The organism is Kineococcus sp. R86509 (genome assembly GCF_042466365.1).
Lineage (GTDB): Bacteria > Actinomycetota > Actinomycetes > Actinomycetales > Kineococcaceae > Kineococcus.
This window is the reverse complement of record NZ_JAXHCE010000001.1, coordinates 3371873-3428710: the sequence shown is the minus strand read 5'-3', so window position 1 is coordinate 3428710 and position 56838 is coordinate 3371873. Positions and strand designations below refer to the sequence as shown.

Genomic DNA, 56838 nt, shown 5'->3' with positions numbered 1-56838 from the left:
GCATCCACAGGTGGTCGCGCGCGGCGGTGGTGAGGTCGGAGGACCCCGCACCCTGGACGACCTGCTCGGTCACGGTCATGCCGAACCCTCCTCGAGTTCCAACGACGACGTCTGCGGGGGTTGTCCGCCGGGGGTTGCCCGTCGATCCTCCCACCCTCCCGCCGCGGATGACAGGGGCACCAGCGACGCATCGTCGGCGCTGCACCAGGACCACCGACGAACCGTCGGCGTTAGCCTGCCCCCGTGCTCACCGTCGCGGACGTCCTGGCGCTGCCCGTCCTGGCCGCGGGCGGCCCGCGGGTGCGCGCCGGCGAGGACCGCCTCGGGGTGCGCGTGCGGTGGGTGCACGTCAGCGAGCAGACGGAGGTCGCCGGGCTCCTGGGGGGTGGCGAACTGCTGCTCTCCACCGGCATGGGGCTGCGCGACGTGGACCTCGCCGCCTACGTCGCCTCCCTCGTCGACGCCGGCGCCGTCGGCCTGGTCGTCGAACTCGGCGACCACCTCGCCGCCCTGCCGCCGGCGCTGGTCCGCGCCGCCCGCGCCGCCCGGTTCCCGCTGGTCGAACTGCACCGGGTGGTCCGGTTCGTCGAGGTGACCGAGCAGGTGCACGCCCGGTTGCTGGTGGACCAGCACGAGCGCCTGCGCTTCGCCGAACGCGTCCACGCCTCCTTCGCGGGGCTGAGCACGACGGGGGCCACGACGGCGGAGGTCCTGGACCGGGCGGCGAAACTCCTCGACGGGCCCGTGGTGCTCGAGGACGTGGCCCACCGCGCGGTCGCCCACGTCGCCGGGCCGGCGGGGACGGCGCAGGTGCTCTTCGACTGGTCGCGGCGCTCGCGGCGCGAGGGCGGCCACGAGGGGTGGTCGACGGCGCCGGTGGGCGCACCGGGCAACCGCTGGGGCCGACTCGTCGCCCCGGGCCCGAGCGGGGGCCGCGACGCGGTGCTCGTCCTGGAACGCGCCGCGGAGGTCCTGACGGTGCTGCGGCTGCTGTCCCCCGAGGGGGACCGCGACCTCGCCGACCGCGCGCACGCGGACCTCGTGCAGGACCTGTTGCGGGCCCGCCCCGTGGACGAAGCCGCACTGCGCCAACGGGTCCGCGCCCTCGGGTTGCCGACCCGCGGGGGTTTCGCCGCTGCGGCCGTGCACACTCCCGGCGGCGCGGACCGGGCCACGGTGGCGCAGACGCTCGCCCACGTGGGCGGGGTCGGCATCACCGGCGTCCTCGGCCACGACGTCGTCGGCGTGCTGCTGGTGGGACGGGAGGACGCGACGGCGACGTTGCTGCCGCGGCTCGCGCAGGCCCTCCCCGCCGCGGCCACCCTCGGCGCCGCCGGGGTGGTCGGTGAGCTCAGCGCCACGGCGGAGGGTTTCGCCGAAGCCCGTCACGTCGCCCAGGTCGCGGCCGCCGCGCCGCGCCGGGTCCCGGGTGCGGTCCACCGCACCGCCGACCTCGGGGTGCGGGGGTTGTTGTGGCACCTACGCGGCGACCACCGGGTCGCGCAGTTCGCGGAGGCGCAGCTGTCCTCGGTGCTGGACGCCGTCGACGGTGGCGACGCCGACCTCGCCCTGCTCACCGCCTACCTCGAGGTCGGCGGTTCGATGACCCCGCTCGCGGCGCGGCTGCACCTGTCCCGGCCGGCGACCTACGGTCGGGTGGAACGGCTCGCCCAGCGCCTCGGCCGCGATCTCGACGACCCGGAGACCCGGGTGGCGCTGCACCTCGCGCTGCTCACCCGGGCCCAGCAGGGACTGCTCAGGGACGGGTGAGGAGTTCCCCGCGGGGTTGCGCCCCGAGGTCGAGGAGTTCACCGCGACGCCAGGTCGAGCGCACCGCGCCGGTGAAGGTGCGCCCCTGGTAGGGCGTGACCTTGTTCTTGTGCTGCAACGTCTCCGCGTCCACCATCCACTCCTCCTCAGGGGCGAAGACGGCGAAGTCGGCGACGTTCCCGGCAGCGATCCGACCTCGGTCGGTGAACCCCGCGAGGTCGGCGGTGGCCGAGGACATCCAGCCGACGACGGTCTCCAGCGCGACCCCGCGGCCGCGGGCGGCCGTCCACACGGCGGGCAGGCCGAGCTGCACCGAGGCGATGCCGCCCCAGGCGGCCCCGAAGTCCCCCTCCTCCAGGCGCTTCAGCTCCGCGGTGCACGGGGAGTGGTCGGAGACGACGCAGTCGATCGTCCCGTCCAGCAGCCCCCGCCACAACGCGTCCTGCTCGGCGCGGTCGCGGATCGGGGGGCAGCACTTGAACGACGTGTCGCCGTCGGGGACCTCGGCGGCGTCGAGGGTCAGGTAGTGCGGGCACGTCTCGACGGAGAGGTGGGTGCCGGCCGCCTTCGCCGCCCGGACCTCGGCGAGGCCGGCCGCCGAGGACAGGTGCACGACGTGCACGCGGGCCCCGGCACGGGCGGCCGCCTCGGCGACGGAGCGCACGGCGAGCGCCTCCGCGGCCGGCGGACGCGATCCGACGAAGTCCGCGAAGCGGCGACCACCCGGGTGGGCGTGCGCGCCGATCTCCCCGGCGTCCTCGGCGTGGGCCAGCAGCAGGCCGTCGAAGCGCGCGAGTTCGGTCAGCGCCTCCTGCAGACCGGCGGCGTCCAGGGGCTGGAACTCCTCGATCCCGGAGTCGAGCAGGAAGCACTTCACCCCGAACACCCCGGCCTCGTGCAGCGGTTCGAGCTGGTCGGCGTTGCCCGGCACGGCGCCGCCCCAGAAACCCACGTCGATGACGCACTTCCCCTGCGCAGCCGTCCGCTTCAGCTCCAGCGCCTCGGGGTCCAGGGTCGCCGGGGTGCTGTTCAGCGGCATGTCGAGGATCGTCGTGATCCCCCCGGCCGCCGCGGCGCGGGTCGCCGAGGCGAAACCCTCCCACTCGGTGCGCCCGGGTTCGTTGACGTGGACGTGGGTGTCGACCAGGCCCGGCAGCAGCACCTCGTCGTCGGCGAGGACCACCTCGCGGGCCGCGTCCCAGACGTGGTCGAACGCCTCGACGCCGACGACCAGCCCGTCCTGCACCCCGACCGAGACCGGTCGCTGCGCACCGTCCACGACAGCCCGTGCCGCCCGCAGCACCAGATCCACCCGCACGTCCTCGCTCACCGTTCCTCCTCTGCCGTCGACGCCGTTCCGCCCGTGTCCCGTCCGCCCAGTGTGCGGTAGCGCGTCCGGCGCACCGGAGCCGCCGCCGGCGGTGAGGACGACCGGCGGGACCGGACCCGCGCGGTCAGGTTCTCCTGGTGCGCGGAGGCGGTCGCCAGCAAGGCCTCCGCGTCCCCCGCGGCGAAGGCCGCGAGCATGGCGGCGTGCTCGGCGTGCAGGTGCGCGGCCTCGGCGGGGGCGAGGTCCTCCATCGGCCGGTACGGCTCGGTGAGGTCCCAGATCCGGTCGAAGACGGCCAGCAGTCGCGGCATCGCGGACGGCCGGGTCAACGCGACGTGGAACGCACGGCTCTGGTGGTGGTACTCGCGTTCGTCCCCGTCGGCGACGGCCTGCTGCAGCTTCTCGTGGGCCTCCCGGGCGGCGGCGACGTCGCCGGGGCGGACGAGCCGGACGGCGACGGCGAGCGCCGCGAGTTCCAGCGTGCCGCGGACGTCGAAGAGTTCGGCGAGTTCCCCCTCGGCGAGCAGGGTCACGGTGTACCCGCGACGGGGTTGGTGCTCGACGAGCCCCTCCCCCACGAGCGTCATGAGCGCCTCGCGCACCGGGATGCGGCTGACGTCGTGGGTGGTGGCGAGGACGTCGACCTCCAGGGCCGAACCGGGTGGGACGATCCCCTCGACGATGTCGTTGCGGATGGCGTCCAGCACCGGACGACCGCTCCTACCGGCCGAGACCACCCGACGACCGACCTCCTCCACCCGCGCCTGCGCGCAGGGGCCATCCCCGCACGTCCTTGGCTCGGGGCGGAGCGTAGCTGCGGACCTTGGAGGTGGACAGCCCCAGGGCGACCAGCGATTCGGCGAGGCGGGCACCGGCGGCGACCCCGTCGACGACTGGCACGGCCAGCGCGGCGGTGACGGTCTCGTGGACGCCGGACATCCCCGCGCAGCCGAGCAGGACGACCTCGGCCCCGTCGTCCTCGACGAGGCGGCGCGCCTGGTCGACGAAACCCTTCGCGGTGACCTCGGGGTTCGCCTCGAGTTCCAGGACGGGCAGGTCGACGCTGCGGATGCCGACGCAGCGCCCCGCGAGGCCGGCGAGCAGCAACCGGTCGTGGATGGCGGGGGCGGCCCGGTCCAGCGAGGTGACGACCCCGTAGGTGCGGCCGAGCAGGCACGCGGTGTACGCGGCGGCCTCGGTGATGTCGACGACGGGCACGTGCAGGACGTCCTGCAACGCCTCGCGACCGACCTCGCCGAACCCTGCGTGGACGACGGCGTCGAACTCCCCGTCGTGGTTCTGGACGGCGTCGAGGACACCGACGGCGGAGAGGTAGCTCTCGTAGTTCGACTCGACCGAGGCCGGGCCGAAGGTCGGGGTGAGCGCCACGATCCTGGTCGTCGCCGACACCGCGGCCTGCGCGGAACGCCGGATGACCTCGGTCACCGCCTCGGAGGTGTTGACGTTGACGACCAGGATCGTGGGCATCAGACGGTTTCCCGGCTCGGGATGGAGTTCTTCAGGGCCAGGTAGAGCAGGAACGAGATCGCGGCCCCGATGAACCAGCTGAACGACGCGGCGGTCGGGTTGGTGAAGAACACGATGACGATGCCGATGACCGCGGCCACCGCGGTCGCTGCGACCGCGACGGGGTTCCAGCCCTTCGTGTAGTGGTAGGTGCCCTCGGGGCTCATCGTGAACAGGTCGTCGACGACGACCTGCTGCTTCTTGACCAGGTAGTAGTCGGCGATGAGGACCCCGTACAACGGCCCGATGAACGCACCCAGCGTGTCGAGGGTGTAGTGGATCGTCTCGGCCGAGTTGTAGAGGTTCCACGGCGTGATGAGGACGGAACCGACGGCGGCGATCATCCCACCCGTGCGCCAAGAGATCTTCTGCGGTGAGACGTGCGAGAAGTCGAACGCGGGTGAGACGAAGTTCGCGACGATGTTGATGCCGATGGTCGCGATGATGAAGGTCAGGCAGCCCAGGATCGCGACGGTGATGTTGTCGAGGCGGTAGACGGTCTCGACCGGGTCGGTGATGAGCTGGCCGTAGACCGGGATCGTCGCCGAGGCCGTGACGACGCAGAGGACGGCGAACACGAGGAAGTTCACCGGCAGACCGAGGAAGTTCCCCCGCTTGACGGCGGCCATCGACCTGCCGTACCGGGCGAAGTCGCCGTAGTTCAGCATCGGCCCGGAGAAGTAGGACACCACCAGCGCGATGGCCGAGATCATCATCCCCACCGCACCGATCCCGTGGTGGGTGATGTTGCCCAGGTTCAGCGAGACGTTCGAGGGGCCGGCCTCGGTCACCAGGTAGGCGGCGAGGGCGAACATGACCACGTAGACGGCGGGACCGCAGAAGTCGATGAACTTGCGGATCGCGTTCATCCCCCGCCAGAACACGAGGGCCTGCAGGACCCACATGACACCGAACGCGGCCCAGCCGATCGTGCTGAGACCGACGAACCCGTGCTGGGCCTTGTCGGCGTAGGGCGCGAGGTCAGGGTCGATCTTCAGGACGAGCAGCACGAGGGCGTTGGAGGCGAGGAAGGTCTGGATGCCGTACCAGGCCACCGCGATGAGCCCGCGGATGACGGCGGGGACATTGGCACCCAGCACCCCGAACGTGACCCGGGAGACCACGGGGTAGGGAACACCCGTCGCCTGGCTGGGCCGCGCGACGAGGTTGCAGAGGAAGTACACGATGACGATCCCGACCAGCAGCGAGATGAGCACCTGCCAGGCCGCGAGCCCGAGGGCGAAGAGGCTGCCGGCGGTCACGTACCCGCCGACGCTGTGCACGTCGGACATCCAGAAGGCGAAGAAGTTGTAGGACTTCCAGCTCTGCTGCTTCAACGGGGCGAGGTCGGAGTTCGTCAGGCGCGGGTGGTACCCGTCCTTGATGAGGCCGTCCCCTGCTGCGTGCGAATGGCCGGCGAGTTCCACCTCGGCTCGCGTCACCTCGGTCATGGCAGCTCCTGCGCTTCGTGGTGCGTGTGGGGCCCGTCTCGGGCGCACCGGCGGGACCGGCGCTGGAACGACGCTATTGACCTCAGGTTTCGCGCTTGTAACCTCGCGGATATATTCCGTGACCATGCGCGTCACGCACTTCGGCCACTCGTGCCTGCTCGTCGAGACCGGTGCCGCCCGGATCCTGGTGGACCCCGGCACCTACAGCCACGGTTTCGAGGAGCTCGAGGACCTCGACGCCGTCCTCGTCACCCACGCCCACCCCGACCACGTCGACGTCGAGCGCCTGCCGTCGTTGCTGGACAGCAACGATTCAGCGGTGCTGCACGCCGAACCGTCGACGGCGGCCTCGCTCACCGAGTCGGGTCTGCGGGCCTCGCCCCTGCACCCCGGGGACTCCGTCGTCATCGGGGGCGTCACGGTGACCGCGGTCGGCGGTCGGCACGCCGTCATCCACGCCGACATCGCCCGCATCGGCAACGTCGGCCTGGTCTTCACGGCCGAGGGTGAGCCCACGCTGTTCCACCCCGGCGACTCCTACGAGGCGGTCCCGGAGGGCGTCGACGTGCTCGCCGTCCCGTTGAACGCCCCGTGGGCCGCGTCGAAGGAGACCGTCGACTTCGTCCGCGCCGTCGGTGCCCGGGAGGGTCTGCTCATCCACGACGCCCTGCTCGCCCCGCCCGGGCGCGCCACCTACGCCGGCCACGTCCGCAACCTCGGCGGTCTCGTCGTCCGCGAGACCGAGGGCACCACGCCGCTCACCTTCTGATCACCCGCTCACCCGATCGTGCGAAGGTGGTGGGCGGTGGCGCCGACGCCCGCCGCCAGCACGTCGGCCGGGGTTCCCTGCGCGACCACGCGGCCACCGTCCTCACCGCCGCCGGGGCCGAGGTCGACCAGCCAGTCGGCGCCGAGCAGCACCGCGGCGTCGTGCTCCACCACGACGACGGTGCTGCCCGCGTCGACGAGTCCGTGCAGCAGCCGCAGCAGGCGCTCGACGTCCGCGGGGTGCAGACCGGTGGTCGGTTCGTCGAGCAGGTAGAGCGTCCCCGCCACGCTGGTGCGCTGCAGTTCCGTCGCGAGCTTGATGCGCTGGGCCTCCCCACCGGAGAGTTCGGTCGCGGGTTGACCCAGGCGCAGGTAGCCCAACCCGATGTCGCGCAGCGCGTTCAGACCGCGCAGCGCGACGGGGAGGTCGTCGAGCGCCCCGCAGGCCTCGTCGACGGTCAGGGCGAGGACGTCGGCGACGGTGAGGCCGCGGTGGGTGATCTCCAGGGTCTCCGGCGCGTAGCGGGTGCCGTGGCAGTCCGGGCAGGGCGACCACGTCCCGGGCAGGAACAGCAGCTCCACCGACAGCGCCCCCTCCCCCTTGCAGGTGGGACAGCGGCCGGCCGCGACGTTGAACGAGAACCGGCTCGCCGTCCACCGGCGGCGCCTCGCCTCGGGTTCCCGGGCGAAGGCCTCGCGGACGGCGTCGAACAACCCCGTGTACGTCGCTAGGTTCGAGCGCGGGGTGCGCCCGATCGGGCGCTGGTCGACGCGCACCAGCCGGGTGACCCCGTCGAGGCCGGTGGCGCCGCGCACGACGGGGCGCTCCCCCGTCGGTCCGTCCGCCTCGTCGGAACCGTCGGACTCGGTGGGCTCCTCGCTCCCCAGGTGGTCCGTGACGACGTCGGCGACGATCCCCGCCAGCGTAGACTTCCCCGCCCCGGACACCCCCGAGACCGCGGTGAACACCCCCAGCGGGAGGTCGACGTCGAGGTCCCGGACGGTGTGCGAGGAGGCCCCGGTGAGGCCGAGCCACCCCGTCGGGGTCCTCGCGGGCCTCCGCAGCCCGGGACGGAACCCCGGGGCCAGGAACTCCCGGGTCACCGACTCCGCGACGTCCTGCAGACCCGCGACCGGGCCGGAGTGCAGGACCCGGCCACCGGCCGACCCTGCTCCCGGCCCCACGTCGACGAGCCAGTCCGCCGAGCGGACGACGGCCATGTCGTGCTCGACGACGAGCACGCTGTTCCCGGCGTCGCGCAGGCCGGCGAGGACGTCCAGCAGCGCGACGGTGTCCGCCGGGTGCAACCCCGCCGAGGGTTCGTCCAGGACGTAGACCACGCCGAACAACCCCGACCGCAGTTGCGTGGCGAGCCGCAACCGCTGCAGCTCCCCGGTGGAGAGGGTCGGCACCGTGCGGTCGAGGGCGAGGTAGCCCAGACCCAGGTCGACCACGGCGGCGGCGCGGGCGAGCAGGTCGCGCACGATGACGTGCGCCGGCCCGTCGGCGGGGACGTCGGCGCCACCGAGGGCCTCGACGAGGCGGCGCACCGGCAACCCGGCCAGCTCGACGACGTCGTGCCCCGCGAAGGTCACCGCCAGCGCCTCGGGCCGCAACCGGCGACCACCGCACGCCGGGCACGGTGTGGCCTGCAGGAAACCCCGCAGCCGGTCCTTCGTGCTCGCCGACCCCGTCGTCGCGAAGGTGCGCATGACGTGGTCGCGCACGCTGGTCCAGGTGCCCTGGTAGGGACGCTGGATGCGGTGCGCCTCGCGCACGGGGTGCACCGTCACGACGGGTTTCTCGTCGGTGAAGAGGATCCAGTCGCGGTCCGCGCGGGGCAGGTCGCGCCAGGGGGCGTCGACGTCGTGGCCGAGGGTCGCGAGGACGTCCCGGAAGTTCTTGCCCTGCCAGGCCCGCGGCCACGCGGCGATCGCCCCGTCCCGGATGCTCAGGGACGGGTCGGGGACGACGGACTCCTCGGTGACCGAGAACTCCGTGCCGACCCCGTGACAGCGCGGGCAGGCGCCCACCGCGGTGTTGGGTGAGAACGCGTCGGAGTCGAGCCGCGACGCACCTGCCGGGTAGTCACCGGCCCGCGACAGCAGCATCCGCAACGAGTTCGACAACGTCGTGACCGTGCCCACGGTGGACCGTGGCGACGACCCGGACCGGTTCTGCTGCAGGGCGACCGCCGGGGGAACGCCGGTCACGGCGTCGACGTGCGGCGCCGCGACCTGCTGGATCAGGCGCCGGGCGTACGGCGCGACGGACTCGAGGTAGCGCCGCTGCGCCTCGGCGTAGATCGTGCCGAAGGCCAACGACGACTTCCCCGAACCAGACACCCCGGTGAACGCGACGACCGCACCGCGGGGTAGGTCGACGTCGACGTCGCGCAGGTTGTGGTCGCGGGCACCGCGGACGTGGAGGAAGTCGTCGCGCTGGGAGTCGTCGGGCACCCGTCCACCGTAGGGGCGGCGCAGCGGCGTCGTACCGGGGGGAAGGTCACCCCAGCAGCGGGCGCGGGTCGAAGACGACCCGGATGCGGTCGATCCCGTCCGGGCCGACGTGCATCCGGTTCACCACGGGGAACGGATCGACGCCGTCGAGGCGGGTCCGCATCTCGAACCAGGTGACGACCTCGTCGCCGTCGACCAGCAGCTTCTCCACCACGACCTCCTCGAGGAAGCCCTCGCGCATGCCGAACAGCCCGGCGACGCACTCGTCGGGTCCGTCCGCGACGCCCATCGGACCCCGGAAGGACACCTGCGGGTCGAACAGGCCGCGCAGGGCCTCGGCGTCCCCGGCGTTCCAGCCGCGGAAGTAGTCCTCGGCGTGCTCACGTGCGGTGGCCCCTGCAGTGGTCATCGTGATCTCCTCTCGTCGTCCTGGTCCTCCGAGCCTGCTCCGGCTCGAGCCAGAAGTCCAAGACCGGTTCGTGACCGCTGCCATACGATGCGGTGATGGAGCTGAGGGCACTGCAACACTTCGTCGCCGTCGTCGACGAGGGGGGTTTCACCCGCGCCGCGGCGAAGCTGCGGGTCGCCCAACCCGGGGTCAGCGCCCAGGTCCGCAACCTCGAACGCGAACTGGGACAGGCGTTGTTCGAACGCCACGCCCGCGGCGCGACCCTCACCGCCGCGGGGCAGGTCGCGCTCCCGCACGCCCGGGCGGCCCTGGCCTCGGCCGCCGCGGTGGCCGACGACGTCGCCGCGCTCACCGGGTTGCTGCGCGGGACGCTGCGGGTCGGGATGCTGCTCTCCAGCAGCGGGATGCAGATGCCCGCCCTCCTGCGGGAGTTCCGCGACCTCGCCCCCGCCGTCGAACTCCGGGTGACCGAGGACGACGCGGCGAACCTGCTCATCGCCGTGCGGGAGGGGACGCTCGACGTCGTGTGGACGGCGACCGCGGACCGCGAGCTCGACGACCTGACCGGGGTCACCGTCGCCCACGAACCCCTCGCCGCGCTGGTCGCCACGGACCACCGGTGGGCCCGCCGTCGCACGGTGACCCTCGCCGAACTGTGCGGGGAACCGTTGCTGTCGGTCCCGCCCGGCGGGGGTCTGCGCACGGTGCTGGACGAGACCTGCGCCGCCCACGGCCTGACGTACCGGATCGCCCTGGAGGCGAACTCCCCCGTCCTGCTGGCGTCCCTGGCCGCGCAGGGGCTCGGCGTGGCCCTCGTTCCCGCCTCGTTCGCCGACTCCTCCACGGGAGACACCGTGCACCCGCTGCGGATCGTGCGGCCGGGGCTGGTGGGCCGGGTGCAGGTGCTCTGGCGGCGGGAGAACCCCTCGCCCGCGACGCGCGCGTTCACCCGGCTCGTGACGCACACCACCCACGGCTGACGGCCCGGCCGCCGGCGGGCAGGATGGTGACGTGTCCAGTCCCGTCCTGTTCCTGATGTCGACCGGCCCCGACGGCACGACGGCGTTCGCGCCGGCCGACCCGAGCGCCCCGCACCTGCGCGTCGACGACCTCGGCGCCACCCGCGGCGACGGGATCTTCGAATCGGTGAACGTCGTCGGCGGCGTCGCGCAGAGCCTGCGCCACCACCTCGACCGGTTCGCGCGCTCCGCCGCGATGGTCGACCTCCCCGCCCCCGACGCGACCGCGTGGGCCGTCGCGCTGAAGCAGGCCGTGGCTGCGCACGACCCGGTGCCCGAACTGCTGGTGAAGCTGATCATGACCCGCGGGGTCGAGGGCAGCGGTGTCCCCACCGGCTGGGTGCACGCGTTCGTCGCCGCCGACCACACCCGCGAACGGGTCGAGGGCATCGACGTCCTGGCCCTGGAACGCGCCTACCCCAGCGACGTGATGACGCGGGCGCCCTGGCTGCTGCAGGGAGCCAAGACGTTGTCCTACGCGCTGAACATGGCCGCGTTGCGCCACGCCCGCGCCCGGGGCGCCCACGACGTCGTGTTCCTGGCCTCCGACGGCGAGGTCCTCGAGGGCCCGAACTCGACCGTCGTCGCCGTCTTCGGCGACCGCTGGGTCACGACACCACCGGAACTCGGCATCCTCGAGGGGACGACCCAGGGCCGCGCCTTCGACTTCGCGCAGCAGCGCGGCGACCGGACCGAGATCGGGCACCTCGGCCTGGCGGACCTGCACTCCGCCGACGCGCTGTGGCTGGTCTCCAGCGGCCGCCTCAGCGCCCCCGTCCGCAGCGTCGACGGCACCCCCCGCCCCGTCGACGTCGTGCTGTCCGCCGAACTGCTGCAGCACCTGCTCACCGTCCACGACTGAGCCGCCGGGGTTGTGGGTCGTGGTCACCACGCGCCGAACCTACTGGCGTGTGGTGACCACGACCCGAAACCGCGGCCACGGGACGACTACAGGCCGTAGGTCTCCAGCAACCGCAGCCAGACCTCGCTCACCGTGGGGTAGCTCGGGACGGCGTGCCAGAGCCGCTCCAACGGCACCTCGCCGACGATCGCGACCGTCGCGGCGTGCAGCAGTTCGGCGACGTCCTGCCCGACGAACGTCACGCCGACGATCACTGTGCGCTGCTCGTCGACGACCATCCGCGCCTTCCCGACGTAGCCGTCGGCGACCAGGGAGGCGCCCGCGACGTTGCCGAGGTCGTAGTCGACGACCTTGACGTCGAGGCCCTGCTCGCGGGCCTGGGCGGCGGTCAACCCGACCTGCGCGACCTCGGGATCGGTGAACACGACCTGCGGGACGGCGTGGTGGTCGGCCGTCGCGGTGTAGCGCGACCACGGGGGCGTCTCGATCGGCCCGGCGGCCCGGGCGGCGATCGCGTCACCGGTGGCGCGGGCGTCGTACTTGCCCTGGTGGGTGAGCTTCACGCGGCCGGACACGTCGCCCGTCGCGTACAGCCAGGAGCCTTCGACCCCGGCGACGAGTCCGGTGTCGTCGACCTCGAGGGATCCGCCGTCCTGCAGCCCGACGGTCTCCAGCCCGATGCCGCTGGTGGCGGGGCGACGTCCGGTGGCGACGAGGAACTCGTCGGCGTCGACGGTCGAACCGTCGCCCAGGGTCACGTGCACGCCGCTGTCGTCCCGGGAGACCCGCGCGAGCTCGGCGCCCGTGCGGACGTCGATCCCGTCGGCGCGCAACGCCTCCGCGACCATCTCGCCGGCGAAGTCCTCCTGCCCGGCCAGCAGCCCGGAGCGCACGAGGAGGGTGACCTGCGACCCCAGACGCGCCCAGGCCTGCGCGAGTTCGCAACCGACGACGCCACCACCGATCACGGCCAGGCGCGCGGGCACGCTCTTCGCGCTCGTCGCCTCCCGGCTCGTCCAGACCCGGGAGTCCGCGAGTCCCGGGACGTCGGGCAGGACGGGCACGGAACCGGTCGACACCACGACGGCCTGACGGGCGGTCAGCTCCACCGTTCCCTCCGCCGTCTCGACGGAGACCGTCCGCGTTCCGGTCAGCCGCGCGGTCCCCCGCACCAGACCGAGTCCTGCGGAGTCCAGCCACGTCGCCTGGCTGCTGTCGTCCCAGCCGCTGGTGAAGCCGTCGCGGCGTTCCAGGACCTTCGCCGCGTCCAGGGACCCGGTCACGGCCTCGGCCGCGCCCTTCAGCCGCTGCGCCGCGGCGAGCGCCTGCCCGGAGCGCAGCAGAGCCTTCGACGGCATGCACGCCCAGTACGAGCACTCACCGCCGACGAGCTCCTTCTCCACCACCACGACGTCCAGCCCCGTCCGCCCGGCCCGGTCGGCGACGTTCTCGCCCACCGCCCCGGCTCCGATGACCACGACGTCGACCTCTCGCTGAGTGCTCACGCTCGCGACGCTAGGGCAAGCCCGTCGTGCGGCGACAGGGGCCCCGGTGTGGTGTGATCGTCGCGTGGGTCGACGTGACGTGGAGTTCAACGCCTCCCCCCGCCCGACGCTGGGCGTCGAGTGGGAGATGGTGCTCGTCGACCGGTCCTCGCGCGACCTCGCCTCCCGCGCCTCGGAGGTGCTGGACGCGGTCGACCGCGAGGACTCCCCGACGGGGCCGCGGATCACCAAGGAACTGCTGCGCAACACCCTCGAGATCGTCACCGGCGTCTGCGACACCGTCGGGGACGTCGTCGAGGACCTCTCGGGTTCCATCGCGGCGATCCGCCGGGTGAGCGATCCGCTGGGCCTGGAGCTGATGTGCGCGGGGACCCACCCCTTCGCGCGCTGGGACGAGCAGCAGGTCACCCCCGACGAGCGCTACGCGGAACTGCTGGAACGCACCCAGTGGTGGGGCCGCCAGATGCTCATCTGGGGCGTCCACGTCCACGTCGGCGTCAACTCGGTGCACAAGGTCCTGCCGATCCTCAACACCCTGCTGAACCACTACCCGCACCTGCAGGCCCTCTCCGCGAGTTCGCCGTACTGGACGGGCTTCGACACCGGCTACGCCAGCAACCGCGCGCAGATGTTCCAGCAGCTGCCGACGGCGGGGCTGCCGTTCCAGTTCGGCGCCTGGGGCGAGTTCGAGACCTACGTCGACGACATGCTGGTGACCGGCGTCATCGACGGTCTCTCCGACGTGCGCTGGGACATCCGCCCCTCCCCGAAGTTCGGCACGATCGAGGTCCGGGTCTGCGACGGGACCCCGACCATGCGGGAACTGCGGGCCGTGACCGCGCTCATCCACTGCCTCGTCGTGCACCTCGACGACCGGCTCGAGGCCGGCGAGGAACTCCCGACGATGCCGCCGTGGCACGTCCAGGAGAACAAGTGGCGCGCCTCCCGCTACGGCCTCGACGCCGAGATCATCGTCGACGGCGCAGGCCGCGAGCGCCTGGTCACCGACGACCTCACGGACTGGCTGAACCGCCTGGAACCCGTCGCCCGGCGGCTGGGGTGCGCCGACGACCTCGCCCTGGTCGCAGAGATCCCCCGCCGCGGCGCGAGCTACCAGCGGCAGCGCCGCACGTTCGCGGAAGCCTGCGAGCGGGGCGCCGAGAACCCGTTGCACGACGTCGTCGACTCCCTCGTGCGGGAGATGCACGAGGCCTGACGGTGGGTGTCAGCCCGCCAGCGCCTCGGCCACCGTGATCGCCGGAAGGCCGTGCGCCGCAGCGACTTCGGCGTTGGCGACGGAACCCGCGTGGGTCGAGAGCCCACCGGCGAGCGCGGCGTCCGCGGTCAGCGCCGCCTTCCAGCCGCGGTCGGCGAGCTTCACGACGTAGGGCAGCGTCGCGTTCGTCAGGGCGTACGTCGACGTGTGCGGGACGGCACCCGGCATGTTGGCGACGCAGTAGAACACCGACCCGTGCACGGTGAACGTCGGATCGTCGTGGGTGGTGGGGCGGGAGTCCTCGAAGCAGCCGCCCTGGTCGATGGCGATGTCGACGAGGACCGACCCGGGACGCATCTGCGCGACGAGGTCGTTGCTGACGAGTTTCGGCGCCTTCGCCCCGGGGACCAGCACCGCACCGATGACCAGGTCCGCGGCCCGCACGGCGCGGGCGAGTTCGTAGGAGTTCGAGACGATGGTGCGGACGGCACCGCCGAAGCGGGCGTCGACCTCGCGCAGCTTGGGCAGCGACAGGTCGAGCACGGTCACCTCGGCCCCCATGCCGAGCGCGATCTGCGCGGCGTTCTGACCGGAGACGCCGGCGCCGATGACGACGACGTCGGCCCCGCGGACGCCGGGGACCCCGCCCATGAGGACGCCCCGGCCACCGGCAGCACGCATCAACGAGTAGGCACCCACCTGCGGCGCGAGGCGGCCGGCGACCTCGCTCATGGGGGCGAGCAGCGGCAGCGAACGGTCGGCGAGCTGAACCGTCTCGTAGGCGATCGCGGTGGTGCCGGACACGAGCAGCGCGTCGGTGCACTCGCGGGACGCCGCGAGGTGGAGGTAGGTGAACAGCACCTGGTCGGCGCGGAGGCGGTGGTACTCCTGCGCGATGGGCTCCTTGACCTTGAGCAGCAGGTCGGCGCCGCCCCAGACCTCGTCGACGTCGGCGAGGACCTTCGCGCCCGCGGCCTCGTAGTCCTGGTCGGGCAGGGAGCTGCCGAGGCCGGCGCCGGCCTCGACGAGGACCTCGTGGCCGTGACCGACGAGTTCGTGGACCCCGGCCGGGGTCAGCGCCACGCGGTACTCGCGGTTCTTCACCTCACGGGGGACGCCGATGCGCATGGTGCTCTCCTCAGGTCGGTCGGTGGTGACGGGTCGGTCGCTCTCCATCCAGGGTGAAGAGGGTTCGAGGGGACGGCAAGCAACCTGCAGGAGATTCGTGGGAGGGTCGGTTCGTGGCAGATCCTTCGACAGACCGCCCCCTCAACGCGCTGTCGCCGAAGAAGCTGCAACGGGTGGTGGACCCCGTCGACCGCGCGATCCTGCGCGTCCTGGCCGAGGACGCCCGCACCACCAACGCGGCCCTGGCCCAGCAGGTTGGGATCGCCGCCTCGACCTGCCTGCTGCGGGTCCGGGCGCTGCGCGAGTCGGGGGTCATCCGGGGTTTCCACGCCGACGTCGACCCCGCGGCCCTCGGGCTCGACCTGCAGGCGATGATCGCCGTGAAGCTCGCCGCCCACGCGCGCGGCAGCATGGGGCCCTTCGTGGCCCGGATGCGGCGGCGCCCCGAGGTCCTCGACGTCTACTTCGTCGCCGGGGCCGACGACTACCTGCTGCACGTGGCGGTGGAGAGCACCGCGGCCCTGCGCGACTTCGTCGCCGAGCACCTCTCCCACGACGCCGACGTGGGCCTCACCGAGACGAGCCTGATCTTCGAGCACACCCGCGGGGTGGGGCGCGGTTAGGACCGGGTCCACGCCGCCGGTCCAGGCGCCGGTCCAGGCGCCGGTTCAGGCGACGGGCAGCGCGACCAGGAACTCCTGCAGGACCGGAACCGGCAGGTCACGGCGAGCCGTGCCCAGGCTGCGCAACGAGGCCCCGGCGGACGGCGTCCGCTCGCGCAGCGCCTGCGCGTGGTGCTCGACGAGGCGTTGCAGCGCAGCGCGGCAGCGGTCGTGGTCGGCGACCCAGGCCTGCCGGCGGGCGAACGCCTTGACCAGGCCGGGGAAGCGGTAGCGGCCACCGGGTTCGGCCCGCAGGAGGTGGGCGTCGACCAGTTCCTCCAGCACCCCGCGGGCGTGGACCGGGGCGACGTCGAGCACCGCGGCGGCGGCACCGCCGTCGAGCCAGGCGCAGTCGGGCACCGCGAGCAGGCAGAACGCCTGCCCCAGTTCGTGTCCCAGGCTGTCCTGCACTCGTTGCAGCGGCGCGTCGACGATCGCGCAGTCGGCGGCCATCACCACCGGTTCGCGCAGGTCGTCGGCGAGCTGGGCCGCGATCTGGGCGATGCTCCACCCCGGCCGGTCCAGCAGGCGCGCGGCCGCGACGCGCACCGCCAGCGGCAGGTGCGAACACGCGGCGACCACCTGCTCGGACACCTCCCGCTCGGCGAGGACCCGCTCGTGGCCGGCCACCGCTCCCAGCAGCTCGAGCGACTCCTCCGCGGGCAACGGCCCGACGGTGGTCCAGCGCACCGGGGACAACGCGGGCAGCCGCCGGGCGCTGGTGAACAGGACGGCGCTGCCGGCTCCGGCGGGCAGCAGGTCCCGCACCGTCTCCGCCGTGGTGACGTGGTCCAGCAGCAGCAGGAGGCGCCGTCCGTCGGTCACCGTGCGCCAGGTCGCGATCCGTTCGGCGCGCGCCTCGGGGACCGCGTGCGGTGCGGTCCCCAGCGCGCGCAGGAACGCACCCAGCACGTCGTGCGCGTTCACCGGGCCCGCACCGCCGCGGAGATCGGCGTAGAGCTGACCGTCGGGGAAGCTCCCCCGCACCCGGTGCGCGACCTGCACGGCCAGGGCGCTCGTCCCGGTTCCGCCCAGCCCGGTGAGACCCTCGACCACGAGCCGGCCCGCGTCCGGCAGGGACGCCGCCAACCGGTCGAGGAGTTCCGCCCGTCCCACGAACGGCTCGGCCCGCGGCGGCAGCTGCGCCGGAACTCCGGCGGGCGCCCCACCCGGGGCGTTGGCGTCGGGGCGGCGGGTCGCGATCCGTCCCGCCAGCGCGGGGTCGGCCCGCAACACCTTCTCGTGCAACGACTGCAGACCGGGACCGGGGTCGACACCGAGTTCGGCGGCGAGGAACTCGTGCGCCCCGCGGTAGGTGGCGAGCGCCTCCGCCTGACGGCCGCTGCGGTAGAGGGCGAGCATCAGCAGTTCCCGGCGGCGTTCGCGCAGCGGTTCCGCGGCCACGGCGTCCACCAGCTCGGCGACGGTTCCGGGCCCGGGCCCGGCCGTCTCGAGCTCGGCCGCCCACAGGTCCTCCACCGCGTCGGCGTGCAGCAGTTCCAGGTGGGCGCGGCGAGCGGTCAGGTACGGGCCGTCCACCCCGGCCAGCGCACGACCGGTCCACCGCGCCAGGGCCGTGCGCAACCGCTCGTGCGCCAGGGAGTCCCGCCCCTCGCGCACGGCGGCGCGGGCCGCGGCGACCTCACCGCGGAACAGGTCCACGTCCACCACCCCCGGCGGCAGGAACAGGCCGTACCCCCCGGAACGGGACTCCAGCCGGACCTCGCCGTCGGCTCCGCAGGCGGTGAGGACCCGCCGCAGGCGGGAGACGTAGGTGCGGACCGTCGTGCGCGCCCCGGTGGGGGCCTCGCCGTCCCAGAGCGCCTCGACGAGTTCCTCGACGGGGACCACCTGCTGAGACCGCAGCACGAGGACCGCCCAGAGGGCCCGCTGCTGAGGGGTGCCGAGGTCCACGTCCGTGCCGCACCAGCGCATCGAGACCGCACCGAGGACCGTCAGTTCGAGGTCCGGTGCGGGCTCCCGGTCCTGCCGGGAGACGTCGTGGGGCACGGGACGGTCCTCTCGAGTGCGCGGTGGGTGTGCTCGTAGGGTGAGCGCTCGGGCCCCCGCGGGGACAGAGCTGCAGCGCCAGAGATGGACGGCCCCACCTTGTGGATCTCACAAGGTCCACGGCTGGAGGGGGAACCGGTGACCGGAACGTCCGAGCGGACCGAGCGCGGGGCCGACCGGCCCCCGATCACGACGCTGACGGAACTCTTCACCCGCGCCCAGGACAGCGTTCCCGCCCTGACCCTGGAGGTCATCGACCTCATCCACGACCGGGTGGCGGAGTACGGCTCGACGACGGTGACCCAGCAGATCGGGCACACCGAGGGGCAGCTCCGCGACTTGGTGACCGGGCTGGCCTGCGGTCGGGGCCCCGACGACCGCGAACTCGGAGCGGCTCGCGACCTGGGCCGGCAGCGGGCCCTCGACCGCGTCCCGCTGCACGCACTGATCAGCGCCTTCCAGGTCGGTTTCCAGCGGCTCTGGGCCCACCTGCAGGAACTCGCCCGGGAGTCCGGGCGCCAGGAGCTGCAGCTGGACCTGCTGGCGGGCGTCGACGGCGTCTGGTCCTGGATGCAGGCCATCACCGCGGCCGCCTCCCAGGCCCACAGCGAGGCCACCGTGGCCCTGGAGGCGGTCGACATCCGCTCCACCCACCGCTTCGTGCAGGCCCTCAGCCAGGGCGACGTCGAACGCGACGTCGCCGAACGCGCCGCGGTCAGCCTGGGCTACGACCTCGCGGGGCAGTTCCAGGTGGTGTGCTGGTCGGTCGGCGGCTGGTCGGAACTGCAGGTGCAGCGCTGGCACGAACGCGACGGGGTACCGCGGCCGGCGACGCAGCACCTGCAGGTCGCCGGCGTCGGGCAGACCATGGTCGCCGTCCTGCAGGGCACGGACCCCGCGAAGCTCGTCGCCCGGGTCCACCGGGTCGACCCCGCCGCCCGGGTCGGCGTGGGCCTGAGCCGTCCGGGCGTCCCGGGGGCGGTCGACAGCTACCGCGACGCCGTCCTCTGCCTGGCCCACGCCGACCCCCGCCGACCGGTCGTGGCCTTCGAGCAGTGGTGGCTCCCGGTCAGCCTGAGCGAGCAGGCCCCGCGGTTGCGCCAGGTGCTCGAACCCGGCCTGCGGGCCGCCGTGGACAACCCGCACCTGCTCCAGACGGTCACCGCCTTCGCCGACGCGGGGTCGTCGCTGTCGGCCACGGCGAGCGCCCTGCACGTGCACGTCAACACCGTCCGCTACCGCCTCGACCGCTGGCGGACGCTGACCGGGTGGGACCCGACGACGTGGGACGGGTTGTGCCGCACGCTCCTGGTCGACTGGACCCGCGACGGGTGACCCGCAACGAGCGGCCCCGAAGCGGTCGACCCGCGGTCAGACGAACGCCGCCACCTGCTCCTGCGAGCCCAGCAGGGTGCGGGCGTAGACGTCGACGTTGAGCCCCGGGGCGAGCAGCGGGTGGCGGGAGAGGACCTCCACGTCGCGCCAGACGGCCTGCAGCGGGTTGCCCGCGGCGAAGGAGCGGGCCCCGCCGGCGTCGAGCAGGTGCCCCAACGCCACGCGCGTGGAGACGGTGATCGTGGCCAGGTCCGCCCGCACGCGCGCCCGGGTCGCGACGTCGAGCTGACGTCCCTCCCGCGCCCCCCGCTCGATGTCGCCGGTGGCGCGGGCCAGGTGCAGGCCGGCGGTGTCCACCAGCCGGGCGGCGCTCGCCACGTCGAACCGCACGCCCGGCGCGTCCCGCGCGTCGGCGTAGGTGGAGGAGGCGAGCAGACGGCCCTCCCCGAGGGCGTCGAGCACGAGCTCGAGACCGGCGCGCGCCATCCCCACCAGGACGGCACCGGCGCACACGCCCAGGGCCGAGTAGGCGGTCGTCGACCGCAGGGGGTCGGCCGCGTCGGGCGCGCCCGACCCGAGGAGGGCCCCGAACGGCGCGCAACGCCGCTGTGGCACGAAGACGTCCTCCGCGACGGCGGTGTCGCTGCCCGTGCCCGCCATCCCGACGACGTCCCAGGTGGGTTCGACGCCCAGCGCCTCGACGGGGACGAGAACCGCCTCCACCGCGGGCCGTTCGTCCTGGGCGTCCGGAGTGTCTGGGGTGTCCGGAGTGTCGCGGACGAGGACGGGCAGCAACGCCCACCGCGCGTGGTGGATGCCCGACATCGGCTGCCAGCGTCCGCTGACCCGCAACCCGCCGGGGACGCGTCGGCCGGTGCCGGTGGGGAAGAAGCTCCCGCACACGCCGGCGCGCGGGTCGTCGGCCCACAGCTCCTCGCGACCGGCCACGGGGAACCGGGAGGCGAGCAGGCCGGCGCCGGAGAGGATCACCGCGCACCACGCGGCCGACCCGGACCCGCGGGCCAGTTCGGCGTGCACGTCCACGGCGGTCGCGATCGAGGCGCCGAGGCCACCGAGGGCGGCGGGGGCGTGCAGGGCGAAGAACCCCGCCTCGCGCAGGGAGCGCGCGTCTGCCGGGGTCAGGCGGTGCCCCCGTTCCGCCGCCGGTGCCCCTGCACGCAGCGCCGGGACGAGATCGCAGGCGGCCGCCACGAGGTGGTCGCGGGCGGCCGGTCGGGTGTCGTTCACGGGGTCCTCCTCGGGTCGGTTCCGGCGTGCGTGACCGTTCCGAGCGGGCGACGGGCGCTGGTCGCCAGCTCGATCTCCGTCGCCGCGGCCCGGGCACCGTCCTCCTGCCCCAGGGCGGCACCGATCGAGCGTGCACGTCCGGCGGCCGCCTCGGTCAGGACGCCGCGGAGGGCCTCGACCAGCCGGGGGGCCGTCAGGTCGCGGAACGGGAACCAGGCGCCGATGCCGAGGTCGTGCAGGCGTCCGCCCCAGAAGGGCTGGTCGAAGGAGACGGCGCAGACGACGGTCGGCAGCCCGGCGGTCACGGAGGCCGCCGTCGTCCCGGCGCCCCCGTGGTGAACCGCGGCGGCGCAGCGCGGGAACAGCAGCGTGTGGTCCACCGGCCCGACGACGCGGACCCGCTCCGTCGCGTCCGCCGCGGCGAGGTCGGTCCACCCGGCCCCCACCAGCCCGCGGACCCCCAGTTCCCGGCACACGGCCTGCACCAGGGCGAAGAGGGCGGCGGGATCGGCGACGGGCATGCTGCCGAACCCGAAGAACACCGGCGCCTCGCCCGCGCGCAGCCACTCCTCCAGGTCCGCGTCCCACGTCGCCTCGCCCCAGCGCTCCCGTTGCTCCGGCGTCGCCGAGACGGGCCCGGTGAGCGGGAACCGCGGCGACCAGGATCTCAGTTCCGGGACCAGCGCCTCGCCGTAGGCCTGCAGTTCCAGCGCACCGGCCTGCGCCAGGCGCCGGGCGATCGGGACGGTGGTCGCGGGCAGGCCCACGGAGCGGCGGAAGGCGTTGGTGTAGCCCGCGGTGGCCTTCTGCTCCCACCGGGCGTACAGGGCGTGGGTCGCCCGGTTCAGGGGCCGGGGAACGCGTCGCCGCGTCAGCATGAACGACGGGAAGGCGGAGTTCGCCCGTCGGGGGGCGTGGTGGATCGCGACGACCGCGGCCCCCGACGCCTCGGCCAGGCACGACGCCTCGTCCAGCAGCAGGGTGTTCGAGACGATGACGTCCGCGCCCTCGCAGGCCCGGACCATCGCGGGGTGCAGGACGTCCGCGTGGACGGCCTTCATCCGCACGAAACCCTCCAGGTACTGGTGGACGTCGGAGTTCCGGAGGAACTCCTGGCCCTGGTCGGAGCGGAGGAACGCGCGCATGTCGAACCCGAACGGGACCACGGGGAGGCCGAGGGCCTCACCGAAGTGGGTGAGGTCGTCGGTGGTGGCCAGCACGACCTCGTGGCCGCGGCGGACCAGTTCGGCTCCGAGGACGGCGGCCGGCTGGACGTCGCCGCGGGAACCCATGGCCAGGAGTGTGATGCGCACGGTCAGCCCACCTCGGTTCCGCGGAGTGCTGCGGGCGGACGGTACCGCCCCGCACGGGTCGGGGTTCGGGTGACGGTGACCACGGGTGCTGCCTCCGGTGCTCGGTGGGGCGGGACGTGCTCGACGGGTGCTGGCACCAGTGCCGCACGGGGTTGTCGACGTGGCGTGGACGTCTCGTCGACGCGGAAAACCGAGGACCAGCGGACCTCCTGCTGCACAACGGCTCTCGACCGGCCGACGCGAGGCCGGAACTCATGCCCGTCCTTCCGTGGACGGCGCGGTCCCCCGCGGCCGGTAGTTTCCCAGCATGAACAGTTCCAGGAGACCGGTGCACGTCCGTCGTCCCGCGGGAGGCTGGGAACTCCTCCAGATCGCACCCGAGGTGTTCTGCGCGCGGACGCCCCTCGCGAACTGGTACCTGCTGCGCGACGGGCCCGACCTGACCCTGATCGACGCCGGCTACCCCGGCCACGGGGAACTCGTGCTGGCCTCCGTCGCGGCGCTGGGGCACCAGCCCCGCGACGTCCGTGCGGTCCTGGTGACCCACGCCCACGTCGACCACGTCGGAGGGCTGGGCGCCGTGCTGCGCGCGGTGCCGGGGGTCCCCGTGCTGCTGGACCCCGCCGAGGTCGCGCACGCCCGTCGCGAGCACCTGGAACAGGTCGGCGTCCCGACGGTGCTGCGCCAGGCGTGGCGTCCCCGCGTCGCGGCCTGGGCCGTGCGGGCGGTGCGCAGCGGCGGCACCCGGGACGTGCGGATCGCCGACGCGCAGGCGTTCCCGTCCCCCCGCGCCGGCGCGGCCCTCGACGTCCCCGGCCGCCCCGTGCCGGTGCCGACCCCCGGGCACACCAGCGGGCACAGCGCGTTCCTCCTCCCCGACCTGGGTGTGGTCCTGACGGGCGACGCCCTCGTGACGGGACACCCGCTCAGCGCGGTCGAGGGCCCGCAACTGCTGAGGGGTTTCTTCCACCACGACCCGGCGGCCACGCTGGAGGCCCTCGACGTGCTGGCCGCGGTGCCGGCGGACGTCATCGGCCCCGGGCACGGCGCGCCCCTGGAGTTCCCGCTGGACCGGGCGGTGGCCGCCGCGCGGTCGCGCTGACGAGACGTCGACACGGGCGTCCACACGCCGTCGACACGTCGTCGACGGACAGGAGGTGGAGTGGTCCACGACGCCGGAACGAGCGGCGACCACGTTCGACCTCCCTGGAGACGATGCTGTGAAGAACGCTGTGGACACCGCGACCGGGCAGTCCCCGGTCACCCCCGCCCTGGACGGCCTCGACGCCCTGGTCGGCGCCGTGGACGGGCAGGTCCTGCTCCCGGGCGACGACGGGTACGCCGCCGAGTGCTCGCCCTACAACCTGGCCGTGGCCCACTCCCCGGCGGTCGTCGTCGGTGCCGCGAGCGCCGCCGACGTGCAGACCGCGGTGCTCTTCGCGGCCCGCCGGGGACTGCCGGTGGCCGTGATGGCCACCGGTCACCAGGGTTCGCCGTCCACCGACGGTGCGGTGCTGGTCACCACCCGCCGGATGGACGACGTGAGCGTCGACCCCGTCCGGCGCACGGTGCGCGTGGGGGCCGGGGTCCGCTGGCAGGCGGTGGTGGACGCCGCCGCCGAGCACGGGCTCGCCCCGCTCAACGGGTCCTCGCCCCTGGTCGGCGTGGTCGGCTACACCCTCGGCGGGGGGTTGAGTCCCACGATGGGCCGCGCCCACGGCTGGGCCTCCGACCACGTCACCGCCCTCGACGTCGTGACCGCCGACGGGCGGCTGCACCACCTCGAGAACCGGCCGGACTCCCCCGACGCCGACCTGTTGTGGGGTCTGCTGGCCTCCAAGAGCAATGTGGGGATCGTCACGGCACTGGAGTTCGGGTTGTTCCCCGTGACCCACCTGCACGCCGGGGGGTTGTTCTTCGCCGGTGAGCACGCCGGAGCCGTGCTGTCCGCCTACGCCGACCTGACCGCGAACGCCCCGGACGAACTCACCACCTCGATCGCGCTGACGCGCTTCCCGCCGCTGCCGTTCCTGCCGGACTTCCTCAGCGGGAAGTTCGCGGTGCACGTGCGTTTCTCCCTCCTCGGGGACGCGGCCACGGCCGACGCGTTGCTCGCGCCGTTGCGCGGGTGCGCCCCGGTGGTGCTGGACACGGTCGCCGAGATCCCCTACCGGGAGAACGCGGCCATCCACGACGATCCCGTCGACCCGGCGCCCTTCGTCCAGCGCACGGTGCTGCTGCGGGAGTTCACGCCCGGGTCGCTGGCCGACCTCGTCGACCTGTTCGGTCCCGACTCCGACTGCCCGGCGCACATCGTGGAACTGCGCCAGCTCGGTGGTGCGCTCACCACGAACCCCGACCTGCCCTACGCCGCAGCGCACCACGACGCCGCGTTCGCGTTGTGCGTCTTCGTCATCGGCCCGGCGCAGGCCGGCACGGCGTCGGCGTGGACGGACCGGGCGTTCCGTCGCCTGGAACCGCACTCGGCGCCGGGCACGTACGCGAACTTCGTCGCGGCCTGGGACACCGACCCCGAGGACGTCCGCCGGGCCTACCTGCCCGAGACCTTCGCCCGTGCGCAGCGGGTGAAGGCGACCTACGACCCGCAGAACCTGTTCCGCCTCAACCACAACGTCCTGCCCCGCTCCTGATGCGACTCCCCTGGAGAACGAGAATGACCACGCGAACCCTCACCACCGACAGCGCGACGTCCGCGGAACTCAGCCACCTCGTGGACCACCACGAGGTCGTCGACGCCGTCCTGCGCTACACCCGCGCCCTGGACCTCGCCGACGCCGACCTCATGACCTCGGCGCTCACGCCGGACGCGACCGTCGACCTCACCCCGGCCACGGCGAAGATCGGTCTGGAGTTCCCCGTCCTGACGCCCCGGGAGACCGTCGTGGGCGCTCTCGTCGGCGCCGTCGGTCCCCTGGACACCAGCCACAGCGTCACCAACCCGCGCAGCGAGATCACCGGCGACACCGCCGTCCTGACCTGCTACGCCCAGGCCATGCACTTCCTGCCCGGCCAGGGACCCGACCCCGTCCAGACCCGGCACGCCCTGATGATGAACCGCTACACCGCCCGGCTCGTGCGTGACGGGGCCACGTGGCGCATCCAGCACCTCAGCATCGACAGCGCCTGGTTCGAGGGTGACCCGACCGTCCTGGTCTCCCAGGTCTGAGCCCCCGGCGGGGTGGTCGGGACGGGCGCGGTGTCCTCGCGCCCGAACCCGGCCACCCACCCGGCCCGTCGTCAGCCACCTGTTCTTGACTGAACGGTCCACCACGGCGTAGGTTAAAGACCGAACAGTCCACTACAAGAACGGAGCACGACGATGAACGCAGCACTCACCGGCAAGACGGCCCTGGTGACCGGCGGGACCTCCGGCATCGGCCTGGCGGTCGTCCGCCGGTTCGTCGAGGAAGGGGCCCACGTCGTCGTGACCGGGCGGCGCCAGACGCAGCTCGACGCGGTCGCGGCCGAACTCGGCGACGCGGTGACCACCGTGCAGGCCGACGCCTCCGACCCGGCGCAGGTGAACGCCCTGTTCGAGGCCGTCGCCGCTCGCGGCACCGGACTGCACGCGGTCCACGTCAACGCCGGCGGCGGGGAGTTCAAGCCCCTGGCCGAGGTCAGCGCGCAGGACATCGACACCGCCTTCGCGACCAACGTCCGCGGCACGATCCTCACCGTGCAGGGCGCGCTGCCCTTCCTCGGGGAAGGCGCCGCGATCGTGGTGACCGGCTCCACCGCCGGATCGGGGACGGAGAAGGACTTCGGCCTCTACGGCGCCTCGAAGGCCGCGGTGGCGACGCTGACCCGCACCTGGGCCGCCGAGCTCGCCCCGCGCGGGATCCGCATCAACACCGTCGTCCCCGGCCCCACCGAGACGCCGGGACTGACCGGTCTGGCCCCGGGCAACGAGGCCGGTCTCCTGGCGGCCATCGCCGCCGGGCTGCCCTTCGGCCGGGTCCTGCGCCCCGAGGAGGTCGCCGCCACCGTCCTCTTCCTCGTCTCCGACCAGAGCTCCGGCATGACCGGCGGCGAGGTCTTCGTCGACGGCGGCTCCACCATCGCCTGACCCACCCGGTCCGGACCAGCCCCGCACCACGCCAGCCGACGAGGAGGAAACCCCGATGAGCGACCGCACCACGTCCGTCCCGGCCACGACGGAACGCGAACCCGCACCCCCGCCCGCGCGCCGGGGACGACTCGGCGTCGCGTCCGTCGCCCTCGGGTCGTTCGCGATCGTGCTCTCGGAGTTCCTCCCCGTCGGACTCCTCCCGGCCATCGCCTCCGGCCTCGACGTGCCCGTCGGGACGGCCGGGCTGATGGTCGTCGTCACCGGGCTCCTCGCGGCGGTCGCCGCTCCCGCGGTCACGGTGGCCGCCTCCGGACTCGACCGGCGCGTCGTGCTCACCGGGCTCAGCGCACTGCTGGTCGTCTCCGACGTCCTCGCCGCCCTGGCCCCGACCTTCCCGCTCCTCCTGCTCGCCCGGGTGCTCCTGGGGATCAGCCTCGGCGGGTTCTGGGCGATCGGGGCCGGGATCGCCGGGCGCCTCGTGGCCCCGGCGGACACGATCCGGGCGACCGCCCTGATCACCGGGGGGATCTCGGTCGCCACGGTCGTCAGCCTCCCGCTGGGCGCGGCGGTCTCGGCGTTCGCGAGCTGGCGCCTCGCCTTCGTCATCGGCGGTGCGGTCGGCCTCGCCGCCCTCGTCCTGCAACTGATCGCCCTGCCCGGTCTCCCTGCGGCGCAGCGTGTCCGGGTCTCGGCGCTCGGCGCGCTGTTCCGCGTGCCCCGCGCCCGGGTCGGACTCCTCGGGGCCGCGTTCGCCTTCGCCGCGCAGTTCGCCGCGTCCACCTACGTCACCCCCTTCCTGCAGGACCGCGCCGGCGTCGGCCCCGGGACGGTGACCTTCGCGCTCCTCGTGTTCGGCCTGGCCGGGATCGCCGGCAACTTCGCGGCCGGCGCGACGCTGGGCCGCAGCGTGCTGGGCACGGCGGGGACGGCCCAGGTCGTGCTCGCGGCGCCGGTCGTGCTGCTGCCGCTGCTGGCGCGCAGCACCGTCGGGGTCCTCGTGCTCGTCGTGGTGTGGGGCTTCGCGTGGGGCGCCCTGCCGCTGGCGATGCAGACGTGGATGTCCACCGCGTCACCGGCCGGGGCCGAGACCGGCCTCGCGCTGTTCGTGACGACCATCCAGCTCGCCATCGCCGCGGGTTCCGTCCTCGGCGGTCTGGTGGTGACCTCCGCCGGCCTCGACACGGACTTCCGCCTCGCCGGCGCGATCGCCTTCGCCGGGGCCCTGGTGTTCGTCGTCCTCGGTGCACGGCGCACCGAACACGCTGCCGCGCAGGGCTTCTCCCCCGTCGGTTCGATCCCACCTGGAGCACCGTGAGCGCCTCCCCGGCCGTCACCACCACCCTCGACCTCGGGGGGACCACCCTCACCTACCTGCCCGACGGCGAGTTCCGCGCCGAGCCCGGCGTGGCCTACCCGGCAGGTCACGACGACCTGTTCGCCGACGACCTCGACGTCGTGGACGGGGACGGCCTGCTCGTCCTCAGCGTGGGTGCGGTCCTCATCAGCACGGGTGAGCGCCGCGTCCTGGTCGACGCCGGCATCGGCGCCCGGACCATCCCCCTCGTCCGTCCGGGGACGACCCGCGACGCGTACATGCGCGGCGGGACGCTCCTCGACAGCCTCCACGAGGTGGGGGTCGAACCCGGTGACGTCGACGCGGTCCTGCTGACGCACCTGCACGCCGACCACGTCGGCTGGCTCGGGAACGAGGCCGGCGACGACGTCCCCACCTTCCCGAACGCGGAGCTCTGGCTCAGCGAGGACGAGTGGGACTTCTGGACCCACCCCGAACAGCGGGGTGACCCCGTCGGTCCGCGGCCCCACGAACTGGAGATCATCGGTCCCCGGCGCCGGTCCCTGGTCGAGGGCTGCGAGCCCGTGGCCGGGGTGCGGACCGTCGCGACCCCGGGACACACCCCGGGCCACCTCGCCTTCGCCGTGCGGGGGAGCCGCGGCCACGCGCTCGTCGTCGGCGACGCCGTCCACTGCCCGGCCGAGGTCCTGCACCCGGACCTGGCCTGGGTGGGCGACCACGACGCGGCGGCGGCGATCCGCACGCGGGCCGACCTGGCCGACCGCGTCGGTCGCGACGGCGCCGTCCTCGTCGGGCCGCACTTCCCGGACGCGGTCTTCCGCCGCTACGACCCCGCAGCGACCCCGTCGCTCACGCCGCTCGCCCCGTAGGCGGGGCGGACGTCGGCGGCGCCCCCGCTCGCCGGGGTGCGTCAGGATGGTGCGACGCCCAGGTATCGACCCCGGAGGGACGACCATGCCCAGACCCCGCTCGTTCGACGAGGCGGACGTCATCGCCCGCGCGCGGAAGGCGTTCGCCGAGACGGGTTTCGCGGGCACCTCGCTCGACACGCTGCTGGAGGCGACGGGCCTGGCCCGCCAGAGCCTCTACAACACCTTCGGCGGCAAGCGGGACCTCTTCATGCGGGCGTTCCTCAGCGACGCCGCCGAGGCGGTGGACGCCGTGGAGTCGATCCGGCACGGCTCGGACGACCCCATCACCCGCATCCGCGCGCAGCTGGTGAAGGTGGCCGTCGAGCACGGCTCGGCGCAGGCGCCCCCGTCCCTCTTCACCAAGGCCGCCGTGGAACTCTCCGCCCAGGACCCGGAGGTCGCAGCGACCGTCGCCGCCGCCTTCGAGTCGATGCGGGCGCACTACGCCGCCTGCATCGTCGAGGCCCAGAGCGCGGGTGAGATCGAGACCGACGCCGACGCGGACTCCCTCGGCGCGTACTTCTGCGCGGTCCTCGAGGGCATGTCCACGCTCGGGGGGTCGGGGGTCTCGCGCGCGACGCTGCTCGACATCGGGCTCACCAGCCTCGCGGCCGTCCCCCTCACCGACCTCGGCCGCGACCACCTCGGCACGGGCGAGGGCGAGTGGTCCTGAGCCGCCGCTGCCGGCCCGGCGTCCGCCGGGGCTCAGAGCGACCGGCAATAGGCGGAACGCGGGGGACCATGCCGCACGACCTGGGAGCTGAGAGCCCGCTGCTGGTGCGGTCTCTGGACGCTCTACGCCGGGCCCAGCGAACAGGGCAACCGACCGACTGCCGTCGCTCTTGGAGTCGGGCGGTGGGCAACGACAGGGCAAGCTCGGCCGGACCAGCAGATGACGCAGGCAGTTCAGAGCACGCGCAGGACCTCGTCGTCGAGGTCGGCGGCTGGGAGCACGACTGCTGCGGTCCCGCCATCGAGCGCAACGCGGTGATCGAGCTGAGTGTCTACCCCTGGACGGGGCCCGACGGTCGCGAGCGCCTCGTCGAGGGCCGCCACGACATCGGGGAAGCGGGCACTCCGGTCTACCAGCGCGTGCGCGGTCGGGTCACGAACCTGCATGTCGTGCACGAGGACGGCACGATCGAGGCAATCGCCCGGGTACCGAGCGGCTCGGCGTTGTGCGGCACCGACGACGGGGACGACGGGCACCTGGAGACCCCGTGGACCGGGGAGCTGATCGCGGCCCGCGGGTCGGAGTTCCTCGTCACCCTCCAGCAGGCGCCCCAGGTTCAGCAGGCTCAGTAGTCGAGGCGGACTCGCTCGTGGCGGCCGACGCGGGCTGATCCTGTTCTGCCACGGCAAGGTCGGTGGGGAAGTACATGAGCGCGGAGAAACCCATTCCCTCACTCAGCACGATGGGGGTGTCGTCGTCATTGACGGCCAGGCCCAGCTCGGGCAGGGACACCTCGACGGTGTAGGTGCCCGCCTTCAGGTAGCGCTTGATGTGTCCGGCGTCGTCGAGGGTGTCGCTGGACAGTTCACGACCCCCGCCGTCGCGGAAGGAGACGTTCGCGCGCGCGGCCGGGAGCCCATGGCAGGTGCCCTCGTGGCAGAGCGAGAAGGAAGCGGTGACCTCGATCGAGCTGTCCGGCTCCCCGCCGCCGCACGAGGTGAGCAGTAGCGCGCACAGGCCCGTCGCGGCGAGGCCCAAGCGCTGGTGAACGGTCGTGATCACGACCGCATGCTCGCACCTGACGTCGGCGCCGGTGAGGCTTCGAGGGAATGCTCCACCCCACGTGGCAGCCCTCGACTGCCGTTGGCGCTCGCCTGATGCGCCGCCGCAGCGAGGCGCTCTGGTGGCGGGATGACCGCTGCTCCGGTGGGCCTGGGAACTACGTGCTGGGGAGTTTTCTGGCGTCAGAGTTGGTGGTTCGCGGCGCCTTGGGCGTGGATGGCGTCGATGCGTTCGTTCTCCCGCTGAAGGCGCTTCTTGCGGGCGGCTTGACCGTCGCCCCAGATGCCGAGTAAACCCACGAGGCCGAGGGTGAAGAGGATCCAGGAGCGTGCGTCGTTGATACGTCCCTGCACGCCCAAGAAGATCAGGGCGGCTATCAGGACGGCGGGCAGGATTGCGCCCAGCCATACCTGGGGGCGGTTGGAGAGCACGAACCTTTGCAGGAGCAGGACGGCGAGTCCCACGGCCGCACTCAGCAGGTGATCGATGACGCTGTTCATGGTGCTTACCTCTCTGCGGCAGCCCGATAGGCGCCGATGACGCGGTCGGCGACGTCTCGGGGGACGCTGCCGTCGATGACCATCCCGGAGATGGCGGTGATGAAGGGGTCAGCGGGTGCGGCTTCGACGGCCTGGACCTTCTCGATGATGCGGTCCAGGCGGGCGCGGACGGTGGGGTAAGAGACGCCGTAGGTGGCAGCGACGGCCTTCAAGGAGCCGGAGGTGAGGACCAGGGTGCGCACGAAGGATCGGTCGCTGTCGGTGAGCGCTTCAAGCCACGGTTCCACGACCAACCTTCCTGCGCGATGTTCAACCTGACTTGCACATTACGCAGACGGCGACGGGAACGGCAAGGCCCTTCGCCGGTTCCACCCGAGCGTTGGGCGGGTCGAGACTTTCGTCGCACCTAGCCGCAGATCGGCGTCGAGGGCCGCCTCGGCGTGCTGCAGGGTCGCATTGCGGTGAAGGGAGTGAGGGCCCCGATCCAGGTCGGCAAACAGTGGCCGGTGGAGCGCACCCACGCCTGGTTCAACGGCTACGGCAAGCTGCGCCGGATCACCGACCGGTCTCGTCCGGTGGTGGAGTTATGCACCCACCTCGCGGCCGCGATCACCGTCTTGCGCTGCCTGATCAACGAGGCCCGCAACCGCTACCGCTGGCCTGGTCGCCCCACCACCCGCCGGCTGCGGTGACGCCCTACTGCCGGTCGCTCTAAGCGCAGGCGGGCGGTGGACCGACGACCCACGCGGGCGGCGTGCCCTCCATGGGCGGCAGCTCCCCTTCGGGAGGGCAGACCGCGTCGAGCAGCAGGGCCCCGTACCGGCGCCAGGCCGAAGGGCCTTCACCGCGGGTCCGGTCGGCGATGGAGCCGATCATCGAGGACACCGACGGCACGTCGGCCGCCGTGAAACCTTCCCGGACCGCCCCCTCCGCGTGCGCGCGGTCCACGAGCCGGGTCACCGCTTCGCTCAGGTCGGCCCGCAGCCGCTCGGCGTCCGCCGTGGCGGGGGCGGCCCGCATGACGGTGGTGGACAACGCCTTGTCCCCGGCCCGCAGCTCCATCGTCCCCAGCAGGTAGGACCGCAGGCCCTCCCGGCCGCTGGGCCGGTCCGCGCAGCGTTCGGCCAGCGCGAGCAGGTTCTCGAGCTTGGCCTCGACGAGGCCCCCGAGCAGGGCGTCCTTGTCCGGGAAACGGCGGTAGACCGTCCCGACCCCCACCCCGGCGGCCTCGGCCACGTCGTGCAGGGTCACGTCCAGACCGCGCTCGGCGAAGAGGCGGCGGGCGGCGTCGACGATGAGCGCCCGGTTGCGGACGGCGTCGGCGCGCAGCGGTCGGTCGTGGGTCGTCGTGCTCACGGTTCCAGGGTACTCGTGCGCCGGGAACAAATGGACGCCTCGCGTCCGTTTGCGTGTACGCTGGTGGAAGTGGACGCAACCCGTCCGTTTGACGCCGGCCTCCGATCGCCGCCAGCACCTCGAAACTCCTGGAGAACTCGTGAGCTCCGACACCGCTCCGACCAACACACCGCCGCACGCGGGGCAGCACGCCGCGGCGCACCCCGCCCACAAGGCCACCAAGGACCACCGCTGGTTCGTCCTCGCCGTCATCGGCATCGCGCAGCTGGCCGTCGTGCTCGACGCGACCATCGTCAACATCGCGCTCCCCGCGGCCCAGGCGGACCTCGGTTTCGCCGACGACCAGCGACAGTGGATCGTCACGGCCTACTCCCTGGCCTTCGGCTCGCTGCTCCTGCTCGGCGGTCGCCTCGGCGACCTGTTCGGGCGCAAGAACCTCTTCATCATCGGGCTCATCGGTTTCGCCGGCGCCTCCGTGATCGGCGGCCTCGCCGAGAACTTCGGACAGCTCGTCGCCGCCCGTGCCCTCCAGGGCGTGTTCGGCGCCCTGCTGGCCCCCTCGGCCCTGGCCCTGCTGACCACGACGTTCACCGATCCCAAGGACCGGGCCCGCGCGTTCGGCGTCTTCGGCGCCATCGCCGGATCCGGCGCCGCCACGGGAGTCCTGCTCGGTGGCGTCCTCACCGAGTACACGACCTGGCGCTGGTGCCTCTACGTGAACGTCGTCTTCGCCGCCATCGGCGTCGTCGGTGCCCTCCTCTTCATGCCGAAGGCCACCCGCGGACCCCGTCCCCGCCTCGACCTGATCGGCACCATCACCATCACCGCCGGCCTCGTCGGGATCGTCTACGGGTTCTCCTCCGCCGAGACCAACGGGTGGTCCGACGCGGTGACCATCACCTGCCTCGCCGCCGGCGTCGTCCTCGTCGCCCTGTTCGTGGTCGTGGAGTCCCGGGTCTCGCACCCGCTGCTGCCGCTGCGGATCGTGCGTGACCGCGACCGCGGTGGAGCGCTCATCGCGATCGGCCTCGTCGGGGTCGCGATGTTCGGCATCTTCCTGTTCCTGACCTACTACCTGCGTCAGACGCTGCAGTTCTCCTCGTTGGAGACCGGGCTGTCCTTCCTGCCGATGCCGCTCTCGATCATGACGGCCGCGACGCAGATCACCCCGCGCCTGCTGCCGCGCATCGGGCCGAAGGCGCTCATCACCATCGGCTCGCTCGTCGCCGCCACCGGGGTGCTGCTGTTCCTGCGCACCAACACCGAGAGCCACTGGGCCGGAACGATCCTGCCCGCCCTGGTCGTGACCGGTCTGGGCATGGGACTGATCATCTCCTCGGCCATGAACACCGCGACCAGCGGTGTGGCCCGCGAGGACGCCGGCGCGGCCAGCGCCAGCGTCAACACGTTCCAGCAGGTCGGCGGTTCCATCGGCACCGCGCTGCTGTCGACGATCTTCGCGAGTTCCGTCGCCGCTCACGGCGGGAACCCCGTCGACGCCGTGCTGCACGGCTACCACGTGGCCTTCGCCTGCGGCGCGCTCGCCCTGGTGCTCGTCGCGGTCATCTCCGGCAGCCTCATCAACCGGCACTCCGTCCGTCAGGAACGCCTCGCCGCGATCGGTTCCATCCCGATCCCGACGGCCGCGCACTGACCCACCCCGCCCCGAACCGCGATCTCGCTGGGTCTCCCAGCGGGATCGCGGTTCGTGCTTCCGGGGTCAGGCCTGGTCGAGGACGCGGTCGATGTCGTCGAGGACGCGTTGCCCGCCCAGCGGCCCGACCCCGGACACCCAGTAGGAGGTGTCGACGAGGGAGACCGCCGGGAAGGCGGCGGGGTTGTCCCGGATCAACGTCGGGACGGAACCCGGGTCGGCCACGTCGGTGGTCGTGACGAACACGTGGTCCGCGGCGGCCTCGGGAACCCGTTCCGGGGAGACGTCGACGAGGATCGAGTCCTGCCAGTCGCGGTCGGGGATCGTGAACCCCGCGCACTCCAACGTGCTCCCGGCGAACGACGTCGGCCCGTAGAGGCTCAGCGTCGCCTCGTCCCGGGGACGGACGAGGTTCGCCGTCGTCCCCGTCAACCGGTGCTCGGCCTTGATCTCCTCGCACCGCGAGCGGTACCCGGCCAGCAACCGGTCGGTCTCCTCCGCCTGACCGAGCGCCTCCCCGACGAGCCGCACGTTGTCCTGCCAGGGGTCGGCCTGGGTCGCCATGAACACCGTCGGTGCGATGCCGGCGAGCTTCCCGTAGAGGTCCCCGTGCCGGGAGTCCGTCCCGAGGATGAGGTCGGGTTCCAGCGCCGCGATCGCCTCGAGGTCCGGTTCGGGGACCGTGCCGACGGACTTCACGGCGTCGCCGACCCCGAGGTAGGCGGGGATCCCCGCCACGTTGCTCGCGACGGCCGCTCCGACCGGGGTCACCCCCAGCGCCACGGCGGTGTCGAGTTCGAGGGGTTCGAGCACGACGACCCGCCGGGGTTCTGCGGGAACTTCCGTCGTGCCCCGGGCGTGCGTCACGCTGCGCTCGGCCGCGGCGGCGGTGTCTTCCTCGGCCGAGGAGACGTCGGAGCACCCACCGAGCAGGAGTCCGGCGGTCAGGGCGAGGGCGAGGGGTCGGGAGCGCACAAGAGGGAAGCCTAGCCTCACCTGTAGCGTTCGCGGATCAATCCCTGCGAGGATCCGGCCATGACCTCGCCGGAACGCGAGACCCTGAGGTTCAACCCGGACAACGCCACGACCGACGTCGTCGAACGCGTCCACGCCCCCGACGGCTCCACCCGCGTCCACAAGCAACTGCGACGCACCGGGACCGGCACCGACGCCCCGGCGCACTGGAGGTCGTCGTCGACCCCCGCGGACTGGAACCACTGGGCCCGCGAGGCGGAGGTGTACGCCGACCCCGCCTTCCGCGCGTCGCTGGCCGGGACGGGACTCGACCTGCCCGCCGCCGAGGTCGTCCCCGACGGCGACACGACGAGCCTGTGGCTGGAGGATGTCCCCGGCACCGCCGGAGCCGACTTCGCGCTCGCCGACCACGTCGCGACGGCGACCGCTCTGGGCCGCTGGCAGGCCCGACCGCCGCACCCGCTGCCGAGCTGGGCATCGCGCGGTTTCCTCCGCGCGTACTCCACCAGCCGCCCCGGCGATCCCGGCCTCGTCGACGACGACGCCGCCTGGCGCCGGCCCCTCGTCCGCGACAACTGGCCGGTCGACCTGCGCGCCGGGTGGCGCCGGCTGCTCGACCACCGCGAGCACCTGGTGTCCGTGGTGGAACGTTTGCCCCGCACGCTGTGCCACCTCGACGCCTGGGCCGCGAACGCGATCCGCCGGCCCAGCGGCGAGGTCGTCCTCCTGGACTGGGCGTCCGCCGGGGACGGTGCCGTCGGTGAGGACCTGGGGAACTGGCTGCCGGACGCCTGCTTCGACCTGTTCTGGCCCGCGGAACGCCTCGGGGAACTCGAGGCCGCGTGCTGGCCCGCCCACCTCGACGGGTTGCGGGCGGGCGGGTGGGACGGGGACGAGCGCGACGCCCGGCTGGGCGTGGTGGCCTCGTGCGTGAAGTACGCGTGGCTGCTGCCGCTGCTGCTGGAACGGGCCGCCGAACCCGAGCACGACGCGTACCACCGCCCCGTCGACGCCGGGCACCTGTACCGGCAACGCGGTCTGGTCCTGTCCCACCTGGTCCGCTGGTGCGACGAAGCCCTCGACCTGACCGGCTGACGACGGGGTCCCGTCAGGAGGAGATCAGGAGAAGAACTGAGCCACCAGAGGCAGCGCGACCGTCATCGCCAGGGCGTTCAGCACCATCGCCGCGCTCGACCACCCACCCGTCACGTCGGACTCGGTGAGCGCCCGCGACGTGCCGATCCCGTGCGACACCATCCCGATCGCGAAACCGCGCGCCCGCGGGTCGGACACGCGCACCCGGTCCAGCAGCCACGGGCCGACCGTCGCCCCCAGGACACCGGAGACCAGCGTCAGGACCACGGCGAGCGTCGTGTTCGCCCCGATCGTCTCCCCCACCGTCAGCGCCACGGGCGTGGTGACCGAGCGGGGCAACGTCGTGAGCACGAGGCTGTCGTCGGCCCCCAGCGCCAGGAGCGCGGCCACGGTCACGCCGACGCTCACGACACCCGTCACCACGAGGGTCACGAGCACCGCCGCCCGATCGGCGAGCAGCGCCCGACCCGACCGCAGCAGGGGCAGCGCGAGGGCCACCGTCGCCGGGCCGAGCAGCAGGGTCAGGATCGACACGGAGGCCAGGTACTCCTGGTAGGAGATGCCGAGGACCTCCAGCACCACCGAGACCACGACCATCGCGACGAGAACGGGAGCCAGCAGCGCGGGCCGCCCGAGCCGGCGGTGCAGTTCCCCGGCGCCGAGGTAGGCCGCGACCGTGAGGGCCAACCCGAAACCGGGCGCGTGGATCAGCGCGCTCACGCCGACTCCCTGCGGCGCAACATCTTCTGCAGCAACGACCCGGCGACGACCAGGCCGGTCGCGAACGAACCGCCGACGGCGAGGGCCAGGGGCCCGGCCGAGTGGACCAGGGTCGACAACTGCGTCAGCGCCCCCACCCCGGGCGGGACGAAGAGCAGTTGCAGGTGCTTCAGCAGCGGTTCGCCCGCGGGTTCCGCCCGACGCACGAGACCGGGGAAGCGGGCTCCGACGACGAGGAGCACCACGAGCCCGACCACGGCCCCGGGGACGGGGAGGTGGGTGACGTCGACGAGCAGCGTACCGAGCAGTTGCAGCCCGAGGAGCAGGGCCAGCGCCGCGAGGACGGCGGGCACGTGCGGGGCCCAGCCGCGGCCGGGCGGGCGGGGGGCGTCACGCCCGCCGGCACCGGGGTTCAGTCCCACCAGAACCGCCACACCCCCACGCCGACGAGTTCGCCCGCGTACCCGGCGAGGTCCCCGGGCCCGTCCTGGAAGATCGCGTCGTAGCAGAACCCCAGGTGCTCCGCCGCGACGGGGAACGCCTCCGCGGCGTCGCTCGGCGGGGCCGCGACGCTGACGAAGAGGGTGTCGAAACCCATCGCCACCACCCGCGCCCCGAACCGGTCCTCCCAGCTGCGCAGGACGGACGACAGCGTCCCCGGGTCGGCGTCGTGGTTCGTCGCCCCGAGCCAGCCGAGCTCGGCGAGCACGTCGGCCCCCCGCTCGGCCTGCACCAGTCCGAGGTGACGGTGGGGCCCGTGGGTCAGCAGCTCGTCGGCGAGCACCGCGGCGACCGAGGCGGGGTCGGCGAGGGGCGCGAGCGCCGGGGACAGACCGGGCCAGGCGGGTGCGCCGTCGGGGAACTCGTCGTCGTCGAACGCGTCCGCGAAGTCCCCGGCGAGGAACTCCTCCACCGCCGCGGCGTCCAGGGCCCGCCAGCCGGTGGGGGCGAACTCGCCCTCCAGCCAGGGGCGGGCGACGTCGTCGTCCGCGAGGCCCTCGAGCAGGACCGGCCACAGCCCCGTGACCGCGTGCGCGGCGGCCAGTTCCGTCCACGCCCCGACCGACGCCGGCACCGCGGAGACCCACAGCAGCGGTTCCGCGCCGGGGTAGCCCGCCGGGGACACCAGCCGCCCCGACGGCAACCCGGGGACGGCGGCGACGAGCTCGGCGAGGGTGGTTGCACGTCCGGTCACCCGACCACCGTCGCAGACCGCGACCGGGAACGGGCCACCACCCCCGTGGATCGCGGGGTCAGGCGCTGAAGGTCTGACCCGTCAACCGTTCGTAGGCGTCGACGTAGCGGTCGCGGGTCTTCTCCACGACCTCGGCGGGCAGTTCCGGCGGCGCGTCGGCACCCCGGCGGTCCCAGCCCGACGCGGGCGAGGTGAGCCAGTCGCGGACGAACTGCTTGTCGAAACTGGGCTGCGCGCGACCGGGTTCCCAGGTCTCGGCGGGCCAGAACCGCGAGGAGTCGGGGGTGAGGACCTCGTCCCCGAGGATCGTCACGCCGTCGACCGTCCCGAACTCGAACTTCGTGTCGGCCAGCACGATCCCGCGTTCCCGCGCGATCCCCTCGGCCCGGCGGTAGACCGCGAGCGTCAGGTCGCGCAGTTCCGCGGCGGCGTCGGCGCCGATGGTCGCGGCGACGTGCTCGAAGGTGACGTTCTCGTCGTGCTCGCCGAGTTCGGCCTTCGTCGCGGGCGTGAAGATCGGCTCGTCGAGGCGGGAACCGTCGACCAGTCCCGCGGGCAGTTCCAGCCCGCAGACGGTGGAACTCTCGCGGTACTCGGCCAGACCGGAACCCGTGAGGTACCCGCGGGCCACGCACTCGACGGGGAACATGGCGAGGTTGCGGCAGACCATCGCGCGTCCGGCCACGGCGGCGGGCACGTCGGTGGAGAGGACGTGGTTCGGGACGACGTCGCGCAGCTGCTCGAACCACCACAACGACAGCGCGGTCAGCACCTTCCCCTTGTCGGGGATCGTGCTGGCGAGCACGTGGTCGTAGGCGGAGATGCGGTCGCTCGCGACCACGAGCACGGTCCCGTCGTCGCCCCCGGCCGGGACGTAGAGGTCGCGGACCTTGCCCGAGTAGGTGTGGGTCCAGCCGTCCAGCTCGAGAACGCTCATGCGATCACGTCCGTCGCTCGCGACCCGGTCGCCACCGTCAGCGCGATGTCGCGACGGAACCGGCCACCCTCGAGGTCGATCAGTTCCACGGCCTCGTAGGCCACCGCCCGCGCCGCAGCGAGGTCGGCGCCGACGCCGACGACCGAGAGGACGCGCCCCCCGGAACTCACGATCCCGGTGCCGTCGGGGGCGGGGGCGGTGCCCGCGTGCAGCACCGCGGCCCCGCCGACGGCCTCCGCGGCGTCGAGACCGCGCAGCAGACCGCCCGTCACCGGGGCCTCCGGGTACCCCGGCGCCGCGAGGACGACGGTGACCGCCGCGTCCGCGCGCCAGCGCAGCGCCGGCTGGTCGCGCAGGACACCGGTCGCGCAGGCGTGCAGCACCCCGCCCAACGGGGTCGCGAGCCGGGCGAGGACGACCTGGGTCTCCGGGTCGCCGAAGCGGGCGTTGAACTCGATGACCCGCACACCGCGCGAGGTCATGGCCAGGCCGCAGTAGAGGACACCGCTGAACGGGGTGCCGCGCCGGGCCATCTCGTCGACGACGGGCTGGGCGATGCGCTCCACGACCACGTCGGAGAGGTCGGCCGGCGCCCACGGCAGCGGCGAGTAGGCGCCCATGCCGCCGGTGTTCGGGCCCTCGTCGCCGTCCAGGGCCCGCTTGAAGTCCTGCGCGGGGGCCAGGGCGATGACGCTCTCGCCGTCGGTGAGGCAGAAGACGCTGATCTCCGGGCCGTCGAGGAACTCCTCGACGACGACCGGGCCGTGGGCCAGGCAGGTGCGGGCGTGCGCGAGGGCCGCCTCCCGGTCGTCGGTGACGACGACGCCCTTGCCGGCGGCGAGGCCGTCGTCCTTGACCACGTGCGGGGCACCGAAGGCGTCCAGCGCGGCGGCGACCTCGTCCTCCGTCGTGCAGAGGTGCGCCATCGCGGTGGGGACGGCGGCGGCCGCCATCACCTCCTTGGCGAAGGCCTTGGACCCCTCGAGGCGGGCGGCCTCGGCCGACGGGCCGAAGCAGGCGATGCCGGCGGCGCGGACGGCGTCGGCGACACCGGCGACGAGCGGTGCCTCCGGACCCACGACGACGAGGTCGGCGCCGAGGCGGACCGCGAGCGCCGCGACGGCGTCGGGGTCGCTCGCGTCGACGGGTTCGACGGGGGCGACGAGCGCGATCCCGGCGTTGCCGGGGGCCGCGAGCACGCGGTCGACCCCGGGATCCTCGAGCAGGGCACGCACCAAGGCGTGCTCACGGGCACCGGATCCGATGACGAGGACGTCCACGGGGACCGAGGGTAGAGGTTCCGGGGTGGCCTTCACGACGTCGTAGGAGAGGATCACTCCCGTGCCCCGCACGATCCCCTTCGCCGTCACCGTCCGACGGCGCAGCCGCACCGGCTGGCAGCGGTGGCAGGGCTCGTGGTGGCAGATCATGCAGTGCGGTCTCGGCGCCGGGGTGGCGTGGATGCTCGCGCAGGCGTTGTGGGACCAGCCCTACCCCGTCTTCGCGTGCGTCGCCGTCGTCGTCTGCCTCGGGGTGCAGAACAACCAGCGGCTCCGGAGGGTCGGCGAGCTGGGGGTCGGCGTCACGATCGGGGTGCTGCTCGGGACGGGCGTCGTCGCCCTGGTCGGCCGGGGACCGCTGCAGATCACCGCGATCGTCGCGGCGGCCATGCTCATCGCGCGGTTCCTGGACTCGGGGATCCTGCTGGTCAACCAGGCGGCGCTGCAGGCGTCGTTCATCGTCGCCTACCCCCCGCAGGCCGGGGGGAGTGGTTCCGCGCGCTGGCTGGACGCCATGACGGGCGTGGTGGTCGCGCTGGCGATCGCGGCCCTGCTGCCGCCGGACCCGCGCCGCGACGTCCGCGGCCGGTCCCGGGCCTACGCGGGACAGTTGGCGGACCTGCTGGAGGACGGCGCCGACGCGATCCGCAGCCACGACGCCGCGAAGGCCCAGGAGGTGCTGGCCCGGGCCCGGAGCACCTCCACCGAGCTCGAGGGCTGGTCGCAGTCGGTGAACGCCGGTCAGGAGGTGCACCGGCTGTCGCCGTTGCGACGCAGCGGTCGCGGCGAGATCGCGCAGCAGAAGAAGCTGCACGCCGGGATGGACCGGGCCACGCGCAACGTCCGGGTCGCGCTGCGGCGGGTCGCGACGGCCCTGCAGTACGGCGAGCAGATGCCCGACTCCCTGGCCGGCGCCCTGGACTCCCTCGCGGCGTCGGTGCGCTCCCTGGGTGAACCGGCCTACGCCGGGGAGACCGTCCCGCCCTCGGTGGCGGGTCTGAAGGAGCTGGCGGTGACGCTGGGCCCGCGCACGCTGGGGGCGGAGTCGTTGTCGGCGACGGTGGTGGTCGCGCAGCTGCGCTCGACGGTCGTGGACCTGCTGCAGGCGCAGGGGGTCAGCGCCGCTGAGGCGCACCGACTGCTGCCGCACTGACCGCCGCCCTGACCTCGCCCCGCCGACCCGGGCCGCAACGACCTGGGATAGTAGGAGCATGAGCTCTCACGCCGCGGCTCCCGCCGCCATCGAAGCAGCCCCGGTCAGCGGCGGTCCCGTCTCGGGGTACGCCCGCGGGGTGGCCGTCCTCGTCCTGGGCCTGGGTGTCCTCGGGCTGATCCCGGGGGTGACGACGAACTACGACGCGATGGGGTTCTTCCGTTCCGACGCCCACCTCTTCGGGCTGTTCACGACGTCCGTCGTGAGCGCGTCGTTGCAGATCCTCTTCGGGCTGACGGTCCTCGCGTTCTCCGGGTCGCCGCGCCAGGCGCACAAGACCGTCTGCTGGGTCGCCATCGCCTACCTGGTCGCCGGTCTGGCGGGGGCGGGCATCGTCGTGAACTCCCCCAGCGACGTCCTGCCGGTGAACGTCGCGAGCAACTGGCTGCACCTGGCCCTGGGCATCGTCATCGCGGCCGGCGCCGCACGCACCCGCGCCAAGCACGTCGAGGAACTGGGCGTCTTCTGATCCGCCTGCGTGCCGTCGTCCTCGACCTGGACGGCACCCTCTTCGACCACCGCGGCGCATCCCGCGCCGCGGTGGCGGACTGGCTCCGCAGTCTGGGCCGCGAACCCGACGAGGCGACGCAGTCGGCCTGGTCGCAGATCGAGGAACGCCACCACGCCGACTGGCGGGCCGGTCTGGTCTCGCACGACGAGCACCGCCGTCGCCGCCTCCGCGACTTCCTCCCGCTGGTGGACTCCCCGGTCGGCGACGACGCCGTCCTGGACGAGCAGTTCCAGCGCGACTACCTCACCCGCTACCGCCGCCACTGGCGGGCGTTCGACGACGTCGAGGCGGCCCTGGCCGCGATCGGCGCGGCGGGCCTCCGCGTGGGGTTGCTGACCAACGGGATGCCCGAGCAGCAGAACGCGAAGCTCGAGGTCCTGGGCCTCGCCGGACGGGTCGGGCCGGTCGTCACCGCCGGGGAGCTCGGCCTGGCCAAGCCCCGGCCCGAGGCGTTCCGCGCGATCTGCGACCGTCTGGGCGTCGACCCCGCCGCGACCCTGCACGTCGGCGACGACCACCCCGTCGACGTCGTGGGCGCGCGTGCGGCGGGGATGTTCGCGGTCCACCTGGACCGCCACGACGAGGGTCCCCACGACGAAGCCCTCCGGATGCGGTCCCTCACCGAACTGCCCCGCTTCCTCGGGGCTCAGGTGAGCGGCAGGTCGTAGTAGTCCTCCGTCGTCACCGGCTCGAACCCGATCGAGGTGTAGAGGCCGAGGGCGCGCGGGTTGTCGACGGCGACCTCGAGGCGGACCGACGTCGCCCCGTCGGCGAAGAACTCCCGGCAGCTGCGGCGCAGCACGTCGCGGCCGATGCCGCGGCCCTGGGACCGGGGGTCGATCGCGAACCCGTACACGCCACCGACCGCGCCGTCCCGGGTGAGGCGGACGGTCCCGACGGGTTCCCCGTCGTGCTCGATGACCAGCGTCCGGGTGGTCCGGAGGCTCTGCAGCAGGTGCCCGGGTTCGTGCCCGAAGGCGGCGGCCAGCACCTGCGTGAGGACGGGGACGTCGTCGACGGTGGCGGCCCGCAGCGTCGTCGCGGGGTCCTCGACACCTTCCGCCGGGACGCGGTCGAGGCGCAGGGCGTGCTCGGAGTGCTCCAAGGCCGCTCCCACGCTCTCGGCGAGGTGGCGGCCCGCCTCGGAGGCGCGCGGCACGATGAGCAGCGCCTGCTCGGAACCGCGTTCCCGGCACACGTCGATCGCCGCGGCCAGCATCGCCGTCCCGATCCCGCGTCCCCGGGCGCCGGGGTCCACCATCCCGGCGATCTCGACCGCCGGGCCGCCGTGGGAGTCGAAGGCCGCGAACCCCACGACGCGGTCCCCCTCGAACCACAGCAGGTCGTTGGTGCGCTCCTCCGAACGGTGGCGCAGGTCCTCCCACTCGATCTTCAGGCGTCCGCCGTCGTGGGCGACGACACGGCGTTCGAGGTCGGCGACGGCGCGCAGGTCGTCGTCGGAGAGGCGGGTCCGGGGTTGCAGCACACCCCCATCCGACCGGTTCCGCCGCACGGCGGTCAACCGGGAATCCGCTGGTCACCGCCCCCCGGTCCGGGCCAGGGTGGTCGCGTGGACGACGAGATCACCGCGTACTACGACCGCGGACGGGAACGGGGCCGGCTGACGTCGGGCGCGGGACGCCTGGAGTTCTGGCGCACCACGGAACTGCTGGGCCGCTGGCTGCCCGCGGCGCCGGCGACGGTCCTGGACGTGGGCGGGGCCGCGGGCGTCCACGCCTTCCCCCTCGCGGAGCGGGGCTACGCGGTGCACCTGCTCGACCCGGTCGAACTGCACGTGGCACAGGCCCGGGCGGTGGAGACCCCCGCGCCGCTGGCCTCCGTGCTGCGTGGGGATGCGCGCGCCCTGCCCTTCCCCGACGGCAGCGCCGACGCCGTTCTGCTGCTCGGGCCGCTGTACCACCTGGTCGAGGCCGCGGATCGCGCGCTCGCCCTGCGGGAGGCGTTCCGGGTGCTGCGCCCCGGCGGGGTCGTGGTCGCGGCGGCCATCAGCCGCTGGGGTTCCGCGCTGGACGGCGTGCTCCGCGGCTGGATCGCGGACGAGCAGTTCGCGGCGGTGGTCGAGGAGGACCTGCGGACCGGTCGGCACCGCAACGACTCCCGCCGCGAACGGTGGTTCACGACCGCCTACTTCCACCGTCCCGAGGAACTCGCGGCGGAACTGTCGACCGCGGGTTTCACGGTCGACGGTCCCGTCGCGGTCGAGGGGTTGGCCGGTCTGGCCGACGCCCACCTCGGGGAACTCCTCGACGACCCGGTCAGCCGCGAACGCCTGCTCGGCCTCGTCCGCGCGACCGAACGCGAACCCGCGCTGCTCGGGGTCGCGGGGCACCTGCTGGCGCGGGGATCCCGGCCGTGACCTCGGGGGTCCCGGCGGGCGTCCCCGTCGCGGAGCGCAGACTCGTCTCGCGGAAGAAGAACGCGATGACCAGGGCCAGCACGGCGAACGGGGTCGCGGTGAGGAACACGTCCGCCACGCCGGCGCCGTAGGCCGCCGCGACGATCCCGCGGACGGGTTCGGGCAGGGTGTGGACGTTCGGGACGCCACCCCCGCCGAGGGCGGAGGCCTCGATCCCCGCGGAGCGCAGGCCGGTCATCAGGTGGGTTCCGACCCGGTGCGCGAGAACGGCTCCGAGCGCGGAGACGCCGATCGCGCCACCCAGGGTGCGGGTGAAGGCGATGAACGAACTCGCCGCCCCGAGGTCCTCCCGGGCCACGACGTTCTGCACGGCCAGGACGAGGTTCTGCATCATCATCCCGACGCCGGCCCCGAGGAGGAACATCGGGACCGCGACGAGGACGTAGGCGGTGTCCGCAGCGATGGTCGTCATCAGCGCGAGACCGGCGCTGAGCAGGACCCCACCGGCGACGATCCAGCCCTTCCAGCGTCCGGTCCGGGTGATGGACCGGCCGGCGACCGTCGAGGCCAGGGTGAGACCGAGGATCATCGGCAGGGTGGAGAGGCCGGCCGTCGTCGGCGACTGCAGCCGGGCGGACTGGAAGTACTGCGACAGGAACACCGTGCCGCCGAACATCGCGATGCCGACGAACAGGCTCGCCACGGCGGAGAGCACGACGGTGGGGTCGCGGAAGAACCGCAGCGGGATGATCGGCTCGACCGCGCGGGACTCCACGAGGACGGTCAGGCCGAGCAGGGCGACCCCGCCGCCGACGAGGGCGGCGGTCTGCCAGGAGGCCCAGTCGAACTGCTGACCGGCCAGCGAGACCCAGACGAGCAGGGCCGACACCCCACCGGCCAGCAGCAGCGCCCCGGCGTAGTCGATGTGGACCTCGCGCTTCACGGTGGGCAGGTCGAGGGTGCGACCGAGGACGAAGAACGCGAGCACGGCGAACGGGACCCCGACGAAGAAGCACCAGTGCCAGGACAGGTGCTCGGTGAGGGCGCCCCCGACGAGCGGGCCCCCCACGGTGCCCAGCGCGAACGTCGCCCCGAGGTAGCCGGAGTAGCGACCGCGTTCGCGCGGCGCGATCATCGAGGCCATGATCACCTGCGCCAGCGCGGTGAGACCGCCGGCGCCCAGCCCCTGGACGACCCGCATGGCGATGAGCATCCCCATGCTCTGCGACAACCCCGCGACCGCCGAGGCCACCACGAAGAGGACCAGCGCGGACTGCACCAGGACCTTCTTGTCGAAGAGGTCGGAGAGCTTCCCCCACACGGGGGTGGAGATCGTCGTCGCGAGCAGCGAGGCGACCACGACCCAGGTGTACCCGGACTCGCTGCCGTGGAGGTCGGCCACGATGGTGGGCAGGGCGTTGGAGACGACCGTGGAGGAGAGGATCGCGACGAACATGCCGAGCAGGAGGCCGGAGAGGGCCTCCATGATCTGGCGGTGCGTCATGGGCGCCGGAGGAGCGGATGGTTGCTGCACACACCTTGTTTCGGTTCGTCCCGGCAACCGCTTGAGACCTCCGTCCGGGTGACGCCCGGAAGTCGGTCGCCGCGGCGGCGACCCCGTCACTACCATCGGAGGTGATGGACACCGAACCCCCCGTGCTGTCCCGCCGCGGCGAGACGATCACCCTGGACCCCGACACCGCGGGTGACGTCCACCGGCACAGCGCCTTCAGCGTCTGGGACGACGTCGACGGGGTTCCCGCGGGCGTCGACCCCGGCACCCAGCTGCACGCGGGCAGCGAGCCCGTCCCGGTGCGCCGCAGCGACCTCGACGACGTCGCCCGCGCCGAGACCGAGGCCCTCGTCTCCCTGGGCGGCGCGGTGGACCAGGCGTGCCTCACCCACCTGCTCTCCCTGGTGGCCGTCGAGGACGTCAGCGCGGACGCGCTGGCCGGGTGGCTGGTCGCGGCGACGGCGTCCGTGACCGAGGCGGTCGCCCCGACCTGCACCCCCAACGCCTACCTCGACACGCTGCTGCGGCGCCACGCCCGCCTCGGCGCCAGCGGTGGTGGTCTGGCCCGGCGCCGCTTCGTCGACGCCGAGTGGTGCGAGGCGGACGTGCTGCTCATGAGCCGCCGCGAGACGCCGTTGCACGCCGTGGTCGCGGAGGAGCACCTCGCCGCCCTGCGCGGCTACCTCGAGGTCACCCTGACCTCGATCGACTTCGGTCCGGAGGAGTTCCTGCAGGCCCGGGCCGTCTTCAGCTACTCCCCGCGGATCAGCCTGCACCCGGGCGCGATCCGGATCGCGCGCGTGCAGGTCTGAGGGTTCACGAGGTCGGGACGCGCGGTCCGGGCTCGGCGTCCGGACCGAGGTGGGTGAGCAGGTCACCGTCGCTGAGGTAGCGCGCCGCGACCTCGTCCAGGCTCACCTGCCGCAACGACCCCGGGTCGGCGAGTTCCGCCCACGTGCGGGGTGCGGCCGCGCAGGGTCGTTCGCGCCCCCGCGGGGAGTACGGGGCGATCGTGGTCTTGGCGGAGTTGTTCTGGCTCCAGTCCAGCAGGACCCTGCCGCCGCGCAGCACCTTCGTCATGCGCGAGACGACGAGTTCCGGCCGGTCCCGTTCCATCTCCCGGGCCAGCCGGTGGGCGTAGGAGCGCAGGACGTCGGCGTCCTGGGTCCCCGAGACCTTCGCGTACAGCTGCATCCCCTTCGACCCCGAGGTCACGGGGTGGCACTCCAGCCCGTCGGCGTCGAGGCGTTCGCGGACGGCGAGCGCCACCTCGGCGCACTCCGCCAGCCCTGTCCCCTCCCCCGGGTCGAGGTCGATGACGAGGCGGTCGGGGTGGTGCACCCCGCCGCGCGGCCCGACGCGCCACTGCGGGACGTGCAGTTCGAGGGCGGCGAGGTTCACCAGCCACACCAGCCCGGCGAGGTCGTCGATCAACGGGTAGCGGACGCGTTCGCGGTCCTTGGTGCTGCCGGGGGCGTCGAGTTCCACCGTTCGCACCCAGTCCGGCAGGCCGCGCGGGACGTTCTTCTCGAAGAACGAGTTCTTCCCGACCCCGTCCGGCCAGCGCTTCCGGGTCAGCGGCCGGTCGGCGAGCTGCGCCAGCAGGGCCGGGGCCACGGAACTCACGTAGGTGAGGAGCTCGGCCTTGGTCGTCCCCGTGGAGGGGTAGAGGACCTTCTCCAACCTCCGCAGCCGGAGGTGGCGTCCCTCGACGTCGACGACGGTCTCGTCGTGCCCCCCGGAGGTGCCCGTCACCGTTCCTCCCGGACGTCGGAGGGTTCGAGGTCGCTGCGCACCCCGCGCAGGGTGGGCTGGCGCAGCCTCCCGCCGGTGGTCGCCCCGAGGTGGCGCACCTCGACGACGACGACGGGCGCGGTGAAGTGCGCGCCCACGGAATCGGGACGCGGGACGTCGACGACGGGTCGCGGGAGCTCGTGCCCGGCGAGTGCCTCCCGCAGCTCCTCCTCCATCCCCGCCCCGAGTCCGCTGCCGGCCCGCCCGACGTAGCGGAGCGCCCCGTCGGCCCCGGGGACGGCGAGGAGCAGACCGCCCATCCGGGAACCCGCCCCCTCGACGGGTCGCCACCCGACGACGAGGCAGGCCTGGTGCCGGCGGTGGGCGTGCTTCACCCAGTCGGGACTGCGTCGCCCCGGCTGGTAGGGGGAGGTCCGGCGCTTCGCGACGATCCCCTCCAGCCCCTGTTCCCGGGTCGCGGTCAGCAGCGAGGCCGCGTCGGGGTAGACGGGCGACACCTGCCACGCGCTGCCGGAGGGTTGCAGCCGGTCGAGGGACTCGCGCCGTTCCTGCCACGGGCGGTCGAGGAGTTCGACGCCGTACAGCCGCAGGACGTCGAAGGCCATGAGCGTCACCGGGGTGCGCCGGGCGGCGATCGTCGCCGACCGCGCGTCGCGGACGTGCATCCGGTCGGCGAGCGCCGAGAACGAGGGCAGACCGTCCTCGAGGGCGACGACCTCACCGTCGAGGTGGACGTCGGCGTGCGCCTCGGCGAGCGCGGTGAGTTCGGGGAAGGTGGCCGAGACGTCGCGGCCGGTGCGCGAGCGCAGCAGGACGCTCCCCTCGTGGACGTCGGCGAGGATCCGCATGCCGTCCCACTTCACCTCGTAGGCCCAGCGGTCGGCGTCGGTGGGCACGCGCGAGGCCGCGGCCGCGGTCGCGAGCATGGGCAACACGGTCACACTCTGTCGCCGACCGGCGACCGGGGCCACCGGACCCGGCGACCGCTCGTAGCGGCACGCCCCGATTGTTGGTTAGCCTGTCCTCACACGACGTGGGGAGTTCGAGGGATGAGCACGGTGACCGACACGGCCGAACGGACGACGCAGACCCAGCTGAGGCGGGCGTCGTACGCGCTGTTCCGCGTCCGGGTCTCGCGCGTCGAGCGCCTCGGGGAGAGCTTCGTGCGCCTCACCATGACGTCGCCCGACCTCGGGGACTTCGGCGCCGGCGGGTACGACCAGCGCTTCAAGGTGCTGCTGCTGAAGCAGCCGTTCGAGGCCTACGACCTCCCGGCCGAGGACTGGTACACGTGGTGGCGCGGGCTCGACGACGACGTGCGCCCGGTGATGCGGACCTACACCGTGCGCGCGTACCGCCCCGCGAGCGCCGACGCGCAGGCCGAGATCGACGTCGACTTCGTGCTGCACGGCGCGCGGGACGGGCACGCCGGGCCGGCGTCGGCGTGGGCCGCGGCCGCCACGGTCGGCAGCGAGGTCGTCCTCGTCGGGCCGAGCAGTCCCGGGACCGGACGCATGTGGGGAGTGGAGTGGGCCCCGCCCGCCGAGGCCCGCACGCTGCTGCTGGCCGGGGACGAGACGGCTGTTCCCGCGGTCTCGGCGATCCTGGAACGACTGCCCGTGGGCGTGAAGGCGACGGTGGTGCTCGAGGTGCCGCGCGGGGGCGACCTGCTGGACCTGCGCTCCCCCGCCGACCTCACCGTCGAGTGGCTGCCGCGCAACGGTTCCCACGCCGTGGGCGAACTGCTGCAGGCCCGGGTCGAGGCGCTCGCGTCGGCGTTGGTCGACGAGGCGTCGCGGGCGAGCGCGGAGGACTTCACCGAGGTCGGGCTCGAGGGGGACGACATCCTCTGGGACGTGCCCGAGAACGCCGAGGCCGTGGGCCCGGAGTGCCTCTACGCGTGGTTGGCTGGAGAGGCGGGCGTGGTCCGGACGTTGCGACGTCACCTCGTCCGCGACGTGGGGGTGCCGCGGACCTCCGTGGCCTTCATGGGCTACTGGCGCGAGGGTCGCGCCGAGTCGGACTGACCGGTGGGAGACGACGTGCGCAACCCCTTCAGGCGCGAGAGGACCGGTGGCCGCGGGCAGCGGCTGGCCGTGGTCCAGCGCACCGAGCAGCTGGCCCCGCACATGGTGCGGGTCGTCTTCGGTGGCGAGGACCTCTCCGACTTCACCGTCGAGCACGCCGATTCCTACGTGAAGCTGCTCTTCCCGGTCGAGGGCGTCGTCTACGACGAACCGTTCGACGTCGCGAGGATCCGGGAGGAGCGACCCCGGACCGAGTGGCCCGTGCAGCGGACGTACTCGGTCCGCTCCGTCGTGGACGGCGAGGTGACCATCGACTTCGTCGTGCACGGGGACGAGGGGTTCGCCGGGCCGTGGGCGGCGGGGGCGCGGCCGGGCGACGAGTTGTGGATCACGGGTCCGGGCGGGGCGTACACGCCGTCGGCCGACGCCGCGTGGCACCTGCTGGTCGGCGACGCGAGCGCGCTGCCCGCCATCTCCGCCTCGCTGGAACGGGTTCCCGCCGGCGCCACCGCGGTGGCCGTCGTCGAGGTGCACGGCCCCGCGGAGGAGCTGGAGCTGACCTCGCCGGGGGACCTGCGGCTGCACTGGGTGCACCGGGAGGAACCCGACCCGGAGGCCCTCGTCGCGTTCCTGGGTTCCCTCGACCTGCCGACCGGTGTGCCGCAGGCGTTCCTGCACGGGGAGGCCGACAGCGTGCGCGCCGTCCGCCGTTGGGCCCGCGCCGACCTCGGGGTCACCCGGGAACTGCTGTCGGCGTCCGGCTACTGGCGACGCGGGCGCACCGAGGAGGGCTGGCGCTCCGAGAAGCGCGACTGGGCCGCCGCGGCCGACTCCGACGACGCGACCGCCGGGGTCTGACGCCCGCTGCCGGGCTGGCTCGGGCACCGCAGGCGTCCCTCGCGGTGACCGGGCTCCGGCGGTCGAGGGCCGTCAGGACCGGGCAGCCTCGAAGCTCGTCGTCGCGGCGGCCATGACGGCCTCCAGACCGGCCGCGTCCGACGGCAGAGCGGTCACCGCGACGGTGGCAGCCCTCCCGTCCGCGGTGGCCCACCCTCGCGTCTCAGCCCCGAAGATGTCTCCGCCGTGGCCCCAGGCGACGCTCCCGTCCGCCTGCGGGAACCTCGCGAGCCCCAACCCGTAACCGGTACCCGGGAAACCGTCGGAGGGAACGGTGTTCTGCATCTCGGCCAGCAGGGCGGGGGACAGCAGTTCCCCGCGCAGCAGCCCCGTCGCGAACCGGTTGAGGTCACTGAGGGAGGCGATGACCGCACCGGCCGCCCAGGCGATCGACGGGTCGAACTCGGTGTGGTCCTGCAGGTTCCCGGCGCCGTCGCGCAGGAAACCCTGGGGATGGGCACCGCGCAGACCGAGTTCCCCGGCAGCCGGCACGTACGTGCGTTGCAGACCGAGCGGCGCGATGACGCGTCGGTGCACCTGTTCCGACCAGGGACGCCCGGTGATCGTCTGCAGCAGGAGACCGGCGACGACGTAGTTCGTGTTCGAGTAGGACCACCGGTCACCGGGCTCGAACAGGGCCGGCATCGTGAGGGCGACGTCCAGCAGGTCCCGCGGGTCGGCGTAGCGGTAGCGGAACGAGGCAGGATCCCCGGCCCACGCGGCCATGTAGTCCGGCAGGCCGCTGGTCTGCTGGAGGACGTGGCGCACCAGGATCCGCGTACCGTCGATCCCCTTGCCGCGCAACAAGTTCGGGAGGTACTTCCCGACCGGGACATCGAGGTCGAGGGTTCCCTCCCCCACCAGCTGGAGCAGGGCCACCGCGGTGAACGACTTGGTGTTGCTGCCGATGCGCACCTGACCGTCGAGGGGGACCCCGTCCCCGGCGGCGACGTTGCGGACCGAGCCGTCGGCATCGCGGATGCTCGCGAGAGCACCGGGGAACCCGCGGTCGTGGACCAGCGCGTCCAGGGTCCGGGAGACCTCGTCCAGACGTCTGGCCGAGGGGTTCGACGACCGGTTCGCAGGAACACCGGTCGCAGCCGGGGGAGTCGAGAGGTCGGTCGTGGGTTCTGGCACTCAGAGGTCCTTCGGGTGCTCGGGATGTGGTGCCCCAGGTGTGGTGTTCCCGGTTCGCGGCGCCTCATCGGGCTGTGGGTGCAGCGATCTGGCCGGTGGTCCCGAAAGCCTAGCTCAGCTGCGCGACAGCGGTCGCGAGCCGGGAACGGAGACGGGGTACCCGCCGTCCGTCGTCCCCGTCCGGCCGATGCTGCCCCGTGTCCGTCCTCATCCGGGAAAACGGCTCCGGTGACGGCGGATCGCACCCCGGACCGCCGCTCCTCCCCCGGGAGTCGGTGCGTCCGGAGGATTCTCCGGGGACCGTCGACGTTCACCCGTCAGGGTCAACGGCGCCTCCGGTGCAGTGCTGGTGCGGACGGTCGCCCTACGCCGACCCCGCCCGAGCCAGCAGGGCGTCGCAGACGGCGATCAACCGGACCCGCAGCGGGTCGGCCCGCTCGGCGAACTCCCGCTGGGCGCGGACGTAGGCGGCCTTGCCCTCGGGGGTCTCGATCGCCACGGGTTCGTGACCCATCGAGGTGACGTCGTAGGGCGAGGCCCGCATGTCGAGGATCCGGACGTCCCGGGCGAGTTCGAAGCAGTCGAGCAGCAACTCCCCCGGGACCGCGGGCGAGAGCTTCATGGCCCAGCGGTAGCAGTCCATCGTGGCGTGCAGGCAGCCCGGCTGTTCCTGCGCGGCCTGGTCGACCCGCGTCGGCTGCAGTTCGTTGAGCGGGACGGCGCTCGGGGTGAAGAACCGGAACGCGTCGTGGTGGCTGCAGCGGATCTTGTGCGACTCGACGACGTCGTCCGTCCCGTCGTGCCCGAGGCGCAGCGGCAGGCCGGCGTGCCGGACCTGCTCGGGGCGGGTCCGGTGGACCATGGCCCACTCGTGGAGCCCGAAGCAGGCGAGCATCGGCGCCCGGCCCCGGGTCGCGGCCAGGACGTCGCGGGCCAGCCGGATCGTCGCGGAGCGGGCCGAGGCCAGTCCGGGTCCGTCGACGGCCACCCCGGTACCGGAGCGGACGTAGTTGGCCCAGTCCGCGCGCTCCCCGGCGGCCTCGAGGACGACCCCCACCCCGGGGTGCCAGCGGGCCAGCTTCCCGGGCGCCCAGTTGTAGTAGGTGAAGAGGAAGTCCTCGACCGGGTGCTTCTCCCCCCGGCCGCGGCGCTCCACCGCGGCAGCGGTCAACCGGTGCGCGCGCTGCGCGTGGGCGGCCTCGCGGGAACGCCACTGCGGCGACGACAGAGTGGTCACCGATGAATCCTGTGCGGTGTCGTGGTCATCCCCGTACGGTGGGATTCCGGTCGTCTGAGGGGGTACGCCATGGCCCGCGCCATCTGGAAGGGCGCCGTGTCCTTCGGTCTGGTCAACGTACCCGTGCGCCTCTACGCCGCCACCGGCGAACACGACATCCACTTCCACCAGGTCCACCGTAGCGATGGTGGCCGCATCCGGATGAAGCGGACGTGCTCCGTCTGTGGTGAGGAGGTCGCCTACGACGAGGTCGCGAAGGGCTACGAGAGCCCCGACGGCAAGCTCGTCGTGCTCAGCGACGAGGACTTCAGCGACCTCCCGGTGGCCAGCGGGCACGAGATCGACGTCCTCCGGTTCGTCCCGGCCGACCAGGTCGACCCGATCCTGCTGTCGAAGCCGTACTACCTCGAACCCGAGTCGCGGGCGGCGAAGCCGTACGCGCTGCTGCGCGAGGCGCTCGCCGAGACCGACCGGATGGCCGTCGTGAAGGTCTCGCTGCGCCAGCGCGAGTCCGTCGCCGTCCTGCGCGTGCGCGACAAGGCCATCGTGCTGCAGACCCTGCTCTGGCCCGACGAGGTCCGCGCCGCCGACTTCGAGGTGCTCGAGACGGACGTCGAGCTCCGTCCGCAGGAACTGCGGATGGCCGCCTCCCTGGTCGAGTCGCTCGCGGGCGACTTCCACCCCGAGGAGTTCGAGGACGAGTACGCGGCGGCCGTGAAGACGCTCATCGACACCCGCCTCGAGGACGCCGACGCCGCACCGTCCGCGGCGGCCGAGGAGGGCTCCGCCGCGTCCGGGACGGGCGGTCCGCGCGGTGGCGAGGTCGTCGACCTGCTGACCGCCCTGCAGCGCAGCGTCGAACGTGCCCGCGGCGGCTCGTCGGCGGAGAAGCCCGCCGAGGTCGAGGACGAAGCGCCGGCCGCGAGGAAGACGACGGCGCGCAAGACGGCGACGAAGAAGGCCGCGCCGGCGAAGAAGACGGCGGCGAAGAGGACCGCCGCCGGGAAGAGCGCGACGAAGAAGGCGAGCGGACCCGCCAAGAAGACCACCACGGCGAGGAAGTCGGCCTGACCCCACCAGGAGGTCCCGGGCCGCGCGGTCGGATACTTGCCTGAGGCTCTCGACTTCGCCGGATCCCGGCGGAGCCGACCGACGGAAGGACCGGCCGCGCGCCCCGCATGACTCCTTCGACGACCCCACCTCCCGTGGTCCGGCGCAACCTGGTCGTGGCCGCCATGCTCTCGGCGACCCTCATGGCCACGATCGACGCCTCCATCGTCAACGTCGCACTGCCGACCCTGGCCCGTGATCTCGACGCCTCGGCGTCCGACACCGTCTGGGTCACGACCGCGTTCCTGCTCGCGGCGGCCTGCTGCATCCCGGCCACCGCGGCCCTCGGTGACCGGGTCGGGCGACGGCGGCTCTTCCTCGTCGGGCTGCCCGTCTTCGCCGTGGCCTCCATCGCCTGCGCGGCGGCCCCGACCCTCGGCCTGCTCGTCGCCGCCCGCGTCGTGCAGGGCATCGGGTCCTCGCTGATCCTGGCGGTGCCGATCCCGACCTACCGCCACGTGTTCCCGCCGGAACGGCTCGGGAGCGCGCTCGGCCTCAACGCCATGACCGTGGCCCTGGGGACCTCCGCCGGCCCGACGCTGGGGGGTCTGCTCCTGAGCGTCGCGCCCTGGCCGTGGCTGTTCCTCGTGAACGTCCCGATCGCCGCCGTGTCGTTCGTGCTGGGCCTGCGCCACCTGCCCCGCGTCCCGGCCCGGCCCGGTCGCTTCGACGCCTCCGGGTCCGTGCTGATCGCCGCGGCGATCTCCTGCTTCCTGCTCGGCATCCGGGGGGTGGGAGCGACCTCGACGTTGCCGCTGTCCGTGGCGCTGCTCGTGCTCACCGTCGTGCTGGTCGGGTTCTTCGTCCGGCACGAGGCGCGGAGCGCGAACCCGGTCATCCCGCTGGGGTTGTTCACCCGGCCGTTCTCGCTCGCGGTGCTGACGGCCGCGTGCTCATTCTTCGGGCAGGGCACCGCCTTCGTGGCGTTGCCGTTCCTGTTCCAGGAGTCCTTCGGGGACAGCGCGTTGCGCTCGGCCCTGCTGTTCACGCCCTGGCCCCTGGTCATCGTGGTGGTGGCCCCGTTGTCCGGACGGGCGGCGGACCGGGTCTCGCCGCGCCTGCTGGCCCTGATCGGCCTCGTCGTCCTCGCCGGCGGGTTGCTCTCCCTCGCCCTGCTGCCCGACGGTGCCTCGACGGTGGACATCCTGGTCCGCACCGGGGTGTGCGGTCTGGGGTTCGCGGTGTTCCAGTCGCCGAACAACCGGGACATGATGGCCGCCGCCCCGTTGCGCCTCGCCGGCTCGGCGGCGGGGGTGCTGAACCTGAACCGCACGGTGTCGCAGTCGACGGGTTCGGGCGCGGTCGGCGTCCTGTTCGTGATCGCCGGGGTCGCGACCGGGTCGGCCGCCGCCCACACCCACGCCGTCTCCCTCGTGCTCACCGTGGGTGCGGCCGTCACCGCCGTCGGGGCCGTGCTGGCGGCGGTGCGACTGCGGGGCGTCTGAGCTCAGGAGTCGATCGAGACGTCCCCGAGCGGTCTGCTGCAGCAGATGAGCACCTTCCCGGCCGCGATCTCCCGGGGCCGGATGCCGCCGTTGTGCTGCATGTCGACGTCGCCGGAGAGCAGGACCGTCTTGCACGTCCCGCACATCCCCTGGCTGCAGGAACTCGGCGGCGACATCCCGGCCCGGAACGCGGCGTCGAGGATGAACTCGTCGGGGCCGCAGGGGAAGCTCCGTCCGGACTTCGCCATCCGGACCGTGAACGCGGTGGCCGCCGGCTCGTCGCCCGGGGTGGGCTGGAAGTCGCCGATGTCACCGACGCCCTCGGCGACGGACTCCACGAACGACGACGGCGCGAGGGACTCGAAGACGAAGGTCTCCTCGTGGTGGTGGGCCATGTCGAAACCGCGCTCGCGCAGGGCCTCGCGCACGGTGGCCATGTAGCCCTCCGGGCCGCACACGAAGACCTCGCGCTCGGCCAGGTCGGGGGCGATCTCCTCGAGCAGGGCCGCGTCGAGGTGGCCGCGGTGCCCGTGCCAGTCCTGGCCCGGGGAGTCCTCGCTGCAGACCTGGACGACGTTGACGGCGGGGAACTGGGTGGGCATCCCCCACTGCTCGGAGCGGAAGACGATGTCGGCGGGGGTTCGCGCCGAGTGCACGAAGAGCACGTCGACGTCGGAGCCCAGGTCGACGAGCGTGCGGACCATGGACATCACGGGGGTGATGCCGGACCCCGCCGACAGGAACAGGTACTTCGTCCGCGGGTGCCGGACGACGCTGAACACCCCCAGCGGCGGCGCCGCCATGACGCGGGTGCCCGGGACCATCGTGTCGTGCAGGAAGTTCGACACCAGACCGCCCGGCTTCCGCTTGACCGTGATGGCGAGGCGGTGCGGACGGGTGGGGGGCGAGGAGATCGTGTACGACCGCTCGACCCGCCGGCCGTCGACGTCGAGGTGCAGGGTGACGAACTGCCCCGGGTCGAAGTGGAAGACGTGCCCTCCGGCCGACTCGAACCAGAACGTCTTGACGTCGTGGGTGATGTCGCGGACCCCGAGGCAGACGAGTTCGCCGAGGTCCTCCTCGTCACCCCACACCCCGACCTGCCCGGGGTGGGCGACGACCCCGAGGGGGTCGGTGACGGTCATGCGATCTGCTCGCGCAGCCGCGTGACGTACCAGTTCACGAACGCCTCGACGTCGTCCTCGACCATCGAGTACGGCCCCGGGACGTACCCGGGGTTCGCGCAGCCGCGCTGGGTGTTCGCGACGAGCGCGCGGTCCTGGTCGTTCGTCGCCCGCCACACCGACGTCAGCGCGTCGAGGTCGTAGTCGACCCCTTCGACGGCGTCCGGGTGCACCAGCCACGTCGTGCGCAGGACGCTGGTCCCCGTCGAGGTCGGCAGCACCGAGAACACGACGGCGTGGTCGGAGAGCAGGTGGAACCACGAGTTCGGCTGCATGTGCAGCGACAGGTCGCCGAAGGCCGCGTCCTGGACCGAGCCCATCAGCTTCCGGCAGACCGCGGCCCCGTTCGGTGCGAACGACTTCCCCTCGCCGTCGAGCGGCAGGTGCGAGAGCTGGAACCCGACGACGCGGGTGTCGAGCTCGCGATGGTCCGTCAGCGGCAGACCGTGCGCCGCCCGGACCTTCTCCAGCGCCTCGGCCGCCGCGGTGTAGCGGTCGAAGATCGGCTTCAGCCGCGGGGTGATGTCCTCGGGGTCGTAGGCGAACAGCGGGAAGTAGGCGGTGATGAGTTCCGGGTGCCCGTCGCAGTGGTAGCACTCGCGGTTGTTCTCCATCACCAGCTTCCAGTTGCCGGCCTCGGCCAGGTCGTAGGTGAC

General features: G+C 73.3%; 56 protein-coding genes and 1 pseudogene (2 of these 57 only partly in view). 27 read left to right on the top strand and 30 right to left on the bottom strand.

All coding sequences use genetic code 11. From position 1 onward, the window contains the following. Nucleotides 1–79 carry the start of an aspartate aminotransferase family protein gene (locus SJY07_RS16710; protein WP_380160614.1) on the bottom strand. The gene continues 1322 nt to the left of window position 1, outside the view, so the window shows 79 of its 1401 coding nt (coding positions 1–79); it begins with the start codon at nt 77–79; its stop codon lies off the left edge, out of view. A 164-nt stretch (nt 80–243) separates the two neighbouring features. Between SJY07_RS16710 and SJY07_RS16705 the strand changes: the two genes are divergently transcribed. Further along, nucleotides 244–1770: a PucR family transcriptional regulator gene (locus tag SJY07_RS16705; protein ID WP_380160612.1), complete on the top strand. Its 1527-nt coding sequence runs from the start codon at nt 244–246 to the stop codon at nt 1768–1770. Here the strand turns inward: SJY07_RS16705 and allB are convergent. From allB to SJY07_RS16685, 4 genes are read right to left on the bottom strand one after another with little or no spacing between them, the layout of a single operon-like run. Continuing rightward, nucleotides 1757–3082, bottom strand: coding sequence for an allantoinase AllB (gene allB, locus SJY07_RS16700; protein WP_380162374.1), 1326 nt, complete (start codon nt 3080–3082; stop codon nt 1757–1759). The two genes, SJY07_RS16705 and allB, sit on opposite strands and share 14 nt — an antisense overlap. A 14-nt stretch (nt 3083–3096) precedes the next feature. Next, complete coding sequence (locus SJY07_RS16695) at nt 3097–3807, bottom strand: GntR family transcriptional regulator (RefSeq protein ID WP_328293105.1); 711 nt, start codon at nt 3805–3807, stop codon at nt 3097–3099. Between the two features lie 13 nt (nt 3808–3820). After that, nucleotides 3821–4588: an aspartate/glutamate racemase family protein gene (locus SJY07_RS16690; protein WP_380160610.1), complete on the bottom strand. Its 768-nt coding sequence runs from the start codon at nt 4586–4588 to the stop codon at nt 3821–3823. Continuing rightward, a complete protein-coding gene (locus tag SJY07_RS16685; RefSeq protein ID WP_380160608.1) occupies nt 4588–6078 on the bottom strand; it encodes an NCS1 family nucleobase:cation symporter-1 in 1491 nt (496 codons plus the stop codon). The genes SJY07_RS16690 and SJY07_RS16685 overlap by 1 nt, the downstream gene beginning before the upstream one ends. Nucleotides 6079–6202: 124 nt before the next feature. On the opposite strand from SJY07_RS16685, the gene SJY07_RS16680 reads away from it, so the two are divergent. Beyond that, nucleotides 6203–6847 carry an MBL fold metallo-hydrolase gene (locus SJY07_RS16680; RefSeq protein WP_380160606.1) on the top strand — a complete coding sequence of 215 codons (645 nt, stop codon included), beginning with the start codon at nt 6203–6205 and terminating at the stop codon, nt 6845–6847. 8 nt (nt 6848–6855) lie between these two features. On the opposite strand, the gene SJY07_RS16675 is transcribed toward SJY07_RS16680, so the two are convergent. Next, on the bottom strand, nt 6856–9306 hold the full coding sequence (locus SJY07_RS16675; RefSeq protein WP_380160604.1) for an ABC transporter: 2451 nt from the start codon (nt 9304–9306) through the stop codon (nt 6856–6858). A gap of 46 nt (nt 9307–9352) precedes the next feature. Next, nucleotides 9353–9715, bottom strand: a complete 363-nt coding sequence (locus SJY07_RS16670) for a nuclear transport factor 2 family protein (protein ID WP_380160602.1) — start codon at nt 9713–9715, stop codon at nt 9353–9355. 95 nt (nt 9716–9810) lie between these two features. Here SJY07_RS16670 and SJY07_RS16665 point away from each other — a divergent pair, with 95 nt between their 5' ends. Beyond that, on the top strand, nt 9811–10695 hold the full coding sequence (locus tag SJY07_RS16665; protein ID WP_380160600.1) for a LysR family transcriptional regulator: 885 nt from the start codon (nt 9811–9813) through the stop codon (nt 10693–10695). A 31-nt stretch (nt 10696–10726) separates the two neighbouring features. Then, nucleotides 10727–11596: an aminodeoxychorismate lyase gene (locus SJY07_RS16660; protein ID WP_380160598.1), complete on the top strand. Its 870-nt coding sequence runs from the start codon at nt 10727–10729 to the stop codon at nt 11594–11596. 86 nt (nt 11597–11682) lie between these two features. On the opposite strand, the gene SJY07_RS16655 is transcribed toward SJY07_RS16660, so the two are convergent. Then, complete coding sequence (locus SJY07_RS16655) at nt 11683–13101, bottom strand: dihydrolipoyl dehydrogenase family protein (protein WP_380160596.1); 1419 nt, start codon at nt 13099–13101, stop codon at nt 11683–11685. Nucleotides 13102–13165: 64 nt separating this feature from the next. Here SJY07_RS16655 and SJY07_RS16650 point away from each other — a divergent pair, with 64 nt between their 5' ends. Continuing rightward, nucleotides 13166–14317 (top strand): glutamate--cysteine ligase, encoded by a 1152-nt coding sequence (locus SJY07_RS16650; RefSeq protein ID WP_380160594.1) that lies wholly within the window; start codon nt 13166–13168, stop codon nt 14315–14317. Nucleotides 14318–14326: 9 nt separating this feature from the next. Here the strand turns inward: SJY07_RS16650 and ald are convergent, their stop codons facing one another. After that, the gene (ald, locus tag SJY07_RS16645; protein ID WP_380160592.1) at nt 14327–15445 is read right to left on the bottom strand and encodes an alanine dehydrogenase; all 1119 of its coding nucleotides are present in this window, start codon (nt 15443–15445) and stop codon (nt 14327–14329) included. Nucleotides 15446–15558: 113 nt separating this feature from the next. On the opposite strand from ald, the gene SJY07_RS16640 reads away from it, so the two are divergent. Beyond that, on the top strand, nt 15559–16068 hold the full coding sequence (locus tag SJY07_RS16640) for an Lrp/AsnC family transcriptional regulator (RefSeq protein WP_380160590.1): 510 nt from the start codon (nt 15559–15561) through the stop codon (nt 16066–16068). A gap of 45 nt (nt 16069–16113) precedes the next feature. On the opposite strand, the gene SJY07_RS16635 is transcribed toward SJY07_RS16640, so the two are convergent. Continuing rightward, nucleotides 16114–18117, bottom strand: a complete 2004-nt coding sequence (locus SJY07_RS16635) for a BTAD domain-containing putative transcriptional regulator (protein ID WP_380160588.1) — start codon at nt 18115–18117, stop codon at nt 16114–16116. Between the two features lie 138 nt (nt 18118–18255). Between SJY07_RS16635 and SJY07_RS16630 the strand changes: the two genes are divergently transcribed. Next, the gene (locus tag SJY07_RS16630) at nt 18256–19452 is read left to right on the top strand and encodes a PucR family transcriptional regulator (RefSeq protein WP_380160586.1); all 1197 of its coding nucleotides are present in this window, start codon (nt 18256–18258) and stop codon (nt 19450–19452) included. A 36-nt stretch (nt 19453–19488) separates the two neighbouring features. On the opposite strand, the gene SJY07_RS16625 is transcribed toward SJY07_RS16630, so the two are convergent. Further along, nucleotides 19489–20700 (bottom strand): acyl-CoA dehydrogenase family protein, encoded by a 1212-nt coding sequence (locus SJY07_RS16625; RefSeq protein ID WP_380160584.1) that lies wholly within the window; start codon nt 20698–20700, stop codon nt 19489–19491. Beyond that, entirely contained in the window at nt 20697–22013 is a 1317-nt protein-coding gene (locus tag SJY07_RS16620) for a glycosyltransferase (RefSeq protein ID WP_380160582.1), read from the bottom strand. The genes SJY07_RS16625 and SJY07_RS16620 overlap by 4 nt, the downstream gene beginning before the upstream one ends. Nucleotides 22014–22320: 307 nt before the next feature. Here SJY07_RS16620 and SJY07_RS16615 point away from each other — a divergent pair, with 307 nt between their 5' ends. From SJY07_RS16615 to SJY07_RS16580, 8 genes are all read left to right on the top strand, one after another. Beyond that, nucleotides 22321–23115, top strand: coding sequence for an MBL fold metallo-hydrolase (locus tag SJY07_RS16615; protein ID WP_380160580.1), 795 nt, complete (start codon nt 22321–22323; stop codon nt 23113–23115). A 118-nt stretch (nt 23116–23233) separates the two neighbouring features. Continuing rightward, the gene (locus tag SJY07_RS16610; protein ID WP_380160578.1) at nt 23234–24664 is read left to right on the top strand and encodes an FAD-binding oxidoreductase; all 1431 of its coding nucleotides are present in this window, start codon (nt 23234–23236) and stop codon (nt 24662–24664) included. A gap of 23 nt (nt 24665–24687) precedes the next feature. Then, entirely contained in the window at nt 24688–25200 is a 513-nt protein-coding gene (locus SJY07_RS16605) for a nuclear transport factor 2 family protein (RefSeq protein WP_380160576.1), read from the top strand. 153 nt (nt 25201–25353) lie between these two features. After that, on the top strand, nt 25354–26100 hold the full coding sequence (locus tag SJY07_RS16600; RefSeq protein ID WP_328293124.1) for an SDR family oxidoreductase: 747 nt from the start codon (nt 25354–25356) through the stop codon (nt 26098–26100). A gap of 55 nt (nt 26101–26155) precedes the next feature. After that, on the top strand, nt 26156–27418 hold the full coding sequence (locus SJY07_RS16595; RefSeq protein ID WP_380160574.1) for an MFS transporter: 1263 nt from the start codon (nt 26156–26158) through the stop codon (nt 27416–27418). After that, the gene (locus SJY07_RS16590) at nt 27415–28287 is read left to right on the top strand and encodes an MBL fold metallo-hydrolase (RefSeq protein ID WP_380160572.1); all 873 of its coding nucleotides are present in this window, start codon (nt 27415–27417) and stop codon (nt 28285–28287) included. Before SJY07_RS16595 ends, SJY07_RS16590 begins: the two co-directional genes overlap by 4 nt. An 85-nt stretch (nt 28288–28372) precedes the next feature. Then, nucleotides 28373–29002, top strand: a complete 630-nt coding sequence (locus SJY07_RS16585; RefSeq protein WP_328293127.1) for a TetR/AcrR family transcriptional regulator — start codon at nt 28373–28375, stop codon at nt 29000–29002. 182 nt (nt 29003–29184) lie between these two features. Next, the gene (locus tag SJY07_RS16580; protein ID WP_380160570.1) at nt 29185–29634 is read left to right on the top strand and encodes a hypothetical protein; all 450 of its coding nucleotides are present in this window, start codon (nt 29185–29187) and stop codon (nt 29632–29634) included. Here the strand turns inward: SJY07_RS16580 and SJY07_RS16575 are convergent. The 3 genes from SJY07_RS16575 to SJY07_RS16565 all read right to left on the bottom strand — a co-directional run bounded on the left by SJY07_RS16575 (nt 29594) and on the right by SJY07_RS16565 (nt 30806). Beyond that, the gene (locus SJY07_RS16575; protein ID WP_328293129.1) at nt 29594–30064 is read right to left on the bottom strand and encodes a hypothetical protein; all 471 of its coding nucleotides are present in this window, start codon (nt 30062–30064) and stop codon (nt 29594–29596) included. The two genes, SJY07_RS16580 and SJY07_RS16575, sit on opposite strands and share 41 nt — an antisense overlap. Nucleotides 30065–30246: 182 nt before the next feature. After that, nucleotides 30247–30564: a hypothetical protein gene (locus tag SJY07_RS16570; protein WP_328293130.1), complete on the bottom strand. Its 318-nt coding sequence runs from the start codon at nt 30562–30564 to the stop codon at nt 30247–30249. Nucleotides 30565–30569: 5 nt separating this feature from the next. Beyond that, nucleotides 30570–30806 (bottom strand): DUF2089 family protein, encoded by a 237-nt coding sequence (locus SJY07_RS16565; protein ID WP_380160567.1) that lies wholly within the window; start codon nt 30804–30806, stop codon nt 30570–30572. Between the two features lie 213 nt (nt 30807–31019). Here SJY07_RS16565 and SJY07_RS16560 point away from each other — a divergent pair. Then, a pseudogene (locus SJY07_RS16560) lies at nt 31020–31256 on the top strand (IS5/IS1182 family transposase); the annotation flags it as partial. A 19-nt stretch (nt 31257–31275) separates the two neighbouring features. Here SJY07_RS16560 and SJY07_RS16555 read toward each other — a convergent pair. Beyond that, nucleotides 31276–31920: a helix-turn-helix domain-containing protein gene (locus tag SJY07_RS16555; protein ID WP_328293132.1), complete on the bottom strand. Its 645-nt coding sequence runs from the start codon at nt 31918–31920 to the stop codon at nt 31276–31278. 139 nt (nt 31921–32059) lie between these two features. Between SJY07_RS16555 and SJY07_RS16550 the strand changes: the two genes are divergently transcribed. Beyond that, complete coding sequence (locus tag SJY07_RS16550; protein ID WP_380160564.1) at nt 32060–33574, top strand: MFS transporter; 1515 nt, start codon at nt 32060–32062, stop codon at nt 33572–33574. Between the two features lie 66 nt (nt 33575–33640). Here the strand turns inward: SJY07_RS16550 and SJY07_RS16545 are convergent, their stop codons facing one another. After that, nucleotides 33641–34549, bottom strand: a complete 909-nt coding sequence (locus SJY07_RS16545) for an iron-siderophore ABC transporter substrate-binding protein (protein WP_380160562.1) — start codon at nt 34547–34549, stop codon at nt 33641–33643. Between the two features lie 60 nt (nt 34550–34609). Here SJY07_RS16545 and SJY07_RS16540 point away from each other — a divergent pair, with 60 nt between their 5' ends. Then, on the top strand, nt 34610–35644 hold the full coding sequence (locus SJY07_RS16540) for a phosphotransferase family protein (RefSeq protein WP_380160561.1): 1035 nt from the start codon (nt 34610–34612) through the stop codon (nt 35642–35644). Nucleotides 35645–35668: 24 nt separating this feature from the next. Here SJY07_RS16540 and SJY07_RS16535 read toward each other — a convergent pair whose 3' ends face one another. The 5 genes from SJY07_RS16535 to purD are packed head-to-tail and all read right to left on the bottom strand — an operon-like array spanning nt 35669 to nt 39776. Further along, nucleotides 35669–36364 carry an LrgB family protein gene (locus SJY07_RS16535; RefSeq protein WP_380160559.1) on the bottom strand — a complete coding sequence of 232 codons (696 nt, stop codon included), beginning with the start codon at nt 36362–36364 and terminating at the stop codon, nt 35669–35671. Further along, nucleotides 36361–36786, bottom strand: coding sequence for a CidA/LrgA family protein (locus SJY07_RS16530; RefSeq protein ID WP_328293137.1), 426 nt, complete (start codon nt 36784–36786; stop codon nt 36361–36363). The genes SJY07_RS16535 and SJY07_RS16530 overlap by 4 nt, the downstream gene beginning before the upstream one ends. Next, the gene (locus SJY07_RS16525; protein WP_380160556.1) at nt 36777–37559 is read right to left on the bottom strand and encodes a DUF4253 domain-containing protein; all 783 of its coding nucleotides are present in this window, start codon (nt 37557–37559) and stop codon (nt 36777–36779) included. Before SJY07_RS16525 ends, SJY07_RS16530 begins: the two co-directional genes overlap by 10 nt. Before the next feature lie 58 nt (nt 37560–37617). Beyond that, the gene (locus SJY07_RS16520; protein ID WP_380160554.1) at nt 37618–38496 is read right to left on the bottom strand and encodes a phosphoribosylaminoimidazolesuccinocarboxamide synthase; all 879 of its coding nucleotides are present in this window, start codon (nt 38494–38496) and stop codon (nt 37618–37620) included. After that, complete coding sequence (gene purD / locus SJY07_RS16515) at nt 38493–39776, bottom strand: phosphoribosylamine--glycine ligase (RefSeq protein ID WP_380162372.1); 1284 nt, start codon at nt 39774–39776, stop codon at nt 38493–38495. The genes SJY07_RS16520 and purD overlap by 4 nt, the downstream gene beginning before the upstream one ends. Nucleotides 39777–39837: 61 nt before the next feature. On the opposite strand from purD, the gene SJY07_RS16510 reads away from it, so the two are divergent. Genes SJY07_RS16510 through SJY07_RS16500 form a run of 3 tightly spaced genes read left to right on the top strand, consistent with a single transcriptional unit; the run spans nt 39838 to nt 42168 of the window. After that, on the top strand, nt 39838–40929 hold the full coding sequence (locus SJY07_RS16510; protein WP_328293141.1) for an FUSC family protein: 1092 nt from the start codon (nt 39838–39840) through the stop codon (nt 40927–40929). A 58-nt stretch (nt 40930–40987) separates the two neighbouring features. Continuing rightward, nucleotides 40988–41458: a DUF4383 domain-containing protein gene (locus SJY07_RS16505; RefSeq protein ID WP_328293142.1), complete on the top strand. Its 471-nt coding sequence runs from the start codon at nt 40988–40990 to the stop codon at nt 41456–41458. After that, a complete protein-coding gene (locus SJY07_RS16500; protein WP_380162370.1) occupies nt 41455–42168 on the top strand; it encodes an HAD family hydrolase in 714 nt (237 codons plus the stop codon). The genes SJY07_RS16505 and SJY07_RS16500 overlap by 4 nt, the downstream gene beginning before the upstream one ends. Here the strand turns inward: SJY07_RS16500 and SJY07_RS16495 are convergent. Continuing rightward, nucleotides 42147–42986, bottom strand: coding sequence for a GNAT family N-acetyltransferase (locus tag SJY07_RS16495; RefSeq protein ID WP_328293143.1), 840 nt, complete (start codon nt 42984–42986; stop codon nt 42147–42149). The two genes, SJY07_RS16500 and SJY07_RS16495, sit on opposite strands and share 22 nt — an antisense overlap. 84 nt (nt 42987–43070) lie before the next feature. Here SJY07_RS16495 and SJY07_RS16490 point away from each other — a divergent pair, with 84 nt between their 5' ends. Beyond that, nucleotides 43071–43877: a class I SAM-dependent methyltransferase gene (locus SJY07_RS16490; protein ID WP_328293144.1), complete on the top strand. Its 807-nt coding sequence runs from the start codon at nt 43071–43073 to the stop codon at nt 43875–43877. On the opposite strand, the gene SJY07_RS16485 is transcribed toward SJY07_RS16490, so the two are convergent. Then, on the bottom strand, nt 43777–45381 hold the full coding sequence (locus tag SJY07_RS16485; protein ID WP_380160551.1) for an MDR family MFS transporter: 1605 nt from the start codon (nt 45379–45381) through the stop codon (nt 43777–43779). The two genes, SJY07_RS16490 and SJY07_RS16485, sit on opposite strands and share 101 nt — an antisense overlap. Before the next feature lie 134 nt (nt 45382–45515). On the opposite strand from SJY07_RS16485, the gene SJY07_RS16480 reads away from it, so the two are divergent. Further along, nucleotides 45516–46202, top strand: coding sequence for a hypothetical protein (locus SJY07_RS16480; protein WP_328293146.1), 687 nt, complete (start codon nt 45516–45518; stop codon nt 46200–46202). A 4-nt stretch (nt 46203–46206) separates the two neighbouring features. Here the strand turns inward: SJY07_RS16480 and ligD (SJY07_RS16475) are convergent, their stop codons facing one another. After that, nucleotides 46207–47145, bottom strand: a complete 939-nt coding sequence (gene ligD, locus SJY07_RS16475) for a non-homologous end-joining DNA ligase (RefSeq protein WP_380160549.1) — start codon at nt 47143–47145, stop codon at nt 46207–46209. Continuing rightward, nucleotides 47142–48071 (bottom strand): non-homologous end-joining DNA ligase, encoded by a 930-nt coding sequence (gene ligD / locus SJY07_RS16470; RefSeq protein WP_380160547.1) that lies wholly within the window; start codon nt 48069–48071, stop codon nt 47142–47144. The genes ligD (SJY07_RS16475) and ligD (SJY07_RS16470) overlap by 4 nt, the downstream gene beginning before the upstream one ends. A 123-nt stretch (nt 48072–48194) precedes the next feature. Between ligD (SJY07_RS16470) and SJY07_RS16465 the strand changes: the two genes are divergently transcribed. Then, nucleotides 48195–49172: a siderophore-interacting protein gene (locus SJY07_RS16465; protein ID WP_328293148.1), complete on the top strand. Its 978-nt coding sequence runs from the start codon at nt 48195–48197 to the stop codon at nt 49170–49172. Nucleotides 49173–49187: 15 nt separating this feature from the next. Then, nucleotides 49188–50030 (top strand): siderophore-interacting protein, encoded by an 843-nt coding sequence (locus SJY07_RS16460; RefSeq protein WP_380160544.1) that lies wholly within the window; start codon nt 49188–49190, stop codon nt 50028–50030. A gap of 72 nt (nt 50031–50102) precedes the next feature. On the opposite strand, the gene SJY07_RS16455 is transcribed toward SJY07_RS16460, so the two are convergent. Together SJY07_RS16455 and SJY07_RS16450 are read right to left on the bottom strand one after the other, a co-directional pair. Next, nucleotides 50103–51206 (bottom strand): serine hydrolase domain-containing protein, encoded by a 1104-nt coding sequence (locus SJY07_RS16455; RefSeq protein WP_380160542.1) that lies wholly within the window; start codon nt 51204–51206, stop codon nt 50103–50105. Between the two features lie 364 nt (nt 51207–51570). Then, the gene (locus SJY07_RS16450; RefSeq protein WP_380160540.1) at nt 51571–52443 is read right to left on the bottom strand and encodes a 3-methyladenine DNA glycosylase; all 873 of its coding nucleotides are present in this window, start codon (nt 52441–52443) and stop codon (nt 51571–51573) included. 69 nt (nt 52444–52512) lie between these two features. Between SJY07_RS16450 and SJY07_RS16445 the strand changes: the two genes are divergently transcribed. Continuing rightward, entirely contained in the window at nt 52513–53514 is a 1002-nt protein-coding gene (locus SJY07_RS16445) for a Ku protein (protein ID WP_380160538.1), read from the top strand. Nucleotides 53515–53648: 134 nt separating this feature from the next. After that, the gene (locus tag SJY07_RS16440) at nt 53649–54998 is read left to right on the top strand and encodes an MFS transporter (protein WP_380160536.1); all 1350 of its coding nucleotides are present in this window, start codon (nt 53649–53651) and stop codon (nt 54996–54998) included. Between the two features lie 2 nt (nt 54999–55000). Here the strand turns inward: SJY07_RS16440 and SJY07_RS16435 are convergent, their stop codons facing one another. Together SJY07_RS16435 and SJY07_RS16430 are read right to left on the bottom strand one after the other, a co-directional pair. Then, on the bottom strand, nt 55001–56143 hold the full coding sequence (locus SJY07_RS16435) for a 2Fe-2S iron-sulfur cluster-binding protein (protein WP_380160534.1): 1143 nt from the start codon (nt 56141–56143) through the stop codon (nt 55001–55003). Then, nucleotides 56140–56838: the 3' portion of an aromatic ring-hydroxylating dioxygenase subunit alpha gene (locus tag SJY07_RS16430; protein WP_380160533.1), read on the bottom strand. 564 nt of this gene lie beyond the right edge of the window; 699 of the gene's 1263 nt are visible here — the last part of the coding sequence; the start codon falls outside the window, past its right edge; it ends in the stop codon at nt 56140–56142. Before SJY07_RS16430 ends, SJY07_RS16435 begins: the two co-directional genes overlap by 4 nt.

Coding starts and splice junctions, on each gene's coding strand:
- SJY07_RS16690 (WP_380160610.1), bottom strand. CDS start 4,588: ATGCCCACGATCCTGGTCGTCAACGTCAACACCTCCGAGGCGGTGACC.
- SJY07_RS16685 (WP_380160608.1), bottom strand. CDS start 6,078: ATGACCGAGGTGACGCGAGCCGAGGTGGAACTCGCCGGCCATTCGCAC.
- SJY07_RS16680 (WP_380160606.1), top strand. CDS start 6,203: ATGCGCGTCACGCACTTCGGCCACTCGTGCCTGCTCGTCGAGACCGGT.
- SJY07_RS16670 (WP_380160602.1), bottom strand. CDS start 9,715: ATGACCACTGCAGGGGCCACCGCACGTGAGCACGCCGAGGACTACTTC.
- SJY07_RS16665 (WP_380160600.1), top strand. CDS start 9,811: ATGGAGCTGAGGGCACTGCAACACTTCGTCGCCGTCGTCGACGAGGGG.
- ald (WP_380160592.1), bottom strand. CDS start 15,445: ATGCGCATCGGCGTCCCCCGTGAGGTGAAGAACCGCGAGTACCGCGTG.
- SJY07_RS16615 (WP_380160580.1), top strand. CDS start 22,321: ATGAACAGTTCCAGGAGACCGGTGCACGTCCGTCGTCCCGCGGGAGGC.
- SJY07_RS16605 (WP_380160576.1), top strand. CDS start 24,688: ATGACCACGCGAACCCTCACCACCGACAGCGCGACGTCCGCGGAACTC.
- SJY07_RS16600 (WP_328293124.1), top strand. CDS start 25,354: ATGAACGCAGCACTCACCGGCAAGACGGCCCTGGTGACCGGCGGGACC.
- SJY07_RS16595 (WP_380160574.1), top strand. CDS start 26,156: ATGAGCGACCGCACCACGTCCGTCCCGGCCACGACGGAACGCGAACCC.
- SJY07_RS16585 (WP_328293127.1), top strand. CDS start 28,373: ATGCCCAGACCCCGCTCGTTCGACGAGGCGGACGTCATCGCCCGCGCG.
- SJY07_RS16570 (WP_328293130.1), bottom strand. CDS start 30,564: ATGAACAGCGTCATCGATCACCTGCTGAGTGCGGCCGTGGGACTCGCC.
- SJY07_RS16540 (WP_380160561.1), top strand. CDS start 34,610: ATGACCTCGCCGGAACGCGAGACCCTGAGGTTCAACCCGGACAACGCC.
- SJY07_RS16520 (WP_380160554.1), bottom strand. CDS start 38,496: ATGAGCGTTCTCGAGCTGGACGGCTGGACCCACACCTACTCGGGCAAG.
- SJY07_RS16505 (WP_328293142.1), top strand. CDS start 40,988: ATGAGCTCTCACGCCGCGGCTCCCGCCGCCATCGAAGCAGCCCCGGTC.
- SJY07_RS16485 (WP_380160551.1), bottom strand. CDS start 45,381: ATGACGCACCGCCAGATCATGGAGGCCCTCTCCGGCCTCCTGCTCGGC.
- SJY07_RS16480 (WP_328293146.1), top strand. CDS start 45,516: ATGGACACCGAACCCCCCGTGCTGTCCCGCCGCGGCGAGACGATCACC.
- ligD (WP_380160547.1), bottom strand. CDS start 48,071: ATGCTCGCGACCGCGGCCGCGGCCTCGCGCGTGCCCACCGACGCCGAC.
- SJY07_RS16465 (WP_328293148.1), top strand. CDS start 48,195: ATGAGCACGGTGACCGACACGGCCGAACGGACGACGCAGACCCAGCTG.
- SJY07_RS16445 (WP_380160538.1), top strand. CDS start 52,513: ATGGCCCGCGCCATCTGGAAGGGCGCCGTGTCCTTCGGTCTGGTCAAC.
- SJY07_RS16435 (WP_380160534.1), bottom strand. CDS start 56,143: ATGACCGTCACCGACCCCCTCGGGGTCGTCGCCCACCCCGGGCAGGTC.